The sequence below is a fragment of the Anaerococcus groningensis genome (assembly GCF_046365465.1).
Classification (GTDB): domain Bacteria; phylum Bacillota; class Clostridia; order Tissierellales; family Peptoniphilaceae; genus Anaerococcus; species Anaerococcus groningensis.
The window spans coordinates 1-57,671 of record NZ_JBGMEG010000014.1 but is presented as its reverse complement, the minus strand read 5'-3'; the positions used below and the strand labels follow the sequence as shown (position 1 = coordinate 57,671).

Below are 57,671 nucleotides of genomic sequence, written 5' to 3'. Positions count from 1 at the left end.
TTGGCAGCAAGGCCAGAAGTATCCTCATAAACCTGGATAGTTGCATGATCTCCTTCTACGGAAATAACTTCTCCAATAAGTTTTAGTTTTCCTACTGAAACCATCTCACGAATTTTAAGAGAGCTTGCATTTTTTGCTACAACTACTGGTCCATTTATTGTTTTAATTGTTGGATTCATTAAAACTCTCACTTTCAAACAGTTTATATAAGGTTTTTCCTATATCGTATTGTTTTTCTTCAATCTTTTTTAGGTAGGTTTGGTTATATTGAAAAGATCCATCTTTTGCTTTTAGGATAAATCCGCCAATGTATTTATCATCCAAAGTTCCTAAGTTATCTAGGTCAACTAAGTTTTTGTCACTTTCTTTTACCAAAACTACAAATTTATCTTTATCCTCATTTATTTCTTGTAAGGCTTTATTTATTTGTAGTGGTAAATTATTCTTATATTCATCTGTTTTTGTATATTCCAAAAGCTTTTTCTTTACTTCACCTACTAAGTTATTTAATAGGTATTCTTTGTGGGCGTAGAAATTTGTTTTTTGTTCTTCTTCAAGTTTAGATACTCTTTCATTGCCACGTATAGTTGCAAAGCTTTTGCGGTTATCCAAAATTTTTTCTAGCTCTTTTTCAAGATTAGCTTTTTTTTCTTCAATTTGTTCACTATTTACATTTGTAGAATTATATAATTCTTTTTCACTTTTTGCTTTTTCTTCATCCCAAACCATTGTTCTAAAGGTTCTTAGTTTTTGATTTATATCAAGCATATTACCTCCAATTAACCATCTATGACTACAATTAAAGGAGCATTTTCACTTTCCCTGTGGGCTTTAACTTCTTGTTCAATCCATGAATTTATTGTTGTAGTTAATATTAAAACTGCAAGATCATCTTCTTTTAAAGAAGCTTTAAAAGTATTTTCGGCCTCATCAGGGTCTGTGACTAAGTTCCCTTCAATAGACCCAAGTCTAAACATTACAATAAGACTTGGGTCGTTAGTTAATATTTTTGCCTTCATTTTATGCGTATAAAATTAGGATTGAGATGATAACACCAAAGATAGCAATACCTTCAGCTAGACCTACGAAGATGATTGTACGTCCTAGGATTGATTGGTCTTCTGAAATTGCTCCAAGTGCTGCAGAACCTACTGTACCTACTGCATAACCAGTACCAATTGTTGCAAGACCTGTTGATAAAGCTGCACCAATATATTTTAGTCCTTCAGCACTTGTAGCTGTTGTTGCTGCAGCAGCGTCTGTTGCAGCTGCTTTGGCATTTGCTGGTAGAAGTAAAACTACTATCATTGCCATAAGTGGCACAAATGTGAATAAGTTTATTTTAAGTGCTTTTTTAATTTTATCTTTTGATGGGTCATCATTTGTTTTTAATAAGTAAATTCCTGAATAAATTGTAATAACTACTACTGCTAGTGCTAATAATCCGATATTTTTTATCATATTTTTTCCCTTTCTGACTAATTATTTGATTCTTTACTACTAATTGGTCTAAATAGGCGACCATTACCTTCATAATACTTGCTAAACATTTCATAAAATTCTAGTCTTAAACCTTGGATAAATACTATCATTCCTTCAAGGCCGATAATTAAAGCATTACCTAAAATTAGAATTATTGTTCCAAGAATACCTCCGCCTGCAAGTTTGGCCATTACTTCAAAGGCCATATATAAACCAACGTGGTTTATAGCAAAGGCTCCTACCCTTGTAAAGGATACTAGGTTTGAGAAAACTGAAAGTAGTGCTTCTATAATGGAGAAAGAACTTTCTACATAATAGTCACCCTTGCCTTGATCGTAAAGGCGTTTCTTACCTTCAATTTTTCTTGCGATAGGTTGTTTAAATACCATCATTATTATAGATGCTATTAAAATTATTATACCGACTGGCATTGGGATAGGACTTTTATTTACTATATTTAGAACTATTATAATAAATGATAACATCATCATAAGTCCTGCTAGTCCTTCTTTACCAAAGATACCTTCTTCTATATTATGCTGTTTTGAAACCTTATTATAAATACCAATAAGATATGATATAACCATAAGTCCTACACCAAAGGCAACTGATGCTATTAAAACGGTCATTATATTATCAAATGGTTTTATAAGTAGGGCTGGTATTATATCTTCTCGGCCAAAAAATGATCCGTACATGAGCCCAAAAAATGAAGCTGATAGACCAATTCTTTTTATAAGCCCACCGAAAACTTTATTTTTCTTGGCTAGCCAAAAACCTATAGCTATAAATACTAAACCTTGGCCTAAATCACCAAACATTAACCCATAAAGGAGTAAGTAAGTGATTGCAAAAAATGGGGTTGGGTCGATTTCATCATAGTTTGGAGCCCCATACATATTTACTAAAAACTCAAAAGGTCTAAATACCTTATTATTTTTTAGTCTGATTGGTGGATCTTGGTCTACTGACTCATCATTCCTTGTAGTTAGTATGGTATTATCATATTTTTCTTCAAGACCCTTAAACTTACTAACTTCTGATGCTGGGACCCAGCCTGATAAATAAAAGTATTCATCCCCATGAGCCATGCTGCTTTTTAGTTCTTCAGATTTTCTTGCATGGTCTAGAGAGTAGGATAAATTTTCTATAACATCGCCATATTGGTTATTGATAGCCTCAATCTCGCGGTTAATACTTAAAAGCTCGTCATTTGCTTTTATGTATTCTTTTTCTATATTCGAAATGTTAACATTATCAGGTATCTCATTATCTACAAATCCCATAGTATTTATAGAACGAGATACATCCTCTTTAACCTTTTGTGGATAAACTAATAGGTAACTTTCTTCGTTTTTCTTATTAGTATTATTATTATCTTTTTTAGGTTTTTTCTTCTTATCTACTTTAGACTCATTTGCTACTAGTCTAGTATCATCATATTTTTCTTCAAGACTTTCCATTTGCTTTAAATCATTTTCTGCTACTAGGGCTGAGAAATAAAAATATTTTTCTCCTAGGGCAATACTATCTTCATAGTCAATGGCTTTTTCTCTTAAAGAAAGGTTGTAGGATAGAGAATTAATAACATCTTTATAAGAATCTTTTAAATTATTTATTTCTTCATCTAAGCTTAAAAGATTTTTTTCAGTCTCATCTATTTCTTTTTCAATATCTACTAGATTAGAATTTTGTGGAAGGGCACTATCTACAAAACCCAAGGTATTTATAGTCCTTGATAGGTCCTTATTAACTTTTTTTGGATAAATCATCAGGTAATGATGTTCATCAAACAAATCACTATTATCAAATTCTGGATTTTGATTTTCCTTTTCTATATTTGAAATGTTTAATTTATCAGGAATCTCATTATCTACAAATCCCATAGTGTTTATAGAACGAGATACATCCTCTTTAACCTTTTCTGGATAAACTAATAGGTAACTTTCTTCGTTTTTCTTATTAGTATTATTATCATCTTTTTTAGGTTTTTTCTTCTTATCTACTTTAGACTCGTTTGCTACTAGTCTAGTATCATCATATTTTTCTTCAAGACTTTCCATTTGCTTTAAATCATTTTCTGCTACTAGGGCTGAGAAATAAAAATATTTTTCTCCTAGGGCAATACTATCTTCATAGTCAATGGCTTTTTCTCTTAAAGAAAGGTTGTAGGATAGAGAATTAATAACATCTTTATAAGAATCTTTTAAATTATTTATTTCTTCATCTAAACTTAAAAGTTCTTTTTCGGTCTCATCTATTTCTTTTTCAATATCTACTAAATTAGAATTTTGTGGAAGGGCACTATCTATAAAACCCAAGGTATTTATTGTCCTTGATAGGTCCTTATTAACTTTTTTTGGATAAATCATCAGGTAATGATGTTCATCAAACAAATCACTATTATAAAATTCTGGATTTTGATTTTCTTTGTGACTGTTAAGTTTAGTAGGTTTATTTTCATCGAAAACTTCTGCATCCAAATAATTATTATTTTCTGAGTTAATAAGTAGATAATCTGTTCCATTTATTAATCTAATATCATTAAATTTTTGATTATCTGCCATTAATATCTTCCTTTGTCTAACTTTCAGTATCAACTAAAAAGTCGACTACCTTATTAATAACTTCATCTTTATATTGATTATAGACCTTATCCATCTTGTTAATTCTTGCTTGATAATCTGCGTTGATATTGTTTGATCGTTCTTGAGCACTGTCCATAATATCATTATAAATTCGGTTAGATTCTGCTGTGGTTTTTTCACTGTATTCCTGATCCAGTTTTAATGTAACATTTCTAGCATTTTCTCTTTCATTTTCAAGAACTTCATTTGTTTTTTCATTCAGATTATAAGTTGCTTCATCTATAGCATATATTTCACTTAGTGCATTTAAGCTAGCATGGTCTACATTATCATCCAAGTGGATAATTAAAGATGGGATATTGTCATAATTATTTTTTAGGATAAAACGACCATCTTCTGTTACTACACCATACCTATAATCAAAATATTTAAGATTTTGGATTTTTTCTATATCTATGTCATACTTTTTAAGTATATCTATATTTTTCTTATAGGTTTCTAGCTTTTTAGATTTTTCTTCTAATTCTGCTTTTTTATCTAAAAGAGTTTTTAGCCTATCATAAAGCTCTTCTGCTCTTTTCTGATCAACAATTTCACCTGCTGCAGGACTATCTGCAATATTTAAGGAATCTTTTAGTTCCTGTAATTTTGCTATATATCCATCATCATCTCTACTAAAGCCTGATAATTTATTGATATCTTCTGTTATCCCAACATTTTCAGCACTAGCTGTAATATTAAAGGACCTGTTGGTTATTTGGTTAAAGGCATCAAGTGGTTCTATATCACCAATCTTGATTACATCCTTTAAAAACTCATCCAGGTTTTTCTTATCGGATATCATATTAACCAGGTACATTTTTTCTACTGCCATTATTACCTCACTATTAGATATTCCATTGCTTCATCCACTGTAAAACTATCATCTACTTCCAAAAGCGCATCTATATTTTCACCACTAATAAACATTATATTCATAGCTGAAATGACATAAAGAATATCGCAAGCTTGTTTGGTTATTTCACCATAATAAAGTTTGAGTTCTCTTTTGCGCACTTGCCTATGAGTATGAGCATAATCATCAAATATATTTTTATATTTACTAGTGCTCATTTTTTTTATAAAGTCTTCTAGGGGTAAAAGGGATAATTCTTTTAACCTTGAGCCATTAAAAGTATTGCCACCTTCAATTAGATAATTAAAAATGTCGCTTTCATTTAAATCATAGTAAGATTTTAACCTATAAAGCATTTCAAAATTTAACAAATTGATTTCTTCACCTATAAAAGTTTCAATTTGCTTGCGTTCTTTTCTGTTAAATTTTTTAGCAAGTTTTAATAAACTACGATAATAAAATTTGATTAAAGCATTTGAAGATAAAAATATTAGGGAACTTGCCTGCATATTTTCATTTAAATATGGTAGCAAGGTCCTGTAATATTTGCTAGATTTATTGGCATTTATAAAAGATTCTAAGTCCATATCATCAGTTAAGATGAAATTATTTGATAAGGGATTTGCCGTAAATCTAACAAGATTTCTTTTGTAGTTGTGGTTTACAAGAGACTCTATAATTTCTTGTAAAAATAGTATTTCGTATTTTGAGAAGTATAAATTATAGAAGTCACTTTCTAAACCATGTAAAAAATAATCCATGCTTTTAAGTTCATCAAGCATCCATTTAAAATTATCTGCTTCTAAGGCTTTTTTATCCTTCCTATTGTCTATTTCAGGATAAGCTTTTGAAAGAATATCAATTTTTTTGTCAATATCACTTTCATTAGCCAAGGCAATATATAAATCATTATCAGGGATTTTTCCCATTTTAGCTTTGGCTTTTACTAATACATCTCTCATTTATCGCCTCTTTTCTCTTAACAGATAAATAATATCACTTATAATCTTTTTTTAAAAGGATAATAAATAGTTGATATTATCCATATATGATTTGATAATTAATTTACCAAGTCTCCTGATATTGTAAATGATGTATGATCTGTGATTTTTACATTTACAAATTCCCCTATTAATTCTTTTGGAGCTTTTACATGAACAAGTTTGAAGGTATCTGTCCTACCGGTTAGGATTTCAGGGTTATTTTTTGACTCAGATTCTAATAAAACTTCTACAGTTCTTCCTACATATTCGGCATTTTTTTCATTAAACATTGGATATAGCTCATCTAGTAGTCTTTGGAACCTATCTTGAACAATATCATCATCGATGGTTGGATATTTTGCTGCAACTGTTTTTGGTCTTGGAGAGTATTTAAAGGTATATGCTGAGTCAAAACCAACTTTTTTGCATGCCTCAATTGTTTTTTGAAAATCTTCTTCTGTTTCTGTAGGAAAACCTACAATGATATCTGTAGATAGGGCTATGCCTGGGATTTCTTCTTTTAATTTATTTGCCCTTTCTAGATATTTTTCTATTGTATAATGCCTATTCATCTTTTTAAGCACATCATCTGACCCAGATTGCATAGGTAGGTGGAAATAATTACAAATATTATCATTATCACGCATTACTTCTATTAGCTCATCTGATAAATCTTTTGGATGACTTGATGTAAATCTTAGTCTTTTTAGTCCAGGAATTTTGGCAACTCTTGCTAAAAGCTCTGGGAAGGTAAAGTCATAGTCTGTGTTATTTCCATAGGAATTTACATTTTGGCCAAGCAAGGTAAATTCTTTAAAGCCTTGAGAAACTAGATATTCTACTTCTTCTATAATTGAATATGGACGTCTAGATTCTTCGCGGCCCCTAGATTCTGGTACAATACAATATGTACAATAGTTATCACAACCACGCATAATATTTACATAGGCTTGGAAGTCATTTGTAGAATTATATTTTTCAAAGTCATCTTTTACATCATCTGTTGATACATCTATAACTCTTTCTTCTGTTTCTAGGTATCTAAATATCAAATCTCCTAGGGAGTTTATATTCTTTGTACCAAAGACAATATCTACTTCTGGGTGCTTATCAATTATAACTTGGCGGGCTTCTGCAGTTTGCATCATACATCCACAAACAGAAATAATTTTTTCTGGATGTTCTCTTTTTAATCTTTTTAGGGATGAAACTTGACCATAAAGTTTTAATTCTGCATTCTCCCTAACTAGGCAAGTGTTAAAGATAATAAAATCCGCTTCTTCTCTCTTGTCTGTATAGGTATATCCTAAATCTTCTAGTATATAGGATATACGTTCTGAGTCATGCTCATTCATTTGGCATCCAAATGTTGTTATATTATATGTTTTGCCCTTAAAATAATCTTTGTATTTTTCTTTTTGTAAAGTTTCCATTTTATCCTCACTTAAAAAAGAAGATGACCGAAATCATCTTCTTTAATTTTTATTTATAGATTAATATTCTATTTCTTCTTCGTTTTCATCAACATCATCGATTTCATCAGCTGGTTGATCTAATGTTTCTTCTTCATCAAGAGTTACAACATCTTCATCAGCTAATTCTTCGTTGTAGATAGCTTCTTCTTCAAGTTCTTCGTCAATTTCTAATTCATCTTCTTCTGAAATAAGATCAGTTGCCTCATCGTTATCAATTTCAACTTCGCGCTCTTCTATAGTTTCTTCTACATTTTCGCTTTCTTCAAAGTCATCGATCACATTATCAACTTCTGAATCTTCAGAGATAAGATCAGATGAGCTACCTTGTTCAAATAAAGCTTGTTCTAATAGGTTACCTAAGTTGTTGTTTAGGTCAGCATCTGAACTGAAATTATTTTGAGCTGGTCTTTCAGCTCTTCTTCTTTGTCTATTATTATTAGAATTTTCTCTTCTTTCACGTCTTGGTTTTCTTTCAGGTCTTTCTGGTGCTTCTTCAAGTTGTTTAATTGAAAGACCAATTTTTTCTTCTTCTTTGTCTAATGAAATAATTTTAACTTGGATTTCATCTCCAACATTTAATTCATCAGATGGTTTTTCAACATGGTCCCAAGAAATTTCAGAAACGTGTACTAATCCTTCTACACCATCCGCTACTTCAACGAATGCACCAAAGTCTAGTAAGTTTACTACTTTACCTGTTACAACATCGCCTACTTCATGAGCGTTTACAAATGAATCAAATGGTTTATCTAAAAGTTGTTTACGTCCTAGAGAAATTCTATTTTTTTCTTTGTTTAGTTTTAAGATTTTAACTTCGATAGTATCACCAACGTTTAGTACATCAGATGGAACTTCTACTCTTGTCCATGCAATGTCTGATACGTGTAGTAAACCATCAAGGCCATTTACTTCAATGAATGCACCAAAGTCTGTAAGTCTTGCAACTTCACCTTCTAGTACTTGACCTTCTTCAAGTTCATCCCATCTTTCATCAAGTTCTTCTTCAAGAACATCTTTACGAGATAAAACTAATCTATTTTTTCTTTCGTCAATAGAAACTATTTTTAGTTCCCAAGTTTCACCAACGAATTTTTTGAAGTTTTTAACAAAGTATGTTGCAATTTGGCTAGCTGGTACAAAACCGTTTACTCCCTCAACTTCAACTGTAAGTCCACCTTTATTAAAGCCTGTTACTTTACCTTCTACTAATTCATCGTTTTCGAATTTTTCAGCAAGGTCTTTCCAAGCTTTCATTCCTTGAACTCTTCTTGTTGATAGAGCAACGTTACCTTCACCATCATCTAGTTTGATAACATAAACGTCGATGTCATTTCCTACTTCAAAATGATCTTTAGGATTTTCTTTTTCTTCTTCTGTCATTTCATCTAGTTTTATGATACCATCTGCACGGTATTGGATATCAACAAAAACTTCGTCATCTTTCACATCGATAACTGTTCCTGTGATAACATCTTTAGGATAGATTTTCTTTAAACTATCTTCAAGACTATTCATAAAATCTTCTTTTGTAAATTCGTCCATTTTACTAACTACCTCCTCAATAATCTCATCAGGTGTGGATGCACCTGCGATTATTCCAATTTTTTTAAATTCCGAGAGCTTTTGCAAAGGTAGATCTTTAACAGTTTCAATCCTATAAACATTTTTGTTATACAAACTCACTACTTGATATAGCTTGTTAGTATTAGAACTATTAAAACCACCAACTACAATCATACAATCAACTTCTTTAGACAAGTTTGCTGCTGATTCTTGTCTTAGTTTTGTTGCATTGCAGATTGTGTTTTCTATCACAACACTACCATTATTTTCTTTGAACGTATTTGCAATATCATAGTAAAAATCAGCTCTATTTGTAGTTTGACTAACTACATAAAGAGGTTTTTCACTTTTAATATTTTTTGCTTCAGTCTCATCACTTACTATTATACCATTTTTTAAATAAGAGTCCATAGCAATTATCTCAGGATGATTAGGATCTCCAACAATAATTACTTGGTGACCATCATTTTCTTTGGCTACGATTTTCTTATAAATATTTCCGAGTACCGGACAAGTTGCATCTAAGATTTCATTGCCATTTTTTAAAAGGGTTTCTTTAAATTCTGCACTTTCTCCATGGGCACGGATTACTATTAGCGAGTCCTTTATTTTAAGGGCTTCTTCTTTGCTTAAAACTTTTAGTCCTTGCTTTTCTAATTTATCCACCAGTTGAGGATTGTGTATTAGAGGACCTACTGTATATTTTTCTCTATCACTGGCTAAAGCTTCATGGGCAAGATCTACTGACCTTTTTACACCAAAGCAAAATCCAGAATTTTCTGCTATTATAATTTCCATAAACTTCTTTCTTTTTATGTTAATTGTCTTTTATAAATACCATTAAATATTTCATCAGACATTTTTACCATCGCCTCTTTTGATTTCATATTTAGATATTTATCGACATTAATTGGTTCATTTATATAAATATATGTTTTTCTAAAAGGTTTATAAGATGAAACAATCTCTACTGGCAATACATCTTTTTTTGCCTTTAGGGCAATATAGGCTATCCCATCTTTCATATTCTCCCTGTTTATATCATGGGTCCTAGTTCCTTCTGGAAATATTCCTAGGATATTTTCTTCTTTTAATAATTTTATAGAATTTTTAAGACTTGAAAGATCTCTACCATCACGGTCTATAGGAAAAACACCTATAGCATTTAAAAAACTAGCTAAAAAATCATTTTCAAAAAGTTCTTTTTTTCCCATAAACCTTATACTAGGTGCAAATGCAATGGCTAAAAATATAGGATCCCAGTTGGACTTGTGGTTAGCACATAAGATATATCCTTCATTTTGTGGAATGTTTTCTCTTCCTACTACCCTTAGCCTAAATATTGGCCAAATAAAAATAGTTGCTATAAATTTTAAAATTCTATATAACATCTTCTTTATCCATATTTTCTAAAATTAGTTTGATGGTCTGATCAATATTTAAATTTGAATTATCTATTTCTATAGCATCTACTGCTTTTTTTAAAGGTGATATTTCACGAGTGGAGTCATATTGGTCACGAGCAATGATTGTCTTTTCTATTTCATCTATTGATAAATTTGACTCGTGCTGCTCAAATCTTCTTATGGCCCTCTGCCTAGCGTTGGCAGTTAGATAAAATTTATATTTAGCATTAGGAAAAACAACTGTTCCAATGTCTCTACCATCTAGGACGAAGGACTTTTTACTAGCTATTTGCCTTTGCATATCAACTAGTCTTTCACGGACCTTGCCGTTGGCAGAAACCCAAGATACATTTTTAGTTATAAAGTCAGTTCTTATTTCATTTTCTATATTTTTACCATTTAGATAGATTTCATTTTCTATAAAATCAATAATAATGTCATCTAAAGCGTTTAAAATTTCAGCTTCAGTAGAATTTTCGTTTAAAGAATTTTCTAAAAAATAAAGGGTAGCTGCTCTATACATGGCTCCTGTGTTTAAGTATTCTATATTTAAAATCTTGGCCAATCTATTTGAAATTGTAGACTTGCCTGATCCACTTGGCCCATCTATGGCAATTATATATGTCATATACTCTCCTTTATTGCACTTGCTGCAGCAAAGGCTGTAGTAAATGCTAGTTGTAAATTAAATCCGCCGGTTAGGGCATCTATATCTAAAACTTCTCCTACAAAATACAAATCTTTTATTAGCTTTGATTCCATAGTTTTTGGATTGATTTGATCAACTTCTATCCCACCTTTGGTAATAACAGCAGCATTAAAACCTCCAAATTTATCAAATTTTAGGCTAAAGTTTTTTATATTATCTATAAGGCCCAATCGTTCTTGTTTTGTAATTTGATTGGCTTTTTTATCTGTAGCAATCTGAGATCTATTTAAGATAACTTCTACCAACGCATTTGGAATTACTTCATTTAAAATATTTGAAATGTCCTTGCTAGGATTTTTATCAAATAAATTTACTAAAAACTTATCTAAATCCTCTTTATTTTTGGTAGATAAATCAAGTGTTATTTCTTTTACCTTTTTATTTACTACAAATGAAGATATTTTTAATACTTCAGGGCCTGAAATAAAGTTTTTTGTAAGTAAGATTGAACCAAATTCACTAAATGATCCCTTATCAGTTAATATTTTTATCCCAGTATTTTTTAAGGATAGGGCTTTTATATTTGATAAGTCCTTATCTTTAAAGAAAATAGGCACTAAGGACGGATGAGTTTTACTTACTTTGTGGCCAAATTCTTTGGCAAATTTATAGCCATCCCCACTTGATCCAGTATTTGGATAAGATAGGCCACCAGTAGCAATTATTACTACATCAAAATTATAATCTTTACCAGTAGTTTTTACTAAAAACTTTTCTTTTTTAACAATCTCCTCTACCCTAGTATTAGTCACAAGCTTTATATTTTTTTCTATTATTTGATTTTCAAAAAATTTGACTACATCACTAGATTTTTGAGATTTGGGAAAGACCCTCTCATTTTCTTGGGTTACTAAATCTAAACCATGACTTTTATAAAAGTCAATGGTGGCATAGTTATCGTGATTATTGAATGAAGAAAATAAAAACTTTTGGTTACCTACTATATTTTCCAGAAATTCATCATAAAACTTGGCATTGGTGATATTGCACCTGCCATTACCTGTCATGAGAATTTTCTTGCCAATCTCATTATTTTTTTCTAAGATAGTTACATCAGTATTTTCATTTTTTAAATTAATTGCTGCATAGAGCCCACTTGCTCCAGCGCCAATGATTCCTATTTTTGTCATATACTATAAAAATTTTACCATAAAAAAAAGAAATAGATAGCTATTCCTTAATCAATGAAACAAATTCCATTTCCTTTTTATTAAATTTCTTGTACTTACCCTCTTCTAATCCGTCAAGACATATTGTCCCAATTTTTGTACGTTTAAGATCAAGCACAGTTGCTCCCAAAACATCAAACATCCTTCTGATTTGTCGGTTATATCCTTGGCGAATAACAACTTCATAGGTATTATTTTTTATATAACGAATATTAGCATCTGATGTTATTTCACCTCTACCAATATCTAGACCATTTTCAAATTTCTGAATTTGTTTATCATTTAATAATTTATCAACTTTTACAATGTATTCTTTACTTACCCCTGATGATGGATGAATTAAAGAGTTTGTAAAATCGCCATCATTTGTTATTATCAAAAGGCCATGGCTGTCCTTATCTAGCCTACCTGCTGCAAAAAATCTCTCATCAATTTCTATCAAATTGTTTAAGTCTTTTTGATTATGAGGGTCGTAATTGCTTGTGATATATCCTACCGGTTTATTTAATTTAAAATAAAAATATTCTTCTAATTTTAATATTTGACTATCAATAGAAACTATATCATCTTCATTCACATCATAACCCATTTCATCTAAGACTTTGCCATTTACTTTTACTTTACCAGCTGCGATTAATTCATCTGCTTTTCTACGAGATGTGTATCCAGCTTGCGCTATATATTTATTAATCCTCATATATTTCCTCTTCTAGTTCTTTCATTTCTGGCAATTCTTCTAGGGATGAGATATTAAAATATTGTAAAAATAAAGTGGTAGTTACATAAATAATGGGTTTACCTATCTTATCCAGACGTCCATTTTCTTTTATAAGACCACGGTCTAATAAATTATCAATTGTACTTTGTGAATTTATCCCACGAATTTTATCAACCTCAGCACGGGTTATTGGTTGTTTATAAGCAATTATTGATAGGGTTTCTAGGGCTGATGAGGTTAATTTTTTCTCTGTTTTTTTAACTAGGGCAGCAAAATATTTATCATGCTTTTGGCGAGTTACAAATTGATAGTTGCCATCAAAGTTATTAATTAATAAGCCACTTTGCATATTTTTTCTATCTGCTACCATCTCATCAATAGCTTTTTTTATTTGATTTTTATCTGCATCGGTGATTATTGATGCAAGGTCGTTTATATCTATGGGCTCTCCCCAAACATATAAGACCTCCTCAATAAGTCCTTTTAGATAAATTTTATCCATTATTCTCTTCTCTTTTTATTATATTAAATTTATTTCCTTGGGTCTGGTCTAAGTATATTTCTTTTAGCTTAAAAAGTTCTAGTAGGGCTAGAAAACTTGCTATGCACTCAGCTTTGCTATGAATGTCATTGATGATTAAGTCCAGTTTTAAATTATTTCTTATTTCTAAGGCTTTCCTATAAGAATTTAAATAATCATTGACATCTGGCATCTTAATTTGAGTAATAATATTTTCAGGCTGCTGATCTTTTTCTAACCTTTTTAAAAGTTTTTGAAATTGCTTGGCTAAAATTTTTACATCTTTGGTTATTATTTCTTCTTCTGTTTCAAATCTCGCCAAGTCTTCAGCGTACTTGCTGTGGATTTTTCTTGCTTCTTTTTCTAAAATTTTCAAATCATCTTGGACTGATTTTATCTTTTTATACTCTATTAGGTAAGCAAGAAAGTCTTCTTCTAAATTTTCTTCCTTTTCCCTTGGTAAAAGTTTGTTTGATTTGATATTTAAAAGTACAGATGCTATATAAATAAAGCTGCTTAAATCTTCTATAGCTGGATCTAGTTTTTCTACTTCTGCTAAATAATCATGGGTCAGCTCTTCTAAGTTTATATCATAGATATCTATCTTTTTTTTATCAATCAGTTTTAATAACAAATCAAAAGGGCCTGTAAAGCCCTCTAGTTCAATAGTAAATTCCATTAATTATTTTTATTCATCATTGCATATTGGATAGCAATGATTGTTTTTGCATCGGTGATTTCACCATTTTCTACCATATTGTATAGCTCATCAATTGGATAAGACTTAGCTTCTAGGTTCTCATCTTCATCTAATTCTAGCTTTGATTCTTTTAGATTTTTGGCTGCAAAAAATAAGAGTTTATCATTTGTAAATCCAGGAGATGAGTGCATGGTAAATAGAAAATCAATTTGCTCTGGGAAAAACCCTACTTCTTCTTGAAGTTCCCTTTTTGCAGATTCTATTGGTGCTTCGTTTGGGTCAACTAGGCCTGCTGGAATTTCTAGCATAACTTTATCAACTGCAATTCTGTATTGGCTGACCATCCATAGGTTTTCATCGCCATCATATGCTATGATACCTACACCCTTTTGATGGTCTACTATTTCTCTTTTAGAATATTTTTTATTTTGTAGTTCTACAGTTTCAACTCTGAGTTTTAAAATTTTTCCATCATAAATAGTATCAGATTTAATCGATGTTTCGTAAAATTTATTTTCGCTCATTTCTTAATTCCTCCGCCATAGTTAGCATTTCGCTTGCTGAATTTATAGTAATATCGGTGATGTTTACCCCACCTATTAGCCTTGCAATTTCTAAGATGCGTTTTTTTCCTTCTATTTTTTCAGTAGATGAGATTGTAAAATCTCCCACATCTTCCTTACTTATTAGTATATGATTACTTGCAAGAGATGCAATTTGAGGCAAGTGGCTGATTGATATCACTTGTCTTTTCTTTGATAAATCTAAGATTTTTTCCCCTACAATTTGGGCAGTTCTTCCTGATATACCTGTATCTATTTCATCAAATATCATAGTATCCACTTGATCAAAATCAGCAAAAATTTCTTTAAAGGCTAGCATTATCCTTGAAATTTCTCCACCTGATGCTGTTTTTGTAAGAGATTTTAGGGCTTCTCCCTTATTTGTTCTTATTAAAAAATCTACCTCATCTAATCCTGTAGTATCTATGTTTTCTTTTTTAGAAAAATCTATTTTAAATAGACCATTTTTAATATTTAAATCTTTTATAGATTTATTTATATTTTCTTCTAAAACTTTACTTTTCCTAACCCTTATATCATGAAGTTTATTTGCATTTTCTTCTAATTTCTGGTCAATATCATTTAAGATATTATCTAAATTGTCCCTTAAATCTTCTATCTCATCTAGCTCCTTAATCCTAGCTGAAATTTGGTCATAGTAAGCGATTATTTCATCAATGCTAGACCCATATTTTCTTTTTAAATTATAAATGTGCTCTATCAAATCCTCAAGTTCTGCCGCTCTTTCTGGATCACCAATCAAACTTTCTTGGTAGATATCCATTTCAGAATATAGGTCATTTATTTCATCATTTATAGCAGAAATTCGATCATAAAACTCACTTACCCTACTATCGATATCAGAAAAAGAATTAATTTCACTTAGGATGATGCCAAGCATTGAAGAAACAGAATTTACATCATAGTCGCTATTATCTAAGGCTTCTTTAGTAGCTTCGATAGACTCACGCAAGGCATTGATATTATTTAACTTTTTATACTCTTCATCTATCTCTTCTTCATTTATAGCAAATAAGTCGACTCTTTCAATTTCCTCGATTTGGTATTTTATCAAATCACGTTCACGGGTTATTTCTTCTTCTGATAGGTTTAGATTATTATATTTTACTAAGTATTCATTTTTTTGATTTACTAAGGCCTTAATCATTTTTCTAAGATCGATAGTTTCTTGGTCGTTAGAATAATTATCTATTAAATAAATATAATTTGCTTTATTCATAAAAGCATTGGAATCGCCTTGGTTATAAATGTCAATTAAGATTGGGGATATTTCTCTAAGGATAGTAAGATTTGCAACTCTGCCATTTATTCTAAGAGTAGATGATTTTTGAGAAATTGTTCTATTTACTATTAGTTTGTTATCCCCTTCATCAAATATAACTCCATTATTTATGAGGATATCCTTGGCTTTTTTATCAAGCTCAAAAACACCTTCTATAACAGTTTTATCTGCAAATCTACCTACTATATCCTTATCAGCTCTTTTTCCTAAAAGCAAATTTATAGACTCAAGGATGAGTGACTTTCCTGATCCAGTTTCCCCAGTTAGGACATTAAACCCATCCTCAAAAAATATGTGATTTCTTTTAATAATTACAAAATTATCTATAAATAGCTCAGCAAGCATTATCTAACCATATCCCTTAATTCTTCTATTAGATCATCTAACTTTTCAAAGTCTTTTGGTGTTATAAAAATAGTATCTATCCCTGTTACCATACCTTGGATATTCTCTAATTTTAAATTTGTAATATATTGGCCACAAACAGTTGCGCAATAAGATATTGTTTTTATAACACAAAATTGACCACTTTTTTCGACAGAAAGTACAGATTCCTTAAAAATCTTTTCCATTCGTTCATTAAGAGAATCATGAACTGTGTCAACTACGGTATATTTGTACTCATAATCATCCGCTTGGACTTTAGATATTCTAAGTTCCTTGATATCTCTAGAAATAGTAGCTTGGGTAGCATCCACTCCCTGATCACTAAGCATCTGTGATAGTTGGCTTTGAGTTTTGACTTCGTTATTTTGTATAATATCAAGGATTAGTCTTTGTCTGGTGTATTTTTTCATAATTTTCCCTTACCTTTTACGTACTGATAGGTAATCTACCAGCAATAACAAAAAATCATTATTGTTAAATTTTAAGATGTTAACCTTTGCATCTTTGTTTATAGCATCTAGCAAATCTATAGCATCAGTCTTTTGCATGATATTTAATATATTTAATTCGTCTTTATATGTATCTTCCAATAAATCATCTTGGATTTGATAGGCTAGGCCTAGCTTATAGGCATAATCTTCTAAAATTTTTACCTCTTCATTACTAGCTTTACTTACAATAGCTCCACTAATTATTGCAGCCTTAAATAAATCAGAAGTCTTTTTATCATAAACATTTAACAAATAATCTTTTTCATATGTTTCTGGTCTTCTTAGATCTAAAACTTGGCCTTCAATCATACCCTTATAGCCCGTATGGTCAAATAAATATTTTCCAGCCTTAGCATAAAGTGAATTACTGGTTGCTAGAGAAAAAATTATACTTGCTGCCTCATTTAAAAGTGCATCCCCAGCTAAAATTGCCTTATCCTCACCAAATTTTATGTGTAATGATGGCTTGCCACGACGCATATCATCATCATCCATTGCTGGCAAGTCATCATGAACTAGGGAGTAGGCATGAACCATTTCTAAGGCTAGGGCAAAGTCAATATCCTGATTACTTATTTTTTTACCAAACATTTTTATTGTTTCAAAATAAAGATTAGCCCTAATTCTTTTGCCAGCATCTATAGCATATAATAAGGCCTCAGCTAGGCTGTAATCTTTATCAAAATAATCATAAGCCCTAGTTTCTACTAAAATTTTATTTTCTTCTAAGATTTTTAAAAATGATTCTTTATTCATTACTACCTATCACTTCAATTTTAGCTTGGTATTCAGCAAGTTGGCCTTTTAATTCATCGTAAAGGCTATTAGCCTGTTCATAAATTTTGATACTCTCATCCAAATTTTCTTTATTTTCTTCTAATTTTTCTAAGAGTTCTTCAATTTTTTTATAATTATCTTCAAATGATTTATCCATCAGTAACTACTGCTTTTATCCTTCCATCGCTAAAGTTTATTTCTATCTCTTCACCCACACTTAAAGAGTATTTTGAAAATACTTCTTTATTTTCAGCATTTTTTATAACAATATTTTCTTTCCTAGCCTCTATAAGATTTTTAGCAGCCTTAAGTCTTGCTTCAAGAACATCTAACCTATGTTTGTTAAAATTTAGATTATTTTCTAGTGCCCTATCCAATGCTCGCTTAAGATTTTTTACATCTTTTTCCTTTTGCAAGATATCATTTTTAGGATTGGCTGCCTTTAATTTTTGCTTTAAAATAGCTAATTTATATTCATTAATCCTAATCTGGCCATTAATAATATCTTTCATTAATAAAAGATTTTTTTTCATTTCACTTTCGATATTAGTATAATTAGCAATAATATAAGATCCCGCTTCAGTTGGAGTTTGCAAGGATAAGTCTGCTACAAGATCAAGTAAAGTTGTATCTATCTTATGGCCTATGGCTGAAATAATGGGTGTTTTAGACTTAAAAACACTTTCGATTATTTCTCTATCGTTAAAAACTGCAAGGTCTTCGCTAGATCCTCCACCGCGAGTTATTACAATTACATCTAAGTTCATCTTTTCAAGGTCATTTAGACCCTTTAAAATGAGATTTACTGCCTCACTACCTTGAACTTTTACTGGAAATAGTTTTATATTTATGTTATTTGGTTTTTGATTTATAACAGAAACAAAGTCTACTAGAGCAGCTCCATCCTTTGACGTTATTAACCCTATATTCTTAGGAAACTTTGGGATTTCTTTTTTATTTGTTAAATCGAAATACCCCTTATCTTTAAAGTCCTCTTTCATCTTAACAAACTTTAAATATTCTTCTGAAACCCCGTTTTCCTTTATCTCACTGGTTATAATTACTACTCTAGATGAGTAATTATTATAAGAAAAATTGCCCTTAACTAGGACATCCATGCCCTCTTTAAATTTAAATTCTATATCCTTATCTTCATAATAATATATAACACAGTCAATAATATCGTTTCCTTCTTTTAAAGAAAAATATAAATGGGCACCATTAAACCTAATGTTGGCCAGGCTTCCATTTATATATACTCTAGTTAGGATAGGATCGTGTTTGATACTAGTTTTAAAATATTGATTAAACTCTTTTACAGAAAGTGCCTTTAACATATTACGATCTTACAATTTTTCCTAATACCGAATTTATCATTTGGTAATCATTATTATCAGCGTAAGTTTTTGCTAGTTCTACAGCTTCATTTATAGAAACTGATACGGGTATATCCATATAAGTCATTTCATTGAGACTTAAAAATAAAATTGCTTTTTCAACCCTAGATAGGCGGCTATATCTCTTGTTTAGAGCCTGTTCTAAAGTTTTTTCTATGGCTTCATAGTTTTCATTATAAGAATTTATTGAATCTCTTATAAAATCTTCATCTGCTATATCATGGTTTTCTAAAACCTTGTCTACATCTGATATTTTATTTATACTATCTTCGTATATGAGTTTAAAAACCCATTCTCTTTGTTCAATACGCTTCATTAGATTACTAGTTTTGCTACGTTTACATTTACACGAGTTACACTAAGGCCAGTCATAGACTCAATTACTCTTATTACATTTTCTTGGATAGCTTTTACAGTTTTTTTGACATTGACATTTTTATCAAGGTTTACTGTAAGATCTACTAGTAGTTTACCATCCACTTGACTTATTGTGCTTTTTGGTCCGTTTTGGGAAAGATTTAACTTATTATCATTAGCTTTTGGGGCAGAAACTCCATAAACTTCTTCGCTTGCCCTTACTGCAAGTTGGTCTAGGATTTCATTTGCTATTTTTACTTGACCATTTCTAAAATTATTAGCCATTGTTGCTCCTTAAACTCTGGATAGATAATCTCCAGTTCTTGTATCTATTTTTATAACGTCCCCTTCGTTTACGAATACTGGTACGTTTATGATAGCACCTGTTTCTACTGTTGCTGGTTTTGTTACATTTGTTGCTGTATCACCTTTGATAGCAGGCTCTGTTTCTGTAACTTTAAGTTCTACAAAGTTTGGTGCTTCTACACTAAATGGGTTTCCTTCATAAAATTTAATTTGTACAGAGTCATTTTCTTTTACATATTGGATAGCTTCTTCAACAGCCTCGTATTCTATACCAATCTGTTCAAATGATTCAGGGTCCATGAAGTAGTAAAGAGTACCGTCATTGTATAAATATTGCATTTCACGTGTAGTAATAACAGCGTTTTCAAATTTTTCATTTGGGTTAAAAGTTACATCTTTGGTACCCCCACCCATAACTGATCTTATTTTTGCACGAACAAATGCTGCACCCTTACCAGGTTTAACGTGTTGGAAATCCACCACTTGGTAAACATCATTATCGTATACAAAAGTAACACCTTTTCTTAAGTCGTTTGCAGAAATCATAATTCCTCCTATGTAAATTTTCTTTACATTATTATACCATATCGTGTATTTTATTGGAAACCGTTTTGCAATATTATTTAAAATATATATAAAATTTATAGCAATAACTGAAATAAAATCCAATTAGGGTATAAAGATTTTATGAAAACTTTAGCAATAATTTCAGAATTTAACCCCTTTCATAACGGTCATAAATACTTATTAGAAGAAGCTAGAAGAAAGACCATGGCGGACATTGCTCTTACTATAATGAGCGGTGACTATGTTCAAAGAGGCGAGCCAGCTATAATTGATAAGTATAAAAGATCTGATAGCGCTATGAAGTCAGGTTTTGATATGGTTATAGAAATGCCTGCCTTTATAACTCTCCAATCTGCAGAGTATTTTGCCTTAGGCTCTATAAAAATTTTAGAGAAATTAGGTGTTGATTATTTATGTTTTGGGATAGAAAATATAAATCCAGATGAATTTTTAAATAGCGTAGATACTCTTATAGATAAAGCTGATGAACTTGATAAACTTACTAAGGAAAACCTAGACTCATCTTCTTTTACCAAGGCCCGCTATGATGCAACTGTAAAAATTTTAGGTAGTGACAAATTTATAAGTTCAAATAATGTCTTGGCTCTTGAATATATTAGAGCTATAAGAAAAATTAATTCTAAAATGAGCCCTATTCCTATAAAAAGAATCTCATCTACTAATAAAGATATTGACCTAAAATCTACAAAAATTTCGTCTTCTACTGCTATTAGAGAAAATATTCTGAATGATTATAGGTGTCATGTACCTGATTTTTCTTATGAAGCTATTGAGTCTAGCAAGAAATTTTATGGAATTCCTAATATGGAATACGAATTTGATTTATTTAAATATTTACTATTAATTAACCAAAAGCCCATGGCAGATATCTTAGCCTATGAGCAAGGCCTTGATAATTATCTTTTTAAAACTGCCTTAAAGAATGATAATTTAAAGGACTTTCTAAAAGAATCTACTACAAAAAGATATACTAGCTCTAGGATTAAAAGATTAATTCTAAATTATCTTTTAGATAATAAAGCTGATTTTAATGACTATGATTTAGACTTTTATAAGGTCTTAGCCTTTAATAAAAAATCTCAGTACATTTTTAGAAATTCAAAATCTAAGCCTGTCCTTACAAAAAAGGATATGGATAAATTACCAGCTAGTGACCAGTTCATTTTATCCAAAATGCTGGATGCATCAAATATGTATAGTTTGGGCCAAGGCCAAGAGCTTAACCAGGATTTAAATAAAAAAATAAGACGCTATTAGCTAACTAATGGCGTCTTTTATAAATCTATCTTGATTCTAGGATAGATCTTCTATTTTTTTCTAATTGTTGGGCTAGTGTACTGAAGTTTTCAGATGATGATGAGAATAGTTTATCTATATACTCATATGATTGTTGTCTGATTTTATTAGCTTCAGTTGCTGCTTCTTGTAAAATTCTATCAGCTTCTGTTCTAGCTTGTAGGGTGATTTCATGCTCTGAAATCATTTTTTGATATTGAGCTTTAGCTTGTTCTTTAAAGTTTTGAATTTCTTTATCAGCTTGAGCTAATCTTTGTTCAGCCTCACTATTCGCTTCATTTATGATTCTATCTTTTTCTTGATAAGTCCATTCTGCTTGTTTGATTTCTTGAGGCATAGAATCTTTCATTTCATTTAAAATCTCATAAATTTCGTCTGGATCTACCGATACTTTCCTTGAAAATGGAACAGCACTTGCTTCATCCATGACATCTTCCATTTCATTTATTAATTCTGTTAATGTGCTTGCCATATACTCCCCTCCTAGTAATTAAATTTATTTTTTAATTTACGTTCAACATCATCGCTTACAAAGGTGGATATATCCCCCTTAAAGCTTGCTACTTCTTTTACCATGCTTGAGCTTATAAATGAATAATCAGGATTACTTAGTAAATATACAGTTTCTAGTCCTTCGTATAAAGCTTCATTTACTCTAGCAATGTTTTTCTCATATTCATAATCAGCCATTCCCCTAAGACCCCTTGCAATTACTCTAGAATCTTCTTCTCTTGCAAAGTTTGCCATTAGGCCATCAAAAGTTTTTATAGTTACATTTTCTAACTTATGTTCATCTACATCTGATTTTATCATCTCTATCCTCTCATCGAGGGTAAAAATCGGATTTTTATTTCCATTTATTAAAAGTGCAACTACAACTTCATCAAACATCACGCTTAATCTTTGTATAATATCAAGATGGCCATAGGTTGGCGGATCAAAGGTACCAGGATAAATTACTTTCATTTTGTATAAATCTTAACTATTTTCCTTCCATAGGTTTTTTCTTTTATTAGATATAAATCATATGTATCAGAAATTTCAATATCTTTATCTGATTCTGTTATTACTATACCATCCTCACTTAACAATTCATAATTTATAATTAAATCGATGGCTTTTTCAACAAAATCCTCATAGTAAGGCGGATCTAGGAAAATATAGTCAAACTTTATACCCTTATTTTTATAATTTTCCAAAACCAATTTATAATCAAGCTTAGATAAATCATAATTATCAGCCTTTGTTTTTTCTAAATTTTGTTTTAAAGCACTAAAACTTGATCTATCTGGCTCGTTAAAATAAACTTTTTCTACTCCCCTGGATAAAAATTCTATACCCATTTGTCCACTACCTGCAAACAGGTCTAGGGCATTGCCATTAGTTTTCATAGGATAAAGCATATCAAATATAGCTTCTTTGATTTTATTATCCGTTGGTCTAGTATTTTTTCCTTTAGGTGCTATAAGGTTAAAGCCCTTATACTTACCTGCTACTACTCTCATCAATTTAAAATTATCCTCTTATCCATTTCAAAAAACTTCTCTATATAGGAAAAATTAACTCCATTAAAGTCATTTGCCTTTAAGTATTCAAATATTTCAAAACTTTCTTCTATCTCACTATTAGCCATATTTAAAAATTCTACTTGACTTATATTTCTACCATGCTGGATAGATGATAAGATCTTTCCCCCACCCCTTAAATCAAAGTCTTTTTTAGCAATTTCAAATCCGTTTTCATTATTTACTAAAATATTTAGCTTTGAATTGTTATCAGTATTTTTGCTAACCAGATAGCAATAAGAATCATAAGATCCACGGCCCACTCTACCCCTTAGTTGATGAAGGGATGATAGGCCAAAGAAATTTGCATTATAAATTACCATAGTATTAGCATTGGCTACATCTATACCAACTTCTATTACAGTTGTGGATATTAATATATCTATTTTTCCATCAGCAAAGTCTTTTAAGGTCTTATCCTTATCAGCAGCTTTCATATCGCCATGAAGTTTTTTTACAGTTCTATTTTCAAATTGTTTTTTATATCTCTTATATAAATTTTCTACACTATTTTTATCATCAGCATCAATATTATTTGATACTACATAAACTTGCCTACCTGCTTCTAGGTTGTGGTTAATTTCAGTAAATAGAGCATATTCCATAATTTCTGTTACTAGCTTAGTAGTAATAGGTTTTCTACCCTTTGGCAATTCATTTATCATTGATAAATCTAATATTTTTGAAAGTCTTAAACTAATAGTCCTTGGAATAGGAGTTGCAGTCATTGTCAGATAATTTACTTTTTCTCCCTTTTGGCCTAAAGCCTGCCTTTGACCTACACCAAAACGGTGCTGCTCATCATTTACTACAAATCGCAAGTCTTTAAATTCCACATCTTCTTGAATTATAGCATGGGTTCCTATTAGAATATCAATCTCACCTGCTATAAGTTTTTGTTTTATATCCGCTTTATTTTTTATAGACCCAGTTAGTAGGGATAAGTTTAATCCAAAACTTTCAATTAAGGCTAAGTTTTTTTCATATTGCTGGTTAGCCAAAACTTCTGTAGGTACCATCATAGCTGCTTGGTGGCCATTTAGAGCAAAAACTATCATAGCTATTATTGCGACAATAGTTTTTCCTGATCCTACATCACCTATTAGGAGCCTATTCATAAGGGTATCCTTATTGGCATCTGCTAGGATTTCTTTTAATGATATTAACTGCGACCTAGTTAGCTTAAAATCTAGTTTTGCTAATATCTTATCTAAATCATATGATAGATTTAGATTTTGATCACTTTGAAGTTTTTTATTTATAAAGTCTATATAGATTAGTTCTTTTACAAAGTCGGTTACTTTTATTTGAGACTTGGCGGTCATTAGACTTTCTATATCTGTTGGAAAATGAATTTCTTCTAAGTTTTGATACTTTGACCTAAAGCCAATTTCATCTAGTATATTTTCATCAAATATTTCTTCATCTTTATCAAAGTATTTAAGGCTTTCACCTATAAATTTTGAAAGCTGCTTTTGATTTATACCACTTGTAAGAGGATATATGGCAATGATATTACCTATTTCATCTTCATCCATCTTACAAAACATAGGATTTACAGCTTGGTAAATACCATTTTCAATACTTATTTTGGTATAAAATTTATAGGTTTCATAGATATTTAGTTTTTGATGGGAAAATCTGTCATTAAACCAAATTATTTTAATTTTTTGATTACTTTCTTCCTCTAGGGCATAGATATAGGTGATGATTCCCTTTTTTGTTCTAATTTGCTTAGACCTTGAGGTAATCTTCCATTCAAAATAATATTTTATATTTGATCTAGCCTTTAAAACAGTTGCTTTATTTCTCCTATCTTCAAAGCTTGTTGGATAGTAGTTATATAGGTCAGAAACTGTGTATATATTTAATTTTCTTAAAAGTTTTTTTTTCTTTTGCCCTATACCTTTTAGGTCTAGTAGGTCCATTATTCTAATGTAATTGTGTAATAATAAACTGGTTGGCCGCCGTAAACTAACTCAACATCTATATCTTTATGCTTTTTGCTAATTTTTTTAACTAAGTCCTTAGCATCTTTTTTATCTACTTCTTCTCCGTAGTATAAAGTTACTAAAGATAAGTCGCTATCATTTTCTAGGGCATGATTTATGGTATTTATAACAGTATCTACAATTTTTTCATTAGAAGTTACGATATTTCCATCTAAGATACCTAGATAATCATCTCTGGCAATCTCTATGCCGTTTATGGATGTATCTCTAATTGATATAGAAACCTCTGCTACGTGTAAGTCTTTAATAGCTTCATTCATATTTTCTAAATTTTCTTCTATATCGCTATCTTCATCAAATTCTAGCATAGCAGCAAATGTTTCAGGAATGGATCTAGTTTCTATAACCACTGCATTTTTTTCTGTAATTTCACAAGCTTGTTTGGCACTCATTATAATATTTTTATTATTTGGGAAAATAATTATATTTTCAGCATTTACCCTATCTAGGGAATTGAATATGTCTTCAGTAGATGGGTTCATAGTTTGACCACCTGAGATAATTTCATCTACATTCATTGATTCTAAAATAGCATCATAGCCTTCCCCACGACTTACTGCTATAAATCCATATTTTTTAGCTTGGCTAGTTTTGTTTGAAGAAACTTTTTCTATATTTGGTTTTAGGTTTACTAGTTCTGCCCTTAAGATTTCTCCATCAACAGTTAGCATTTGCAGTAAACCATAAACATTATCTGTTCTTAGGCTCGCCTTTAGTACTCCATCAGAAAAAGACTCTTCTATATCATCTGCCATAGTTTCTAGGTTAGCTAGGATTGTTTGGTAAGATTCTTTTGTAGTAGCTAGTTCAAAAGTTAGTTCATATGGTAAATCTTTTTTAACTTCAATATTTTTGCTCTCAATATCCTTTATATCGATATCACTATTTAAGGCTGAGAAAGCTCCCTTTAGTAAGGTTATTAGGCCTTGGCCACCTGAATCCACAACTCCTGCTTCTTTTAAAACTGGTAGTTGGTTTGGTGTATTATCAAGAGCAATTTGCCCTTCACTAATGATATCAAATAGATATTGATCTAGCTTAATATCATCTGTATAAGCCTCATTTGCCTTATCGGTCATTTTTTGGCTAACTGTAAGTATTGTCCCTTCTGTAGGTTTCATAACTGCCTTATAAGCAGTTTGATTTGCTATTTGAAATATTTCTTTGATATCAGAAGTTTCAATTACACTTTTGCCTTTTATAGCTTTTGATAAACCCCTTACAAGTTGGGATAAGATAACTCCAGAGTTACCACGAGCACCCATTAATGTGCCTTGGGATAAGGCCTTGGCTATCTCATCGCAAGATTCGCTATTTAATTGATTTACCTTATCTACTCCAGATTTCATAGTCATGGTCATATTTGTCCCTGTATCCCCATCTGGCACTGGAAAAACATTCAGGGCATTAACCATTTCCCTATTTTCATCTAACAATTCATAAGCCCCGATAATCATCTGATGGAGCTTTTTAGCATCAATTTCTCTCATAATTACCTACTCACCAATTCCTTGTACTAAAACATTCACTGCTGAAACTCTAACATTTAGAGATTTTTCTACAGTATACTTTACATTATCAATAATATTTTGGGCTACAACTGCAATTCTTACTCCATAAAGGACAAAGATAGAAATATTTATAGCAATCGTACCATCATCTTTCCTATGTATTTCAACACCTTTACTCATATTTTCAAGTTTTAAGAGTTGATAGATATCATCTTTTGTTGTTTGAGATGCAAGACCCACTACGCCATATGACTCCATAACTGTTGCAGCAACAATATTGCTTAGCACAGAATCATCTATAGTTACCTTGCCAAAATTATTTACATATTTTATAGACATTGTATCCTCCATTTATTCGGACTAATTATATCATAGATATTTGTTATATTATACTATAGTTGTTTTTATTTTGCCTTACAGATATTGACAAATGTGTATTTTGTGTTAATATATAGACAAATATATGACAACATTTTCATAATTGCTCATGCAATAAGTACACTATGAGTTTGACTATATTTTTAAGCTATAAACAAAATTTTAAGATAAGCCGTAGGCTTTAGTACACACTTAAAATTTATAAAACATAATGATAGGAACTTATATGGATTACCTAAAAGTTGTAGAGGACAATTGTATCAAGTGCGGTTTATGTACTGATAATTGTCCATTTTTAAGTAAGTATAATATAAATTTATTAGACTATACTAAAAGAGAAGATTTAGCTTATTCATGCTTTTTATGCAATAAATGTAGTGATGTTTGTCCTAAAAACTTAAATGGCAAATATATATCACTTACCTTTAGAAAAAATAATCCTAAGTACAAGCTAGTTAAATTAAACAAGGAGTCCTACCCTTTTAGGAACTTACCTAAAAAAACTGGATCATCAAAGGATCTTTTATTTCTTGGATGCAATTTTCCAGCCTTTTATCCAGAAACTTCCAAAGCTTTAATCGATTTATTCGAAAACCATGGTTTTACCTTTTCTATAGACTGCTGCAAAAATCCTGTAGCAAGTACTGGTTTTAAAGAAGAACCAAGTAAGGCCTTAGAAGATCAAATTAAAAATCTAGGCATAGATAGAATTGTAACAGCATGCCCTAACTGCTACCACCATATGGCAAAAAAATATGATGCAGAAGTCATTTCTATTTTTAAATGGCTAGAAGAATATGACTATATCAAGGATATAGATACGACTTGCGATGTATTTTTCCCATGCTCAGATAGGTATAATCATGAAATTTTTGAAGTTATAAAAAGACATGCCCCTAACTGGAAGGATAAATTTACATCCACCAACTGTTGTGGAGCTGGAGGACTTGCAAGCAAAAAGGAAAATGAAATAGCAGATGGTATGACTGCTTCTATAAAGAATCAAGAAATTTATACTTACTGCGCTACTTGTTCGATGCGCTTTTCAAAATACAATAAAGTCCACCACTTTGCTTCAGTATTTTTGGGCATTGATGAAGAGGTAAAAACGAATTATTTTAAAAATGCATTAAAAGCTAAATTTTATAATTAGGAGACTTTACTGATAAATTTAATACTAAATTAGAATTTTAAAAATAGGAGAAAAATATGAAAAAAACTAACAAATTACTTACACTTATGTTAATCGGAACTTTTGCCCTTACAGGTTGTGGCAATGATGCTGCTAATACATCTGAACCAGCTGAAACAGAGACTGCAGAAACAGTTGATACTACAGAAACAGAAATTACTGAAGAAGATACAACACCAGAAGAATCAACAGATGTAGATGAAACAGCTGATACTACTGAAGATACTGAACAAGCAGAAGTAAAAAGAATTACAGGTGAAGAACTAGACACTATCCAAGAAGATAATGATGAAAAAGAAAAATATCTAGTAATCGATACACGAAAAGTAGAAGACTACAACGAAGGACACATAAAACACGCCATTACCCTTCCATTAGATGAAATTGATCAAAGAATTGGCGAATTAGATGATTACAAAGATAAAACTGTAGTAGTTTATGGTGATAGCGAAGCAGAAGCTGATGAAGCTTACCAAAAATTAGTAGATAATGGCTTTACAGATGTAGCTTCAGCTGGTGGATATGGAGATTATGATTACACAACAAAAACAAAAGTAACTTCTGTATCAGGACCAGAATTTATCGAACTAGCAAGCACAGGTGATTACACAATAGTTGATGTAAGAGATGAAAAAGATTACAATGAAGGTCACCTACCAGGAGCTATAAATGTTCCAGTGGATGATGCAGAAGAATTAATTAAAACACTACCAACAGATAAACCATTCCTAACTCACTGCTACTCAGGAAATAGATCCTTTAAAGTAGCTGATATGCTAGCAAATGAAGGTCACGAAGTAATCAACTCTCTTGATGGAACAAAAGAATACGACGGATACGATTTATCAGAAAACTAAGGTAGATAAATATGGCACAGAGACACACAGATAAGACAAACCCAGAGGAAGAAAGATTAGAAAAATCTTCCAAACTTGCCGTATTGGTGCCCCTGCTCGTTTTATTGCTAGCTTACCTTATAATTCCTCCATTTAGAAATGGAATTAATAATGCTGTCAAAGCTATTAGTACTGGTGGCTTAAGTGGTGTTATAGAATATATCCGTGGCTTTGGTGCTAAAGCAGCTGTAGTTTCATTTTTACTAATGATTTTACAATCTGTAATTGCACCAATTCCTGCAGTTTTAATTACGCTATCTAATGCTGCTATCTTTGGTTGGGTAAAAGGAGCTATCCTTTCATGGTCTTCAGCTATGGTTGGAGCAGCTCTATGCTTTTTTATAGCAAGATCACTGGGCCGTGATGCAGTTATTAAACTCTCTAGTAAAGGGGCTTTAGAAAATATCGAAGATTTCTTTGCAAGATATGGTAAACACACCATACTTTTAGCAAGACTTTTACCTTTTATATCTTTTGATATTGTAAGCTATGCTGCAGGACTTACATCAATGGGTTTCTGGGGATTTTTCCTAGCTACAGGTCTTGGACAATTACCAGCAACTATTGTGTATTCCTACACAGGTGGAGAACTTGATGGTGGAGCACGAGGAATATTTATGTTTGTAATAATCATATCTATCCTTGCCGTAGTCGTAGCTTTCTTAAGAAAAAGATACAATGAAAAACACAAAACGAATTTATAATGTTATTAAAGCTATCCTAGTGATAGCTTTAATAGTTTGGGTAAATAAAACTATTAATATAGATATCTTGCAAGCAAAGATAGAATCTTATGGTGCCTTAGCACCTATAATCTATATAATTGCCTTTACCATACTACCAGTCTTCCTCTTCCCTACTCTTAGTATAGTAATAGTTGGCGGGACATTATTTGGTTTTTTAAATGGTTTGATATATACCACAATAGGTGTAGCAACAAATACAACTTTGATGTATCTTATATCAAATAAATATGCAAAAGATAAGGTTTATAATATCCTAAAAGATAAACTACCAGACCAGTATTTAAATTTAATTTATACTAAAGATCAAAAAAAACTTATAACCACCTTTATTATATTTAGATTAGTGCCTGCTGTTCCCTATATTTTTGAAAATTATCTTGCTGGTTTAACTGAGATAAAGTTTGTGCCATTTTTGCTAACTACAATAATCTCCGTTATTCCGGGAACCCTTGTTTATTTAAATGTAGGGACAAATATAACAGATGTTGGTAGTAAGGAGTTTATAACTTCTATACTTATTCTAGTAGCCTTTACAGTTTTAACTCTAGTAGCAAAAAAGATATATGATAAAAAACATGGTAACAATAATAATTCCGACCTATAACGAAAGAGAAAATATAGAAAAAATTGAAAATGTTTTAGCAAGTATAAAAGGTAATTATGAAGTAATATTCTCAGATGGTTTTAGTCCCGATGGGACCTATGAACTAATTTCTTATCCAAAGATACAAGAAACAAAATTTAGGTCTAGGCAAATGAATGCGGCAGCAAAATATGCCAAGGGAGATTATTTATTTTTCTTACATTGTGACAGTCTTATAGGCTCTGATTGTGTAAATTTAATAGAAAATTCTAATCTTGATGCTGGCTGCTTCAGCTTAAAATTTGAACCAACTAATCCTAGCTTAGATTTTATAGAATTTTTTTCAAATCTAAGGGTAAAAAGAAAACATATAGCCTTTGGTGACCAGGGAATATTTATCAAAAGAGAAATATTTGAAAAAATAGGCGGTTATAAAGACATCCCCCTTATGGAAGACTATCAATTATCAATGGATATAAAAAAAGCTGGCTATAAACTAAAACAAATTGATTATCCAATCTATACTTCATCTAGAAGATTAAAAAAACACCCTTTAAGAGCAGGATTTTTTATGAAGATCTTACAGAAAATGTATAGGAATGGTTATGATATAGAAATAATAGCTGAGCTTTATAAAAAAATATAAAAGACGAGGTTCCTATACCCCGCCTTTTTTTAATTACTATGTTCAATTACTTGAACTATATATTCCATAGCATTTATATTATCTTTTATTTCTGGCAGATTTACTTTTTTATCTGTCCCATCTACTAAATATCCCCCTAACAAATGCTCATCTAGGACAATATTCTTATCCACATGTATAAAATATTCTGGATTGGTAATGTATAAGGCTGCTAGGGCATCCCATACTACCAGTTTTCTTTCTCCAAACTCATCCATAAATTCATTGGTAAGTCTTTCTAAAGATGATTTTAAGTAATTCATAAATTCACTTTTATATTCTGGTTTTGCTGGAAGTTCATACTTATGCTTCATGCAATTATTTCCAGTTATTATATGAATATTATCTAATCTTTCTAAAGCATAAATAGTTGATAGGTAATCAATGCTTAAGTTTAGCTCATCCATAACTTTTTTATTAAACTGAAGTTCTTTTGTTATACCACCCATAGCTACAAATGATTTTACCTTTTTAGGATCCATACCCAAGGCTAAGGCTTTTTGAGTGTTTGTAGTTGATCCTAATGAGAGAATAATTATATCATCATTTGTTTCAACTTCTTTTTTTATTGCCTCTCCTGCCTGGTGAGAATATAAACCACCTTTTACTAGGGGAATATCTATTTTTAAATCATCTAGCATTTTTTTAGTAGCTTTATAGGTGATATCTTCATTATTGTTGCCAAAGGTTGTGGTAATGAGTCTAACATCTATCTCAGGATGAGCCAGCAAAAATAAAATTGCAAAGGCATCATCTAAGTCACATCCCTTTACATCTATGGTACAATCTGTGTCTATTATTACTTTTTTCATTTCTCCTCCAGTTCTATAACACGATTTATCTTTATCCCTACCCTATCATTTATAAAAAATTCTCTGGGGTTATCTATAAGTAAATTATATTCTCCGGCTACCCTATAAGTAAAATAATCACCCTTATAAGTTTTCTCAATTATTTGATAATCATCTCCAGGGACAATTCCTATATCAGCTTTTTTGATAAGTTTTTTTCCTATTATATTATCTTTAAATATAAATCTAGCGGTGGATAAATTGCCTGGATTATCAAAAATATTTCTAGGGCTATCATAGGCTACAAATTTCCCCTTTGAAAGAATTGCAAGTTTATCAGCTACTTCTACTGCCTCATTTATATCATGGCTTACAAATATAGTTGGAATATTTTGCTCTTTTATAATTTTAAAAGTTTCTCGCCTAAGATTTTCCCTTAAAGTTGGATCAAGGGCTGTAAAGGGCTCATCTAATAAAAGCATTTTCGGTCTTACAATTAGGCTACGAGCTAGGGCAATTCTTTGTTTTTCTCCTCCAGATAATTGGGCAGGATATTTGTCTTTATGGTCTATAAGGCCCACTAAGCTTAAATATTTATCCACTTCTTTTTCTATAAAAGACTTATCCTTACTCTCCATTTTAAGCCCAAAGCCAACATTATCAAATATATTCATGTGGGGAAATAATTCATCATCTTGAAACATAAGTATAAACTTTCGATCCTTCATAGGAGTTTTTGTGATATCGCTATTATTTAGATATATGTTTCCTTTAAAATCATTTATTATTCCTGATAAAATTTTAAGTAGCGTACTCTTACCAGATCCACTATTGCCTACAATAGCAAGGACTTGGCCAGATTTTATATCAAGATTTATAGCATCTAATATTATTTTATTTTTGTATGCCTTACTTATATTTTCCGCTCTTATAGTATCCATTTTTTTCTCCTGAAAATCACTCTAAATATAAGCTCTATTAAAAGTATAAAAATAACATTTATTAGTAAAAATACTAGGCTAATAGCAGATGATAATGCCCTATCTCTTGCTACAAAAAAAGGAAAAGCTACTGTCATAAAGGTTTCTACAAGTCCTGATCCTAAAACTAGGGTCAGATAATATTCGCTAATTGATAGAATAAAACCCATAATGAGAGCTGTTTTTATAAAGGGAGCAAGGATTGGAAAAATTATTTCTTTTCTCACTTCCCTATTCCCTGCACCAAGCATTTTAGATGCATATATCAAATTATCTCCTAAAAATCCAAAACCCGGTTTTATAATTCTTACCGCATAGGGAATGATATAAAGGCTTTGAGCAAATATAATTAGCAAACGTGACCCGCTAATACCTATTTTTTTGAAAAATAATTGCAAACCCAGACCTATACTAGTAGCCCCAATAAGAAAGGGTAAAAATACCGCAAAGCTCATTATACGGTAACCCTTAGTCTTATAAAATATTTTTTTTGCTAGGGGTAGAGCAAGTATTGTTGAAAATGAACTTGATATAGAACCTATCAAAAGTGAATTTAAAATGCCTTTTATAAATTTTTTATCCTTAAGCAAATACTTATAAGAACGCATAGAATAATTTGCAGAAAATAAAATTGGCCAAGGATAATTTTGCCTAAAACTAGTCATAAATAAATCTATAGCAGCAAATATCAAAAACCCTATATAGAGGTATAAGATGAATTTAGAAATTTTTTTCATTTTTACCTACCTCACTTATTATAAGAATTATAAAAGAAACTAATCCTATAAGACTTAAAAATACATTTATAACCAAAGCCTTGGGTTTATAGGAAAAATTATTTTTAGTAAATTCAATATAGGACTTTAAAGCTAGGGTCCTAGGACTAGTTGGACCAATCAAGGCTGGAACTTCGTAAGAGCTTATAGCAAAATTAAATAAAATCAAAAATATTTCTAAAGACTCTTTTTTTATAAAGGGAAATATTATATAAAAATATTCTTGCAAATCACTTGCTCCCAAGTTTTTAGCAGCAGCTAGTTGGTTGGGACTAATACTTCTATAAATTTCTAAAAATACCATAGCGGCATAGGCCCCACCTTTTATAGCATATGTTAAAATAATCCCTAGAACATTTTTACTATAAAATATTTGGATAAAATCATTTGATTCTTCGATAATATTTAACTTGTAAAATATCCTAGCTATAACCCCAGTTTGAGAAAATAGGTTTAAAAGTAAAATCGCTATAATTATATGGGGTAAGATTACTGGTAGCTTTAAATACAGGTCATAGATTTTACTGGTAAATATCCCATATGATAGAAAAATTCCTAAAATAATCGCTAAAATACTTGATATAATAGATATTTTTAAAGAAAAAATAAGGCTTGATATAAAAGTCTTATCTACTAGCACTTCTTTATAAAAGTCAAAGGTAAAACTCTCAAGCCCTACTTCTTTAAAAAGTCCAAAACTGATTAATAGTGACTTACTAAAGCCAATTAGGATTAGTATTATAATTAACACCAATCCTAAATAGCTGAGTAAGTTATCTAGTTTAGTACTTCTTCTTCCCATATTTCTTCAATAAGTGGTACAAGATTTGCTGGCATTTCTGGTATTCTGTGTTCTTCTAACTCTTTTGTAGATAGGGTGTATTCGCCAGATGGAATCTCATCATACATTTTCTTTTGCTCATCAGTTAATTTATCATAGTCAATGATTGGTAAATCACCCAAGGTTTCTGGGTCTGCTTTTGATATTTGTGCTTCTGGTGATAAAATTAAGTTTATAAGAACCATAGCTGCATCTTTATTTGAAGATCCTTTGCTAATAGCTAAAAAGTGAGTATTCGCAATTGTTCCTTTATCAAATACTGCTGTTCTAACATTTTCATTAAATTGACCATCAGCAACTCCAGTTGATGCGGCATTTGGATTATAGCTCATAGCCATGATTAGCTCTCCATCTGCAAACATATTTGTTAAAGTTGGGTTATCTGCAGGGTAAGACTGGCCTTCATTCCATAGGTATGGTTTTAATTCATTTAGATAATCTATAGTTGGTTTTAACATTTCTCTAAGTTCTTCTTTGCTTAAATCCTTATCCATAAAGTCTTCATAACCTTGGATATCAGAAATAATATTTCTAATAAATGCTGAGCCTGTAAAGTCTGGTAGGGATGCGTAAGTTATTTTACCAGGATTTGCCTTGGCAAGTTCTAGTAGTTGATCAGCATTTTTAGGTGGGTTATCAATTTTTGAACTATCATATAAAAATACGAATTGAGCTCCCCCATATGGCGCTTCCATATTTTCAACTGGCTCACCAAAGTCATATTTTATTGCTTCATCTTCCTGGTCTACATAGGCATTGAAGTTTGGGAGAATTTGTGTGATAGGACCATATAGTAAGCCATTATTTTTAGCATTTTCAAAATTTTCCCCATTTATCCAAACCACATCTACATCGCCATCTTCAGAGTCTTTTTCAGCAAGCATTAGGTTAAGAATCTCATCTATATCCATTCCAACACGGTTTACGTCTATATCATAGTCTTCTTTCATTTGCGGGATAATAACATCATCTAACCATTGGTTACGTTTATCATCTCCACCCCAACCATATAAATTTACAGATGTACCCTCAGCTTTTTTAGCTATTTCATCAAAGTTTACTTCGCTTATAACATCACTTGTTTCAGCTACTTCTTTATTTTCTTTTTTTACTTCTACTTCTTCTTGGCTACTTTCTACTGGGGCGTTTTCTTCTGCCACTTGCTCATTGGCATTATTGCTACAACCTGTTAAAAGTCCTAAGCATAGTAAACTAGCTAGGAGTTTATTTTTCATTTGCATCGTACTCCTCCATTATTTTTTCAGTTATTTCTATAGATGAACTTATACATCTACCACACACATCGCTTAATAAATCTTTTTCTAAAGCTTCTTTCATACCCTCTTCAGTATTTACATTAACACCTAGAAGCTTTATACATTTATTACTTTTATTTCTTCCTTCAAACTCATCATCAAGTTTATGGACCATTTCTTCCAATTTTAATTTTCTTTCAAAATCATTTGATCCATATTTTAAACCTAGGGCCATATACGCTCCTGTTAGCGACCCACAAGTTTCTGACTTAAACATGCCCCTTTCAAAGGCGGTAGCAGTTTTCATTGCTAATTCTTCATCCATACCTAAATCATCAGCAAAATATGCAAAAACAGTTTGAGAGCAGTTATATTCCTTTTTTGAAAGTTCTTCCAATTTTTCTTTATACATATCATATCCTATAAAATTTTTCTAGCATATTTAAAAATTCTAAACTTAAAAACCTATTTATCTTTGCTAGGGTATCATCATTACTTAAAAATCTTCCCTTTTCATACTCAACCTTGGCCATAGAACACCAAGATATACCCCTAAGAGAGTTAAACATTAAATACTTATAAAATTTATCATAGTCGACCTGGCGGTATTTTTCGTATATTTTTAAGAAGTCTAGCATTTGATCTTCATTAAGGATGACATTAGTTTTCCAATTTGTAGTTGTTGGTACCAAAAAATGGGCTAGGTCTTGTTCACATTCTCCTATTACAGGTTTTTCCCAGTCTATTATTACTGACTTTTCTCCTATAATAAAGTTTCTATTATTTAGCTCAGTATTTATAATACATGGATTTTTTATATCAGCGTCTAGGCCTGATTTTTTAGCTATATCTAAAAAGTTAATTATTTTCGTTTCTACTTTTGGATTTTTATTTTCATAGCTTTGATAATGGCTAAACATAGCTTCAAATTCTTCATACATAGCTAGGAAAGGTTTATCAGCCCAAATAAAATTATTAAAGTCAGTTTTCAAATTATGGACAGAACTTAGCAATCTAGCTGCAATATCCATATCTTTTTTATAGTCTAAGGGGCTACCTTCAACATATTCCATAGTCATAAAACTTTTTGGAAGATACTTACCTTTTTCATAATAATCGTAAGGCTTTGGAGTTACTTCAGAATTTTCTAAAGTTTTTAAGGCATCATATTCATACTTTAACTGCTGGTCACCTAAGCCAATTTGTGAAGCCAAATTTATCCTTATAACCTTATTTTCTAACCTATAATTTAAGTTATATTCTCCACTTCCCAGTTCAATTATCTTGTCATTATCAAACTCTGCAATTACTAAATCATGGATAGTATCTATATCACGGATAGACTCTAGGAGGTAATAACTTTTTTCTTGTTTATTGATTTTTTCAATAGTATCCTCTAAGACTTTCGGTGTAGAATAAGTTATATCAGAGAAAATATCTATTTTTTCTTTCATAGCAACGAGCCCATAGCCCCCATCCTTACTAGGTGCTAGGATAATATCATAATCATCTAGTTTTATTATAGCTTCTTTTATATGAGTTTTATTTAAATTTTCTAAGTCAGATCCTATTAGTATAACTCTTTCATAGTTATCAAGTTCTTTAAAGATAGAATTTCTCATTTTTTCTCCCAAACCATCGCCGGTTTGAGGAACTTTTTCTCCATCAATAAAAGAAATATCTGTCATTTCACCGTTATAATAGATAACCGACTCTATATTTGCTTCTTTTACTAATTTATAATTTTCTTTTATAAGTTTAACCATCAAATCTAAGCGTTCTTCTTCTGTTAAGAAGTTTTTTAATCTAGTTTTACTATTTGTTAGATTTGGAGCTTTAGTAAAAAAAATTAGTCTATTCATTTTAGTTCCTAAATATATTTTGTTAAAAAATCTATTTTTATTCTTAAAAAAAAATGCCATATTTACATATGGCATTCTTTTAATTACTTATTAATTCTTATTTTCCAGCAAGTCTTTTATATGTTTCGTATCTATCGTTTGCAGCTTTTTCAGCTTCTGCATATAATTCATCTGCTGTTTCTGGGAATGATCTCTTAAGTGAAGAGTATCTAACTTCGCCTTGTAAGAATTCTTGGAATGATTCGGTAGGTTCTTTAGAGTCTAATTGGAATGGATTTTTGCCCTCTTCTGCAAGTCTTGGGTCAAATCTCCATAAGTGCCAGTAACCAGCTTGAACAGCTTGTTTTTCTCTAAATTGTGATTTACCCATACCAATTCTGATTCCGTGGTTGATACATGGTGCGTAAGCGATGATTAGTGATGGACCATCATAGCTTTCAGCTTCTTTAATTGCTTTTACTGTTTGGTTTTGGTTAGCACCCATAGCTACTTGTGCAACGTAGATGTATCCGTATGAAGTCATCATTAGACCAAGGTCTTTTTTACGTACTTTTTTACCAGATGCAGCGAATTGTGCTACTGCTGATAATGGTGTAGCTTTAGATGATTGACCACCTGTGTTTGAGTAAACTTCTGTATCGAATACTAGGATGTTTACATTTTCACCACTTGCTAATACGTGGTCAACACCACCAAATCCGATATCATAGCTCCATCCGTCACCACCAAAGATCCATAGTGATTTTTTGATCATGTAATCTTTTAAGTTGTAGATATCTTTAAGTAGAGCTTTTCCTTCTTCACTATCAACTGTTTCATCTTGTAGGTTAAGGATTTTAGCTGTTGCTTCTTTAGATGCATTTACATCTTCTTTTCCTTCTAACCACATTTTGAATGCTTCATTAAGTGGAGTATCAAGGTTTAAATCTAAGAATGAGTTCATTCTTGTTTCTAGTAGGTATTTGTTTGATTCTGCAGCTAATTTGATACCATATCCGTATTCAGCAGCATCTTCAAATAATGAGTTACCCCAAGCTGGACCCTTACCTGATTCTTGGTTGATTGTGTATGACATAGCTGGTGCACTTGCTCCCCAGATTGATGAACAACCTGTAGCATTTGCTACATACATTCTGTCACCAAACATTTGTGTTACAAGTTTAGCGTATGGAGTTTCACCACAACCTGCACAAGCTCCTGAGAATTGTAGTAATGGTTGTTTGAATTGGCTTCCTTTAAGTGTTTGATCATCCATAACATCTTCTTTGTAGCCAACTTCTTCGTGTGCGTATTCCCAGTTATCTTTTTGTTCTTCAACTTGTTCTTCGAATGGTTTCATTAGAAGAGCTTTTTCTGGAGCTGGACAAATATCAGCACAGTTTCCACAACCTGTACAGTCTAATGGAGATACTTGAATTCTAAATTCGTATTCTTCAAGTCCTTTACCGATTGCTTTTTTAGTTTCAAAACCTTCTGGTGCATTTGCTTTTTCATCTTCTGTTACTAGGAATGGTCTAATTACAGCGTGAGGACATACGAATGAACATTGGTTACATTGGATACAATTTTCCATTTGCCATTCTGGTACGTTAAGAGCAATACCACGTTTTTCGACTGCTGTTGTACCTGATGGGAATTCACCATTTTCTAAATCAAGATCTACGAAAGCTGATACTGGAATATCATCTTCTTTTTGTTCAATCATTGGTTTTAGAATGTTTTTAACAAATTCTGGTAGGTCTTTTTCTTCAGCTTTTACTTCATCTTGAGCGTTTGCCCATTCAGCTGGAACTTCTACTTTTTTAGCTGCTTCTAAACCTGAATCTACTGCTGAGTAGTTCATGTTTACAATGTCATCGCCTTTGTGACCGTATGCTTTAACGATAGAATCTTTTAAGTATCCAACAGCTTCATCAATTGGAAGTACTTGAGATAAGTTAAAGAATGCAGCTTGCATTATCATGTTTGTTCTTGAACCTAGTCCAATTTCTTGAGCAATGTGACTTGCGTCAATGATGTAGAATTTGATGTCATGTTCAGCAAGGTATCTTTTTACATTTGCTGGAAGGTGTTCTTCTAATTCTTCTTCACTCCATGTTGTGTTAAGAAGGAATGTACCACCATCTTTAAGACCTTTTAATACATCGTATTGGTGTAGGTAAGCTTGTTTTGAAAGTGACATAAAGTCAGCTTCATCTAATAGGTATGTTGATTTAATTGGTTCTTTACCAAATCTTAAGTGAGATACTGTTAAACCACCTGATTTTTTAGAGTCGTAGTCAAAGTAACCTTGAGCATACATGTCTGTGTTATCACCGATGATTTTGATAGCTTGTTTGTTAGCACCAACAGTACCATCTGATCCGAATCCCCAGAATTTACATCTTGTTGTACCTTCGTGACGTACTTTAAAGTCTTCTCTTTCTAAAGATGTGTTTGTAACATCATCTGTAATTGAAAGTGTAAATTCATCTTTTGGTTCGTCTTTTCTTAGGTTGTCGTATACTGCTTTGATATCTCCAGGAACTGTATCTTTACTTGAAAGTCCGTAGATACCACTGTAGATTTTCGGAGCGTTTTCAACACCATAGAATGCTGATTTAACGTCTAAGTATAGAGGTTGACCTTCAGCTCCATGTTCTTTTGTTCTATCAAGAACAGCAATTTTCTTAACAGATTTTGGAACTGCTTTTAATAAGTGTGCTTTTGAGAATGGTCTGAATAAGTGAACTTCTACTAAACCAACTTTGTAGCCTTCTTTTGCTAAAGCGTCTACTGTTTCACGGATAGTTTGGTTTACAGATCCCATTGCTACAATTACTTCTTCTGCATCTTCTTGACCGTAGTAGTTAAATAAACCGTAGTTTGTACCGATTAAATCGTTGATTTGGTTCATGTAATCTTCTACTACATCAATGATTTCTGTATATGCTTTGTTTCTTGAAACTGTTCTTTGGAAGAAGATATTTTTCTCAGCTGTACCCATGTGTTTTGGTCTTTCTGGGTTAAGTGAGTGGTTTTTAAATGCATCAACTGCATCAAAGTCTACTAAATCTTGTAATGTTTCGTAATCCCAAACATTGATTTTTTGAATTTCGTGGCTTGTTCTAAATCCATCAAAGAAGTTTACAAATGGTACTCTACCTCTGATAGCTGATAAGTGAGAAACTGGTGATAAGTCCATAACTTCTTGAACAGAGTTTGAACAAAGCATAGCTACACCTGTTTGTCTAGCTGCGTATATATCTGAGTGGTCTCCATAGATAGAAAGAGCATGTGTTGCTACTGTTCTAGCTGCAACGTGGAATACACCTGGTAATCTTTCTCCAGCAACTTTATACATGTTAGGTATCATTAATAATAAACCTTGACTTGCTGTGTATGTACTAGTAAGTGCTCCTGCTGCTAATGCTCCGTGAAATGCTGCTGCTGCACCTGCTTCAGATTGCATTTCTTTAACCATAACTTCTCTATCGAAAACATTTTTACGTCCATTTGATGACCATACATCAATAGATTCTGGCATTGGTGAAGATGGTGTGATTGGGTAAATAGTTGCAACGTCAGTAAATGCGTATGATACGTGAGCTGCAGCGGTATTACCGTCCATAGTCTTCATTGCTCTAGTAATTGTCATTTAGACCTCCTAAAATAATTAATAAGCAATTATCGTTAACACTAATTTAAGTATAAATAACATTCCTAGGAATGTCAAGGGCCTTTTTTAAATAAAACAAGATTTTAAGAATATACTAAAAAATTCATATATTTTCTAAAATCTAACACAAATTTTCTTTTAAATAAAAAAACAATGACCTAAATGAAGTCATCGTTTTCCTCAGCTAAGCTCTTATGAAAAATATTATTTGTCATAACTCTAGCTGCATTATAACCAAAATTTTTCTCCCTTTGATTCATTGCAGCGACTTCCACTATCAAGGCAAGATTTCTACCAGCCCTTACTGGAACTACTATATGAGGAACTTTTACATTTAAAAGCTTGACACAATGGTTATCTAAACCTAGTCTATCGTACTCATAATCTTCTTTCCATTGCTCTAGTTCTATAACTAGTTCTATCTGGGTGCTATTTTTTACAGAACCAGTACCATATAGCCTTCTAACATTTACTATACCTAGCCCCCTTATTTCCATATAATGGCGGATATTATCTGGAGATGAGCCAGTAAGTTTGCCATCAAAGGCCATTATGTCTACCATATCATCTGCAACTAACCTGTGACCGCGATTGATAAGGTCTAGGGCAGTCTCACTTTTTCCTACTGAAGACTTGCCCATAATCAAAACACCAATACCAAAAACTTCTAAAAGTTCCCCATGGACATTGCTCCTAGGGGCTAACTGATATTCTAGTTCATCTGAAATTGCAGATATAAGCTTAGTAGTTTTTGCAGGTGACCTTAAAAGGGTCTTATCATAATAATCAGCCAAGTCTAGGATATCTTGGTTTATATCAGCATCATAAGAGAAAATAACAGCTGGGATATTGTAAGCTAAAATACCCCTAAATCTTTCATATTGGAGCTTGCTATCTAGACCTGTAAGGTAAGTGAATTCTACAGATCCTATAACTTGTAACCTCTGGTAGGGAAAGTCTTCTAGGTAACCTGCAAGTTGTAAACCAGGACGATTTACATCTGCATTTGATAAAGTTATATCAAAATAATCTGAAGACTGGTGGACAATTTCAAGACCCAATCTGTCCACAACAGTATGAAGTTTTATCTCTTTTACCTGCTCACCTTCTGCTACATGTTTAGGAATAATATCACGCTCTATAAGGGTTTGCGTCTGATCATCACTTTGTGTTTTCCTGTTTCTATCCATAATTTGCTCCTTATTAGCCCTTTAGCCTAAAGTACTTATAAATCTCAAGGGCTTGGGCCCTGCCTACTAAGGGTACTTCCATAAGTTCTTCTACACTTGCTTTTTTTATATTAGAAAGACTTTTAAAGTGCTTATATAAATTTGTCCTTGTTTTTTCACCTACTCCTTTGATATTATCTAGTTCTGATGTTTTCATAGTATTTTGCATAAGCTTCCTATGATAATTTATGGCAAATCTATGGGCTTCTTCTTGAATTTCGTAAATTAATTTATAAACTGGCTCACTTCTTTTTATAAATATTTCCTCACCTTGGTAGATAATAGCTCTAGTGGTGTGCTTATCATCTTTTACAAGCCCTGCTATTTCTATATCAAGCTTAAATTCATTTAGGATTTCTAGGGCTGATGATACTTGACCCTTACCACCATCCATTAAAATTAAATCTGGCATATTACCAAATCCTGTCGTAGTATTGCCTTTTTCCATTTCTTTGATACCATTTTTAAATCTACGAGTTAATACTTCTTTTAAAGAACCATAATCATTTGGACCTTCTATAGTTTTTATTTTAAATTTACGGTATTCCTTTGGATTTGGGTGGCCATCTTTAAAAACCACCATGGATCCTACTGATTGAACGCCTGATGTATTTGAAATATCATAGCATTCTATACGTTTTATCTCTGGCATATTTAAAATTTCTTTTAACTGGTTGATACCAGCAGATTTTTTGCGGTCTTTTTTTTCTACCTGTTTTTCGTATTTGATACGCATATCATTGGCATTAGTTAAGGCCATATTAACTAACTCTTTTTTCTTGCCCAATTTTGGCTCATGGATTAGAACCTTGCTGCCGCGTTTTTGATTTAAAAATTCATTTATAGGTGTTAGGTCATCAGGCTCAAATTCTATTAAAATTTCTTTAGGAACATACATGATATCTAGGTAAAATTGCTTGATAAATGATGACATGATTTCTTTGTTGGTTTCTATATAGTCATTTTTGATTATAAAATGCTCACGTTCTACAATTTTTCCTTGGCGCATTAAGAACACTTGCATTACTATGGCTGTTGCACCCTTGCTCATAGCAATGATATCCATATCATCTCCCCTGGTTTCTGTGACATTTTGTCTTTCAGAAATAGTAGATAGGGCCCTATAAAAGTCCCTATATTTTGATGCCATCTCAAAGTTTAACTCAGCACTTGATTCATTCATTTTTTCTAAAACCCATTCAGGGATTTTGTCCGATCTATTTTCTAAAAAAGATTTTACATCATCTATATGATCCATATAGCGATTTTCGTCTTCATCGTGGATACATGGACCCTTACATTTTTTTATAAAATAGTTTAAACATGGCCTATCTAAGGTTTGTCCTTTGTCAAAATCTAGGTTACAAGTTCTAAAAGGATAGTACAAGTGAAATAAATCTATGGCGTCATTTACTGCATAGGCATCTGGATAAGGTCCATAATAACTTGCCTTATCATTATAAATCTGCCTTACTTTTTGGATTCGTGGGAATTTTTCATTGGTTATTTTTATATACGGATATTGTTTATCATCACGGAGGACGATATTGTATTTGGGCCTATTTTTCTTTATTAAGTTTGATTCTAAAACCAAGGCCTCCACTTCATTTTCCACTATTATATATTCAAAGTGGTCAATGTGAGAGACCATAGCAAGGACCTTGGCCCCCTTATTTTTATTGTTATCAAAATATTGGCGGACTCTTTTTTTTAGAGAAATAGCTTTGCCGACATATATTATTTCATCATCGGCATTTCTCATTATATAAACTCCTGGCAAATCAGGTAGTTCTTTAAGTTTCGCCTTTAGTTCTTCTTTAGTCAAATTTGTTTACAACTCTCCTTCAAGTACTCTAAATCTGCTCCTTCTAGGTATGCAGCTAATACTTCTTCACATTTTTGATTGTAGTCATTTATCCAATTTATCTCTTCATTAGTTAGCATATCTACATTAATAGGTCTAGTATCTATTGGTACATAGGTTAGATTTTCAAATTCTAAAAATCTACCAAATTCATTTTCCAATGCTTTTTGAACAACCGCTTGGTTTTCTATTCTTATTCCGTGGCTGTTTGATATATATAAACCTGGCTCAATTGATGTAAACATGTGCTCTTTAAATTCTATTTCTGATCCAGGTCCGAGGCCAAGTCTTTGCGGTCCTTCGTGAACTGTTAATAAGTAACCTACACCATGACCTGTTCCATGGAAGAAATCTTTGCCTGCTTGCCACAATGGATATTTGGCAATGGAATCAAGTCTAGCACCTGTAGTTTTTTCTTTAAATTTAGCTAAAAATAAAGCTATATGTGATTTTAAAACCAAAGTGTAATCATCTTTTTCTGCTTGATTAAGGGTACCTAGTGCAACGGTTCTTGTAATATCTGTAGTTCCTTCTTTGTAATGGGCCCCAGAATCTATTAAAACCATTCCTTCAGTTCTGATAGTTTTTGATCCGACATTAGCTGGTGCATAGTGAACTATGGCAGCATTGTCCTTATAACCCATAATTGTAGCAAAAGACTCTTCTATAAAACTTTCATTTTCAGCTCGAAGTTCGTGAAGTTTTTTACTAGCTACATATTCGTTTAAGGTACCAGTAGTAGCACCTACTTCTAACCAATTAAAGAATTTCACTAAGGTAACCCCATCTATAATGTAAGCTTTTTTTGTATTAGCAATCTCGGTTTCATTTTTAATAGCCTTCATATTTGTAGTGATATTTGTACCAGTAGAAACTTTTACGTTTGAATTTATAGCGTCATAAATAGCCACATTTGTCCTAGCTGGATCTAGGAAAATACGGTTTTTTCCTGGTATATCTTTTAAAAGAGTAAATATATAGTTGTAGGAATGTATTTTTATCTTATTTGCTTCTAAATAATCCTTTGTTTCTCCATCAAGCTTTTCTTGATCAATACACAAATATGCCCTATCTTTTGATATTAGCATATAGCATAGTACAACTGGATTGTAGTCGATATCATTACCCCTGATATTTAATAGCCAACAAATATCCTCTACTGCTCCTATAAAATAATAATCATAGCCATTTTCATCCATTTCTTCGCGGATACGAGAAAGTTTTGAAGCAGTACTTTCTCCAGCATATTTTTCTTCTAGAATCCATGCCTTATCTTTTCTTAAATCTGGTCGATCTTTCCATAAATCAGAAATGTAGTCGATATCAGAAACAAGGGTACGAGATCCCATAGATTCGCTTAATTTCTTGTATTCTCTAACTGAGAAAAGATTTCCATTAAAGGCAATTTTCCCAAATTCATTTACGTTTTCTTCTAAGTATTCTTCTACTGTCGGATAGTCTTCATCACCCATTTTCATAAGTTCAAAGTCTGAGTGGGCTAGTTCTTTTTCTGCTTGCAGAAAGTACCTAGAATCAGTCCATACTTTTGCTTCAGTCGGTGTAACAACAGCTGTACCAGCAGATCCAGTGAAACCAGATATAAATTCTCTTTCTTTATAATGGTCTGATAAATATTCTGACTGGTGAGGGTCAGAGGTTGGTATTATGTAAGCATCAATTTTTCTATCAGCCATTAAGCTTCGTAAATTTTCTAATCTTTGATTAATATTCATATAAACTCCCTTAAAAATTTAAAAAAGTAATTTAGTAAAAATGTTAAAATTTCCTTATTTTATACAGTAATTATACCATTTTGACCTATCTTTGGTAGCTTTGTATCAATTGAATTTTTTGCTAAATCAATTATAATAAAAGCAATGTTTAAAAATATTTAAGGGGTGAGATAACAAATGAAACTTGGAATTGTAGGATTGCCAAACGTTGGTAAATCAACATTATTTAACGCAATTACAAAAGCTGGAGCACTTATTGCAAACTATCCATTTGCAACAATTGACCCAAATGTGGGCCTTGTAAATGTGCCAGACGAAAGACTAGATGTCCTAGCACAAATTAGCGACTCAAAAAAAGTTGTTCCAGCTGTTATAGAATTTTATGATATAGCAGGTCTAGTTAGAGGAGCATCAAAGGGTGAAGGTTTGGGTAACCAATTTTTATCAAATATTAGGGAAACTGATGCTATAGTTGAGGTTTTAAGATGTTTTGATGACCCAAATGTAACTCACGTAGATGGATCAGTAGACCCTATCCGTGATATCGAAACAATAAATCTTGAACTAATCTTTGCAGATCTTGAAATGATAGAAAAAGTTTTAGAAAAACGTAGAAAAGTAGCAAGAAATGACAAAGAAGTTGCTAAGGAAGTAGCTGTTTTAGACAAAGTAAAAGAAGTTCTTGAAGAAGGAAAGTCTGCAAGAGTTTTAAATCTAAATGACGATGAGAAAAAACTCCTTCGCTCCTATCAACTACTATCAACTAAGCCTATTATTTATGTGTGCAATGTAAATGAAGAAGATGCTGCAAATGATGGATCTGATAACCCATATGTAGCTAAAGTTCGTGAGTTTGCAGCAGGTGAAAATGCTGAAGTATCTATAGTGTCTGCAAAAATTGAACAAGAAATTTCAGAGCTAGATACAGATGAAGAAAAAGAAGATTTCCTAGAAATGCTTGGCTTAAGTGAATCAGGCACTGATAAGGTAATAAAAGATAGTTACAAAACACTAGACCTTATCTCCTACCTTACTACAGGAGAAATGGAAACTCGTGCTTGGACCATAAAAGATGGTACAAAAGCAGTAGATGCTGCTGGCAAAATCCACTCAGACATATCCCGTGGTTTTATAAAAGCTGAAATAGTTTCTTATGAAGATTTGGTAGATAGTGGTTCTATCAATGCAGCACGTGAAAGAGGCCTTTTAAGAATGGAAGGCAAGGACTACATCATGAAAGATGGCGATGTAGTGAACTTTAAATTTAATGTATAAGGTTAACTAATGAAAAAACAAGGAAAACTAATAGTTCACACAGGCTCCATGTTTTCAGGAAAAACCACTTCCCTATGGCGAGAGCTTTATAGGATGAGGATAGCAAATTATAAAATTGCTGCCTTTAAACCAGCCGTAGATAATCGTGATGATGAGAAAAAAATAGTATCCCATGACAATTTAGAGTTAGATGCTATAAAGGTAGAAAACTTAAATGATGTTTTGGAATATGCCACAAATCACGAATTGGATGCTATAGGTATAGATGAAGTGCAATTTTTCCCCAATGATCCTACAGAAGTAATAGATATCTTTAATGAACTTATGGATAAAAATATTACTATTGTAGTTTCAGGTCTAGATATGGATTATAAAACTAGGCCCTTTGAAATCATCAAAGAAATAATGCCCATAGCAGATGAACTAACCAAACACCATGCCATTTGTGCAAATTGTGGCGAAGACGCCTGGGCCTCATACAGAAAATCTACCGACGAATCAAGAATCCAAATCGGTTCAAAAGATAAATATGAGCCTCTTTGCAGGGAATGCTACAACCAAATGATGAGTGAAAGAGAAAAAACTAAAAACCAAATAACATTAGAATTAGGTGAAGACGCCTAATTCTTTTTGTTTGAAATAAAAAAAATTTATTAGACTAATATATTAATAAGAAAGAGTACATATGAAAATAGCTTTAGTATACGCAGAATACGAAAACATGACAGATGAAATTAGACAGGTAAATCCAAATGCAGATAGGATTATGCAAAATATGCTAACATCTATCAAAGAAGCCTTAGAATTCAATAACCACGAAGTTTTTGAAATTCCAGCTAATATTGATATGATGAGAAATATTATGGAAATAGAAGACTTGGATGTAATATTTATCCACTATGACCCTTTAGAAAACTTAAAACTACAAGGAAACGTATTTGCAGCCCTAGAATTACTAGGCATACCTATAGTAGGTAGTGGTATGCTAGCCCAAGCTACTGCCCTATCAAAGGAAACAGCAAATCTTATCTTAGCTTCCCACGGTTTACCAATAGTAAAATCTCAAATTTTATTTTCCAAAGATGATGAGTTAAAAGAAGAACTAAAAGAATCCTTCCCTCTATTTGTAAAACCAGAATCAGAAGCAGTGTCAGTGGGTATTAGAAATGATTCTTATGTAGAAAATGAAGAGGAATTGGAAAATACATTAGACAGAATTTTTTCAGAAGTAAATCCACCTGTAATTATAGAAGAATTTTTACCAGGTAGAGAATTTACTGTAGGTGTTTTAGAAGATATGGGAGAATTAAAGGCCCTTGAAGTTACAGAAATAACTTTTAATCCAGAAAGTGGTGTCAGCTTTAGAACAAAAGATGTAGTAAAAAATAAATGGACTATCAAAACTACACCGGCTAAAATAGATGAAGAACTAGAACTAGAAATGAAATACCTAGCTATCAAATCATTTAAAGCAATGAATTGTGACACCTATGCAAGAATTGATATTAGGCTAAATGCTGATGGTGAACCTTACATAATGGAAATAAATACCATGCCAGGCCTATCAAAAACTACTTCTCCATATGTCTTAGAAGCAAAAGCATCTGGCATAGAATATGAAGAATTAATTAATAAACTAGTAAGATCTGCCTACCATAAGGGTGCAGATAGCAAAAAACTAGGTATAGGCAAATTTTAATAGCAAAAAAGCAGGATCTATTTAAAAATCCTGCTTTTTTTTATGCCTTAATTTTTGCTAAATATTTATTGTTTTTATAATAATCATAGTAAACTATTAAGCTAGTGACAATTATTGTTATGATTAAAACTATTTTAAAGTTATCTATTTGGATTGGCAAATAAAATGCATCTCTTAGTTCATAGGAAACCCTTGGAAACTTGCCAAGCATAAAGGCAAGCACCATAATAACTTCACCAATTAAAATAGGTTTTATAGACTTAAAGTTTCCTCTTATCATAAGCACTAGCACGAATATAAAACTAGCATAGACAATGTGTCTGGCATGGATTCTCATATCTAGCCAAATACTTAGGCTAATTAAACTAGTTGCTAGGGTAAATAAAACAATTGAACCTAATAAATACCTTGCAATTTTTGCTAAAGTTTCCATTATCCTCTAAGTGAGTAAACTATAGCAACCGGTGTTCCATCTTCTGGAGCTAGTTCTTCATTTAAACCAAATTCTACAATTTTTGTTTTTTCAACAGAGCCAAATGGATAATTAGCATTTGATGAAATACCTACTGTACAAGAATCTAGGCAAGATAAGCAACCTGTTTTCTTTTCATTTGATCTATCAAGGTTACCTGTAAATCTTAAGTCAACACCTTTTCCATTTGGATCTACGATAAAGTCATTTACATCAACTCCATCTTCGTTTCCTTCCCAGTAGAATGTTACATCTAATGGTGTACCTTCAGATGTAGTTTCTTCTGCATTTTCTGGAGTCATATTATCACCCGGTTCTGCACCGATGTCTAATAGAGCTTGATGGAAATCAGCTGGAGCAGTTTGAGAAATAAATACTGGTTTGTCTCCAAATTTACCTGTTTCAGATACTACTAAGTGTCTAGTTGACTCAGTAAGGAACTTACCATTAAAGTTTGCGTAAACAGTTACAGTTTGATTTTCTTCATCAACTACTATATTGTTGTCTTTACTAACACCTTTAACTTCTTCTACAACTTCTGTACTATCATCGGTTGTTTCTACAGTTTCTGTAGTTTCAGTTTCATTTACAGCTGCATCTTCTGCAGGTGCTTGCTCTTGGTTTGAACAACCTGTTAGTATAGCTCCTGTTAAAGCTAAGCTTAAAAACAAATTCTTATAATTTTTCATATTACTCTCCCCTTATAAAATGTTATTATTTATATAAACTATATTATCATGCTTTATAAAAAAATACAATAATTTAACAACAACAAACTTCTCCACTTCCTCGAGCATCTAAGCTACTAAATCTAGTACTAGCACAACCGGCAAAGACACCAAAGTGATTATCCCTATTTCCAATAATTTCAAAATATTTGCTATACCTAGTTTCTTCTAACATTGCAGCTGTATTTCCACACACTAATTCTGCTTTATTTTTAAAGAATCTATGGTGGCCATCTAGATCAAAAAAGTTGTCATTTTCTTTTATTCCGCCTTGATAAATAGCAACTTGACCATAGTCCTCACATATGTCTTCTATAAGGTCTGGGATTTTAAAGGCACTTATGGTATCAGAATAAAAGTTGATATTTCCTACTAAATTTTCTATTTCCTTATTACCTATACTTTGTTTTGCGATTGATAGGTATCTAAAATCAGTCCAACCTATTTTAGTCATTAGCCTTCTAAAGTCTTCTCTATACATAGCTCCACCCAAGCATTCTCCTCTTAAGATTTCATTTTGGCTAATATCTTCTGGAATTCTTCTATCAGCAAAAATATCAGAAAAATATAACTCTCCCCCACGCTTTAAAACTCTCCATATTTCTTTAAAAACTTCTTCTTTAAATGGAGATAGGTTTATAACGCAGTTTGAAATAACTACATCAATTGATTCATCCTCTATGCCAATAGATTTTAAATCTTCTATATACCCTTTATGAAACTCTACATTTGATTTACTATATCCAAATTTTTCTGCCATTTCATCTTGATATTTATTAGCAATTTCTAATTGGCTATCTGTCATATCAACACCAATTACCCTGCCATTTTCACCAACAAGTTTTGACAAAATATAGCAATCTAATCCTGTCCCGCATCCTAGGTCTAGAACAGTTTTGCCTTCTATAGCCTTTGGTATAGGTGAACCACAGCCGTAAAATCGGATAATAATTTCATCTGGTAATTCTTTTCTAATTTCTTTTAGGTAATCTGGCATAGCATCACGGGCACATGCACAAATATTTGTTTGCATTTGCCCTTCATCTTCTGTAGTGATTTTACTATAATAATCACTTACTTTTTTCCTTAAATCTGTCATTAACTCTCCTTATTTAATATATTCTTTAGAAGTAACCTACTCCAAGGAGCCTCCTCAGGAAGAGCCCGCTCCTGCTGTACAGCTATAGCAATGATTTGCGGTAATTATCTGTCTATTTTCCAAATCATTTGCAGTAATATCGAATATAGTTTTATTTTTACCTTTTATACCAAGGCCTAGGGATAGGTTAAAGTCACAATCATGAATAGTTCCATCATAATCAACTGATAATGTTGACCTACACATGACCTCTTCTACCACTTCATCATTAAAAGAATTATATAAACGATTCATATATCTAGCTAAGTTGCGTGATTTATCTAACCATCTGCCAAAATTTCCAATGGGAGAATTTGTTATTGCAAATAAATCGTTAAATACTATGCCATAATCATCTCTTAGCTTTACTCTATAAACTTCCTCTAACTCTTCTTCTGATTGAGGAATCATTGCTCCAGAAGGGTTGTAAACTAGGTTTAAATTTAAATCAGGATCTTTACCATAACCTAAAGCATTTAAAATTTTTAAAATCCTTATAGAATCTTCAAAAACTCCTAGGCCCCTTACCTTATCAGTTTTTTCTCTTTCATAAAAAGGTAAACTTGCTATAATATCCACCTTATGGTCTCTTAAAAACTGAGGGATATCTTCGTATTCTTTTTTGTTATAGATAGTAAGATTTGACCTAATCATTACTTTTTTACCAAGCTTAGTAGCTTCTTCTACTAGGTATTTAAAAACTCCACTCATTTCTGGAGCTCCACCAGTAATATCTACCGTGCTAAAGCCATAAGATTTTAATAACTCTATACATTCTCTAGCTACATCTATAGTCATATCTTCTTTGCGAGTGGGACTACAAGAAAGGTGGCAGTGCTTGCAAGCTAAATTACAAGTTCTGGTAATATTTAATTGGAGGGTGTCAATTTTATCTTTAGTTTTTATCTTATAGCCAACCCTATCATCAAATCTTGCTACGGCTTGATTTACTTTCTTAAAATAATGCACTTAAAATTCCAAATCATCTATAATGTTTTTCATTTGAACACTAGTTACAAGGGTAATGCCTGCTTGCATAGCACTTACTACATGAACTGCTTCCATCATTTCTTCTTTGCTAAGACCTAAATCTAGGCATTTTGTTGTATAAGCATCTATACAATATGGACATTTTTCTGCATGGGCTACTGCAAGGGCTATTAATGCCTTTGTTCTTACAGAAAGTTTTCCCTCAGCCATGACATTTCCATAATAATTTATAAAATTATCCCAATGTTCCTTGTGTAAATCAGCTAGGTCACCGTTATTAAATTTATCTAAATCTGATGTGTTAAAATATTCGCTCATCTAAGTCTCCTTATCTTTTATTTATGTATTATGTATTAGATATAATTATCTAATATATGAAAAAGTTTGGCTAATTCTTAATTTTCAAGAAATTTACAAAAAAGTCCTAGGAATGTATCCTAGAACTTAATTTTCTATTATTTTTATATTTTTATTTATATAATCCTTATTAAAGATTTTATAGTAAGTATCAAAGTACTCATCAATACCAGCATCTTTAGTGGTAGCCATAAGTTCCATTTCTATACCAAAATAATTAACTTGCCCATCCAAAACTTTATAGCCGTTTTTGAGATAGAAATCTTTTCTCTTTTTTCTTAAATCATGGTCGTGAACTTTTTTTAAATTTGTACTTTCAATTTCAACTATTAAATTATCATATTTGTCTTTTAATAAAGCTAAAGCCCTTGTCCCTAAGCCCTGGCCCCTATATTTTTCTTCAATAGCAAAATATGAAAGTAAATTAAGGTCTTGGTTTAAATAAATAACTGCTAGTCCAATCTTTTTACAATCTACTTTTAAAAAATTAATATCTATTAGATTTTTATTGTTAAGCTCGTATAGGCTTTGTATGGCTACTTGCTCTTCTTTTAGAAAAGCAGTTTTATATAAGTTCTCAAAGTAATTTTTATCAGTTGAACTTGTTAATTTTAAAGATTCTACTTGCAAGAAAGACCTCTACTAAAATTTATATGATTCTATAAATGCTAGGTCTTCTTCTGTTAATTCATATTTACTTTGATCAGTAATTATTTCTGGTCCGTCTTCGTGAATGATTAATTGGTGTTCAAATTGACACACGTTTGATCCATCTTTTGTTTTTGCTACCCAGCCATTATCTTCAAGTTCCATTGGCCAGTTGCCACTTGCAATCATTGGCTCGATTGTAAATACCATACCTGCTTGGATGCGTGGACCTCTGTGAGCCTTTCCGTAGTGTGGTACTTGTGGGTCTTCGTGCATTTCTTTACCTATACCATGACCTATAAAATCACGGATAACTGAAAAATCATTCTCTACTTCTGCATATTCTTGGATAGCATGGCCTATATCACCTATTCTATTGCCAACTTTTGCTTCTTCTATAGCTTTATTTAATGATTCTAAAGTCACATCCATTAATTCTTGGTCACGTTCTGCTAGATTACCAATAGCATATGACCAACAAGAATCAGCTAGTCCTCCCTCATATTGGATTACGTTATCGATAGAAACTATGTCACCTTCTTTTAAAACATAGTCTCCTGGAAAACCGTGGCAGATTTCATCATTTACTGATATGCAAAGAGTATAAGGGAAACCACCATAGCCTAGTTGGGCTGGCACTGCGTTTTTGTGATCTACTATAAATTTGTTGGCAAAATCATCAAGCTGTTTGGTTGTCATACCTTCTTTGATAACTTTTTGGATAGCAAGATGAGTCTGGCAAAGTATTTCTGCAGCTGCCCTCATCTTTTCAAAATCATTTTCTGTATATAATCTAATCATATTTACCTTTCAATTAAAATAAAGCGACTAAAAGTCGCCCTATTCTTACATTTTCTTTGTTGCTATATAAGTGTATTTATCAGATGAAATTTCTGGTTTTACATCCCACCCACTTGCCATAGCAAGTGATTTTCCTAATTCATCGATATAATACATTATTATACCAGCATCTATTAAGTTTACATCACCTTTAAAGTCTTCGATATATAAGTTTATTTCATCATCAACTATTACAAATCTCCAAGGTTGTTCATTGTGGGTTGATGGAGCAAATTTTGCATAATCAAAGATATCATTTAGTCCTCTTTGTTCTAGGTCTTCATCTGTTGCTTGAGTATCAAAATCTCCTAGGAAAACTAAATCTTCTGTAGGTTTTCTATCGTCATATCTTTGTTGGCGAACTTCATCATTTAGTGGATATCCAACTGCTAAAAGTAAGTTGACATCTCCATCAGTAAAGTTAAAGGCAGATTGTTTTACTGTAGTTTCTACATCTGAAACTGTAATCCAGCATGATCCAAGTCCTAGTTCGTTTAATCTTGTAATGATTTCTTCCATGCCGTAAGCACCTTTTACTATAGATGCAGGGTTATTATTTAAAGTATTTAAAGCAATATAAGCTGGAGCTTTAATCATGATTCCTCTGTAGCCAGCTACCCCTTCAAGGGATTTGTATACAGATTCTCCATCTGTATTTACTAAAAATGATAAGTCCTCTTTACCTAATTTTTCTGCTTCAGCTTCTACAATTTCAAATATTTTTTTTGTAGTATTTTCATCTAAGTTTTTTTCTTTATAATCTCTAGTTGAAGTTCTAGTCTTTAAAAAATTTGTTGTAAGCATTGTTACCCCCATATATGTATTCTAATACAATTTTACCATACTTTTATAAAATTTTATATGGTATGATATTTGTATGAAATTAACAGACAAACAAAAACTTGCAGCAAATCACAAAAATGGGCCTTGTCTAGTCCTTGCCGTACCAGGGGCTGGAAAAACAACTATGCTTTTAGAACGTATAAAAGTTTTATCAAGCAACATCGATCCTTCAAATATTCTTTCCCTCACTTTTTCTAGAACCCAAGCTATAGATATGAAAAATAGGTTTGAAAAAGAAAATGAGGCCAAGTCAAACTTTATGACTATCCATGCCTTTTGCTACCTGATTATTAGAAACTATTACAAAAAAGCTAATAGAGAATTAAAAATCTTAGAAAGTGATGAACTTTACAATAAGTACAACCTAGTTCAAAAAATATATGTTGATATAAATAGTAAGATTATGTCCTCAGAGGATTTGAAAAACTTTTTTACAGAAGTTGGTTATATGAAAAACAGCATGGTTGGTACTTCTTATCTTAAAAATTCACAGATAAAAAACATAGAAAAAATATACCTAAACTATGAAAATTTTAAAAAGGAAAATTCTTTTATCGATTTTGATGATATGCAAGTATTAGCCCTTAAGCTAATAAATGAACATCCAAAGCTACTTAAGTCTATTAAAAATAAATATAAGTACATACAACTAGACGAGGGCCAAGATACCTCCCTCTTGCAATTTAAATTAATTGAAAAAATAATTTATCCAGAAAATAATCTAATGGTTGTAGCAGATGATGACCAATCCATATATTCTTTTAGAGCTGCTGAGCCAGAATATTTATTAAATTTTAAAAATATTTTTCCTAGTGCAAAAATAATTACCATGGATGAAAATCATAGGTCTCAAGCAAATATTGTAAAAGTAGCTGGTGATTTTATAAGTCAAAACCAATTTAGGTATGAAAAAAACTTATTTACCAACAAAAAAACTACTAACAAGGTCCATAAGTATAAAGCTTATGATAGCAAGGAAGAATTTTCCTATATCCTAAAACATTTTGAAAAAGATAAAACCAATGCCATTTTATATAGGAATAATATCTCTGCTCTAAACTTAGTTTCTTTTCTAATGGAAGAAAATATAGATTTTTCCATAAATAATGGATCTAGTGATTTTTTTGATTCAAAAATCTTAAAAGACATGGTTAATATCATTAACTTTTCTAATGATTTTTATAATATAGAGCTTTTTTCAGAGATTTATTATATGGTAAATTCATATTTATCCCGTGAAGAAATAGAAAAGCTTAATCTAAAACCAATAAACTATACAGTTTTTGATTACCTCCACGAGTATATAAATGATGAAAAAGCCTATGGTCTTTTAAGAAAAGAAAAAGAGTTTAAAAACTTAGCAAGTATGGATTTAGATAAGAAATTTTCCTATATCTATAACAAAATGGGCTATAGAGAGTATATCAAAATGTTTTCTAATAAGCATTATGAAGTCGTAATAAACAAAGACCTATATGTAGAAAGCTTGGTCAATTTTGCTAGAGGTCTTTCAAGTTTAGATGATTTTTACAAAAAAATTGAAAATTTTGAGAGGATTTTAAATAAGAGAAAAAAATCAAATATCATCCTATCCACCATTCATAAGGCTAAGGGGCTTGAATATGACAAGGTCTTTGTAATAGATTTAGTAAAGGGAGAATTTCCCATACTTTTTGATTTTAAAGATAAAACTCTTAAACTTGAAGAAGAACGCAGAATGTTTTATGTCGCTATGACTAGAGCGCGTGAAGATTTGTATTTAATTACTTTAAAATATCGTAATAACCATAAGGTCGAACCATCAGAATTTTTTAACTATGTTAAAAAATAAGTAGTTTGGGTATATATAACAATGAAAGCGAAACTTAGAGCTTTTAAGGAGATTAATTAAATGAAAAAAGTAGCAGTGCTAATTGAAAATAGATATGAAGAACCAGAACTAATTTATCCTTATTGGAGACTTAAAGAAGATTATGAAGTTACTCTTGTAGGTACAGAGGCTGATACAGAATATGTAGGAAAAGCTGGTGGCTACAAAATGAAATCAGACATTGCAAGTTCTGATGCAAAAGCTAGTGACTTTGATGCAGTATACATTCCAGGAGGATTCTCACCAGATGGTATGAGACAATCAGAAGATACTGTAAATTTTGTAAAAGAAATGCATGAAGCTGGCAAACTAATCGGTGCTATCTGCCATGGTCCATGGGTTTTAGCAGAAGCTGATATCCTAGATGGAATAAAAGCTACATCAGTAAAAACTATTAGCACAGATATTAAAAATGCTGGTGCAAACTGGGTAGATGAAGAAACAGTTGTTGATGGAAACATCGTTACAGCAAGAACTCCAGAAGATCTTCCAGCTCACGTTACAAAATTTGTAGAAGAACTTGGAAAATAATATAAAAATTAAAGCCCCTAGTTGAGCTGAACCCGTAAACACGGAATAA

Annotated in this window: 60 protein-coding genes (1 of these 60 running past the window's edge); 11 read left to right on the top strand and 49 right to left on the bottom strand. The window is 31.6% G+C overall.

Features of this window, described 5'->3' with window-relative positions; translation table 11 throughout:
• The 24 genes from AB9Q04_RS07195 to efp all read right to left on the bottom strand — a co-directional run.
• Positions 1-179 carry the 5' end (the start) of a V-type ATP synthase subunit A gene (locus AB9Q04_RS07195; protein WP_410024668.1) on the bottom strand. Its footprint begins 1,573 nt before the window's first position, so the window shows 179 of its 1,752 coding nt (coding positions 1-179); its start codon is at positions 177-179; its stop codon lies beyond the left edge, outside the window.
• Positions 163-768, bottom strand: coding sequence for a V-type ATP synthase subunit E (locus AB9Q04_RS07190; protein WP_410024667.1), 606 nt, complete (start codon positions 766-768; stop codon positions 163-165). Before AB9Q04_RS07190 ends, AB9Q04_RS07195 begins: the two co-directional genes overlap by 17 nt.
• An 11-nt stretch (positions 769-779) precedes the next feature.
• Positions 780-1,019: a V-type ATP synthase subunit F gene (locus AB9Q04_RS07185; RefSeq protein ID WP_410024666.1), complete on the bottom strand. Its 240-nt coding sequence runs from the start codon at positions 1,017-1,019 to the stop codon at positions 780-782.
• Position 1,020: 1 nt separating this feature from the next.
• Positions 1,021-1,461: an ATP synthase subunit C gene (locus AB9Q04_RS07180; RefSeq protein ID WP_410024665.1), complete on the bottom strand. Its 441-nt coding sequence runs from the start codon at positions 1,459-1,461 to the stop codon at positions 1,021-1,023.
• A 17-nt stretch (positions 1,462-1,478) separates the two neighbouring features.
• The gene (locus AB9Q04_RS07175; RefSeq protein WP_410024664.1) at positions 1,479-4,049 is read right to left on the bottom strand and encodes a V-type ATP synthase subunit I; all 2,571 of its coding nucleotides are present in this window, start codon (positions 4,047-4,049) and stop codon (positions 1,479-1,481) included.
• A gap of 16 nt (positions 4,050-4,065) precedes the next feature.
• Complete coding sequence (locus AB9Q04_RS07170) at positions 4,066-4,944, bottom strand: V-type ATP synthase subunit I domain-containing protein (RefSeq protein WP_410024663.1); 879 nt, start codon at positions 4,942-4,944, stop codon at positions 4,066-4,068.
• A gap of 2 nt (positions 4,945-4,946) precedes the next feature.
• Positions 4,947-5,927, bottom strand: coding sequence for a V-type ATPase subunit (locus AB9Q04_RS07165; protein ID WP_410024662.1), 981 nt, complete (start codon positions 5,925-5,927; stop codon positions 4,947-4,949).
• A gap of 98 nt (positions 5,928-6,025) precedes the next feature.
• A complete protein-coding gene (gene miaB, locus AB9Q04_RS07160) occupies positions 6,026-7,381 on the bottom strand; it encodes a tRNA (N6-isopentenyl adenosine(37)-C2)-methylthiotransferase MiaB (protein ID WP_410024661.1) in 1,356 nt (451 codons plus the stop codon).
• A gap of 60 nt (positions 7,382-7,441) precedes the next feature.
• On the bottom strand, positions 7,442-9,784 hold the full coding sequence (locus AB9Q04_RS07155; RefSeq protein WP_410024660.1) for a bifunctional 4-hydroxy-3-methylbut-2-enyl diphosphate reductase/30S ribosomal protein S1: 2,343 nt from the start codon (positions 9,782-9,784) through the stop codon (positions 7,442-7,444).
• Between the two features lie 14 nt (positions 9,785-9,798).
• Positions 9,799-10,377, bottom strand: a complete 579-nt coding sequence (locus tag AB9Q04_RS07150; protein ID WP_410024659.1) for a lysophospholipid acyltransferase family protein — start codon at positions 10,375-10,377, stop codon at positions 9,799-9,801.
• A complete protein-coding gene (gene cmk, locus AB9Q04_RS07145; protein ID WP_410024658.1) occupies positions 10,367-11,020 on the bottom strand; it encodes a (d)CMP kinase in 654 nt (217 codons plus the stop codon). Before cmk ends, AB9Q04_RS07150 begins: the two co-directional genes overlap by 11 nt.
• On the bottom strand, positions 11,017-12,231 hold the full coding sequence (locus AB9Q04_RS07140) for a BaiN/RdsA family NAD(P)/FAD-dependent oxidoreductase (RefSeq protein ID WP_410024657.1): 1,215 nt from the start codon (positions 12,229-12,231) through the stop codon (positions 11,017-11,019). The genes cmk and AB9Q04_RS07140 overlap by 4 nt, the downstream gene beginning before the upstream one ends.
• Positions 12,232-12,271: 40 nt before the next feature.
• Positions 12,272-12,967 (bottom strand): pseudouridine synthase, encoded by a 696-nt coding sequence (locus AB9Q04_RS07135; RefSeq protein ID WP_410024655.1) that lies wholly within the window; start codon positions 12,965-12,967, stop codon positions 12,272-12,274.
• Positions 12,957-13,490 carry an SMC-Scp complex subunit ScpB gene (gene scpB / locus AB9Q04_RS07130; protein ID WP_410024654.1) on the bottom strand — a complete coding sequence of 178 codons (534 nt, stop codon included), beginning with the start codon at positions 13,488-13,490 and terminating at the stop codon, positions 12,957-12,959. Before scpB ends, AB9Q04_RS07135 begins: the two co-directional genes overlap by 11 nt.
• Positions 13,483-14,187, bottom strand: a complete 705-nt coding sequence (locus AB9Q04_RS07125) for a segregation and condensation protein A (RefSeq protein ID WP_410024653.1) — start codon at positions 14,185-14,187, stop codon at positions 13,483-13,485. Before AB9Q04_RS07125 ends, scpB begins: the two co-directional genes overlap by 8 nt.
• A complete protein-coding gene (locus tag AB9Q04_RS07120; RefSeq protein ID WP_410024652.1) occupies positions 14,187-14,732 on the bottom strand; it encodes an NUDIX hydrolase in 546 nt (181 codons plus the stop codon). The genes AB9Q04_RS07125 and AB9Q04_RS07120 overlap by 1 nt, the downstream gene beginning before the upstream one ends.
• Positions 14,719-16,419 carry a DNA repair protein RecN gene (recN, locus tag AB9Q04_RS07115; RefSeq protein WP_410024651.1) on the bottom strand — a complete coding sequence of 567 codons (1,701 nt, stop codon included), beginning with the start codon at positions 16,417-16,419 and terminating at the stop codon, positions 14,719-14,721. Before recN ends, AB9Q04_RS07120 begins: the two co-directional genes overlap by 14 nt.
• Positions 16,419-16,871, bottom strand: a complete 453-nt coding sequence (locus AB9Q04_RS07110) for an arginine repressor (RefSeq protein WP_410024650.1) — start codon at positions 16,869-16,871, stop codon at positions 16,419-16,421. Before AB9Q04_RS07110 ends, recN begins: the two co-directional genes overlap by 1 nt.
• Before the next feature lie 9 nt (positions 16,872-16,880).
• Positions 16,881-17,708: a polyprenyl synthetase family protein gene (locus AB9Q04_RS07105; protein WP_410024649.1), complete on the bottom strand. Its 828-nt coding sequence runs from the start codon at positions 17,706-17,708 to the stop codon at positions 16,881-16,883.
• Entirely contained in the window at positions 17,701-17,886 is a 186-nt protein-coding gene (gene xseB, locus AB9Q04_RS07100; protein ID WP_410024647.1) for an exodeoxyribonuclease VII small subunit, read from the bottom strand. Before xseB ends, AB9Q04_RS07105 begins: the two co-directional genes overlap by 8 nt.
• Positions 17,879-19,066: an exodeoxyribonuclease VII large subunit gene (gene xseA / locus AB9Q04_RS07095; protein ID WP_410024646.1), complete on the bottom strand. Its 1,188-nt coding sequence runs from the start codon at positions 19,064-19,066 to the stop codon at positions 17,879-17,881. Before xseA ends, xseB begins: the two co-directional genes overlap by 8 nt.
• 1 nt (position 19,067) lies before the next feature.
• Complete coding sequence (gene nusB, locus AB9Q04_RS07090) at positions 19,068-19,442, bottom strand: transcription antitermination factor NusB (RefSeq protein ID WP_410024645.1); 375 nt, start codon at positions 19,440-19,442, stop codon at positions 19,068-19,070.
• Complete coding sequence (locus AB9Q04_RS07085) at positions 19,442-19,768, bottom strand: Asp23/Gls24 family envelope stress response protein (protein WP_410024644.1); 327 nt, start codon at positions 19,766-19,768, stop codon at positions 19,442-19,444. Before AB9Q04_RS07085 ends, nusB begins: the two co-directional genes overlap by 1 nt.
• A gap of 9 nt (positions 19,769-19,777) precedes the next feature.
• Positions 19,778-20,335: an elongation factor P gene (gene efp, locus AB9Q04_RS07080; RefSeq protein ID WP_410024643.1), complete on the bottom strand. Its 558-nt coding sequence runs from the start codon at positions 20,333-20,335 to the stop codon at positions 19,778-19,780.
• A gap of 141 nt (positions 20,336-20,476) precedes the next feature.
• Here efp and AB9Q04_RS07075 point away from each other — a divergent pair, with 141 nt between their 5' ends.
• Positions 20,477-21,634, top strand: a complete 1,158-nt coding sequence (locus AB9Q04_RS07075; RefSeq protein ID WP_410024642.1) for a tRNA(Met) cytidine acetate ligase — start codon at positions 20,477-20,479, stop codon at positions 21,632-21,634.
• A gap of 25 nt (positions 21,635-21,659) precedes the next feature.
• On the opposite strand, the gene AB9Q04_RS07070 is transcribed toward AB9Q04_RS07075, so the two are convergent.
• The 6 genes from AB9Q04_RS07070 to AB9Q04_RS07045 are packed head-to-tail and all read right to left on the bottom strand — an operon-like array spanning position 21,660 to position 27,100.
• The gene (locus tag AB9Q04_RS07070) at positions 21,660-22,145 is read right to left on the bottom strand and encodes an ATP synthase subunit B family protein (RefSeq protein ID WP_410024641.1); all 486 of its coding nucleotides are present in this window, start codon (positions 22,143-22,145) and stop codon (positions 21,660-21,662) included.
• Between the two features lie 11 nt (positions 22,146-22,156).
• Positions 22,157-22,639: a pantetheine-phosphate adenylyltransferase gene (coaD, locus tag AB9Q04_RS07065; protein WP_410024639.1), complete on the bottom strand. Its 483-nt coding sequence runs from the start codon at positions 22,637-22,639 to the stop codon at positions 22,157-22,159.
• Entirely contained in the window at positions 22,636-23,178 is a 543-nt protein-coding gene (rsmD, locus tag AB9Q04_RS07060; protein ID WP_410024638.1) for a 16S rRNA (guanine(966)-N(2))-methyltransferase RsmD, read from the bottom strand. The genes coaD and rsmD overlap by 4 nt, the downstream gene beginning before the upstream one ends.
• On the bottom strand, positions 23,178-25,166 hold the full coding sequence (locus AB9Q04_RS07055; RefSeq protein WP_410024637.1) for an ATP-dependent DNA helicase RecG: 1,989 nt from the start codon (positions 25,164-25,166) through the stop codon (positions 23,178-23,180). Before AB9Q04_RS07055 ends, rsmD begins: the two co-directional genes overlap by 1 nt.
• Complete coding sequence (locus AB9Q04_RS07050; RefSeq protein ID WP_410024636.1) at positions 25,166-26,740, bottom strand: DAK2 domain-containing protein; 1,575 nt, start codon at positions 26,738-26,740, stop codon at positions 25,166-25,168. The genes AB9Q04_RS07055 and AB9Q04_RS07050 overlap by 1 nt, the downstream gene beginning before the upstream one ends.
• Positions 26,741-26,746: 6 nt before the next feature.
• Entirely contained in the window at positions 26,747-27,100 is a 354-nt protein-coding gene (locus AB9Q04_RS07045) for an Asp23/Gls24 family envelope stress response protein (RefSeq protein WP_410024635.1), read from the bottom strand.
• Positions 27,101-27,365: 265 nt separating this feature from the next.
• On the opposite strand from AB9Q04_RS07045, the gene AB9Q04_RS07040 reads away from it, so the two are divergent.
• Genes AB9Q04_RS07040 through AB9Q04_RS07020 form a run of 5 tightly spaced genes read left to right on the top strand, consistent with a single transcriptional unit; the run spans position 27,366 to position 31,202 of the window.
• Positions 27,366-28,292, top strand: a complete 927-nt coding sequence (locus AB9Q04_RS07040; protein WP_410024634.1) for a heterodisulfide reductase-related iron-sulfur binding cluster — start codon at positions 27,366-27,368, stop codon at positions 28,290-28,292.
• Between the two features lie 56 nt (positions 28,293-28,348).
• Positions 28,349-29,188 carry a rhodanese-like domain-containing protein gene (locus tag AB9Q04_RS07035; protein ID WP_410024633.1) on the top strand — a complete coding sequence of 280 codons (840 nt, stop codon included), beginning with the start codon at positions 28,349-28,351 and terminating at the stop codon, positions 29,186-29,188.
• 11 nt (positions 29,189-29,199) lie between these two features.
• Entirely contained in the window at positions 29,200-29,931 is a 732-nt protein-coding gene (locus AB9Q04_RS07030; protein WP_410024632.1) for a TVP38/TMEM64 family protein, read from the top strand.
• Entirely contained in the window at positions 29,906-30,577 is a 672-nt protein-coding gene (locus AB9Q04_RS07025) for a TVP38/TMEM64 family protein (RefSeq protein WP_410024631.1), read from the top strand. The genes AB9Q04_RS07030 and AB9Q04_RS07025 overlap by 26 nt, the downstream gene beginning before the upstream one ends.
• Positions 30,549-31,202, top strand: coding sequence for a TIGR04283 family arsenosugar biosynthesis glycosyltransferase (locus tag AB9Q04_RS07020; RefSeq protein ID WP_410024630.1), 654 nt, complete (start codon positions 30,549-30,551; stop codon positions 31,200-31,202). The genes AB9Q04_RS07025 and AB9Q04_RS07020 overlap by 29 nt, the downstream gene beginning before the upstream one ends.
• Before the next feature lie 29 nt (positions 31,203-31,231).
• On the opposite strand, the gene AB9Q04_RS07015 is transcribed toward AB9Q04_RS07020, so the two are convergent.
• The 11 genes from AB9Q04_RS07015 to AB9Q04_RS06965 all read right to left on the bottom strand — a co-directional run bounded on the left by AB9Q04_RS07015 (position 31,232) and on the right by AB9Q04_RS06965 (position 46,231).
• The gene (locus AB9Q04_RS07015) at positions 31,232-32,053 is read right to left on the bottom strand and encodes a nucleoside hydrolase (RefSeq protein WP_410024629.1); all 822 of its coding nucleotides are present in this window, start codon (positions 32,051-32,053) and stop codon (positions 31,232-31,234) included.
• Positions 32,050-32,973 (bottom strand): ABC transporter ATP-binding protein, encoded by a 924-nt coding sequence (locus AB9Q04_RS07010; protein WP_410024628.1) that lies wholly within the window; start codon positions 32,971-32,973, stop codon positions 32,050-32,052. The genes AB9Q04_RS07015 and AB9Q04_RS07010 overlap by 4 nt, the downstream gene beginning before the upstream one ends.
• Positions 32,961-33,749, bottom strand: a complete 789-nt coding sequence (locus tag AB9Q04_RS07005; protein ID WP_410024626.1) for an ABC transporter permease — start codon at positions 33,747-33,749, stop codon at positions 32,961-32,963. The genes AB9Q04_RS07010 and AB9Q04_RS07005 overlap by 13 nt, the downstream gene beginning before the upstream one ends.
• Positions 33,733-34,539, bottom strand: a complete 807-nt coding sequence (locus tag AB9Q04_RS07000) for an ABC transporter permease subunit (protein WP_410024625.1) — start codon at positions 34,537-34,539, stop codon at positions 33,733-33,735. Before AB9Q04_RS07000 ends, AB9Q04_RS07005 begins: the two co-directional genes overlap by 17 nt.
• A gap of 26 nt (positions 34,540-34,565) precedes the next feature.
• On the bottom strand, positions 34,566-35,864 hold the full coding sequence (locus AB9Q04_RS06995; RefSeq protein WP_410024624.1) for an ABC transporter substrate-binding protein: 1,299 nt from the start codon (positions 35,862-35,864) through the stop codon (positions 34,566-34,568).
• Positions 35,854-36,297 carry a C-GCAxxG-C-C family protein gene (locus tag AB9Q04_RS06990; protein ID WP_410024622.1) on the bottom strand — a complete coding sequence of 148 codons (444 nt, stop codon included), beginning with the start codon at positions 36,295-36,297 and terminating at the stop codon, positions 35,854-35,856. Before AB9Q04_RS06990 ends, AB9Q04_RS06995 begins: the two co-directional genes overlap by 11 nt.
• 1 nt (position 36,298) lies before the next feature.
• On the bottom strand, positions 36,299-37,747 hold the full coding sequence (locus tag AB9Q04_RS06985) for a TIGR04282 family arsenosugar biosynthesis glycosyltransferase (RefSeq protein WP_410024621.1): 1,449 nt from the start codon (positions 37,745-37,747) through the stop codon (positions 36,299-36,301).
• 97 nt (positions 37,748-37,844) lie between these two features.
• Positions 37,845-41,384, bottom strand: coding sequence for a pyruvate:ferredoxin (flavodoxin) oxidoreductase (gene nifJ / locus AB9Q04_RS06980; protein ID WP_410024620.1), 3,540 nt, complete (start codon positions 41,382-41,384; stop codon positions 37,845-37,847).
• Positions 41,385-41,563: 179 nt separating this feature from the next.
• Entirely contained in the window at positions 41,564-42,595 is a 1,032-nt protein-coding gene (hprK, locus tag AB9Q04_RS06975) for an HPr(Ser) kinase/phosphatase (protein ID WP_410024619.1), read from the bottom strand.
• A gap of 13 nt (positions 42,596-42,608) precedes the next feature.
• A complete protein-coding gene (gene uvrC, locus AB9Q04_RS06970; protein ID WP_410024618.1) occupies positions 42,609-44,459 on the bottom strand; it encodes an excinuclease ABC subunit UvrC in 1,851 nt (616 codons plus the stop codon).
• Positions 44,456-46,231 carry an aminopeptidase P family protein gene (locus tag AB9Q04_RS06965; protein ID WP_410024617.1) on the bottom strand — a complete coding sequence of 592 codons (1,776 nt, stop codon included), beginning with the start codon at positions 46,229-46,231 and terminating at the stop codon, positions 44,456-44,458. Before AB9Q04_RS06965 ends, uvrC begins: the two co-directional genes overlap by 4 nt.
• Before the next feature lie 177 nt (positions 46,232-46,408).
• Between AB9Q04_RS06965 and ychF the strand changes: the two genes are divergently transcribed.
• From ychF to AB9Q04_RS06950, 3 genes are all read left to right on the top strand, one after another.
• Positions 46,409-47,506, top strand: coding sequence for a redox-regulated ATPase YchF (gene ychF / locus AB9Q04_RS06960; protein ID WP_410024616.1), 1,098 nt, complete (start codon positions 46,409-46,411; stop codon positions 47,504-47,506).
• A gap of 9 nt (positions 47,507-47,515) precedes the next feature.
• Positions 47,516-48,130, top strand: a complete 615-nt coding sequence (locus AB9Q04_RS06955; protein ID WP_410024615.1) for a thymidine kinase — start codon at positions 47,516-47,518, stop codon at positions 48,128-48,130.
• A 61-nt stretch (positions 48,131-48,191) separates the two neighbouring features.
• Positions 48,192-49,205, top strand: a complete 1,014-nt coding sequence (locus AB9Q04_RS06950; RefSeq protein WP_410024614.1) for a D-alanine--D-alanine ligase family protein — start codon at positions 48,192-48,194, stop codon at positions 49,203-49,205.
• 40 nt (positions 49,206-49,245) lie between these two features.
• On the opposite strand, the gene AB9Q04_RS06945 is transcribed toward AB9Q04_RS06950, so the two are convergent.
• The 8 genes from AB9Q04_RS06945 to AB9Q04_RS06910 all read right to left on the bottom strand — a co-directional run bounded on the left by AB9Q04_RS06945 (position 49,246) and on the right by AB9Q04_RS06910 (position 55,182).
• Positions 49,246-49,638: a hypothetical protein gene (locus AB9Q04_RS06945; protein WP_410024613.1), complete on the bottom strand. Its 393-nt coding sequence runs from the start codon at positions 49,636-49,638 to the stop codon at positions 49,246-49,248.
• Positions 49,638-50,366, bottom strand: a complete 729-nt coding sequence (locus AB9Q04_RS06940) for a YdjY domain-containing protein (protein WP_410024612.1) — start codon at positions 50,364-50,366, stop codon at positions 49,638-49,640. Before AB9Q04_RS06940 ends, AB9Q04_RS06945 begins: the two co-directional genes overlap by 1 nt.
• Before the next feature lie 73 nt (positions 50,367-50,439).
• Positions 50,440-51,504, bottom strand: coding sequence for a methyltransferase domain-containing protein (locus AB9Q04_RS06935; protein ID WP_410024611.1), 1,065 nt, complete (start codon positions 51,502-51,504; stop codon positions 50,440-50,442).
• 54 nt (positions 51,505-51,558) lie between these two features.
• Positions 51,559-52,512, bottom strand: coding sequence for an arsenosugar biosynthesis radical SAM (seleno)protein ArsS (gene arsS / locus AB9Q04_RS06930; protein WP_410024610.1), 954 nt, complete (start codon positions 52,510-52,512; stop codon positions 51,559-51,561).
• Positions 52,513-52,851 carry an arsenosugar biosynthesis-associated peroxidase-like protein gene (locus tag AB9Q04_RS06925; RefSeq protein ID WP_410024609.1) on the bottom strand — a complete coding sequence of 113 codons (339 nt, stop codon included), beginning with the start codon at positions 52,849-52,851 and terminating at the stop codon, positions 52,513-52,515.
• Positions 52,852-52,977: 126 nt separating this feature from the next.
• Entirely contained in the window at positions 52,978-53,520 is a 543-nt protein-coding gene (locus AB9Q04_RS06920) for a GNAT family N-acetyltransferase (protein ID WP_410024608.1), read from the bottom strand.
• A gap of 12 nt (positions 53,521-53,532) precedes the next feature.
• Positions 53,533-54,339 carry a type I methionyl aminopeptidase gene (gene map / locus AB9Q04_RS06915; RefSeq protein ID WP_410024607.1) on the bottom strand — a complete coding sequence of 269 codons (807 nt, stop codon included), beginning with the start codon at positions 54,337-54,339 and terminating at the stop codon, positions 53,533-53,535.
• Positions 54,340-54,384: 45 nt separating this feature from the next.
• Positions 54,385-55,182: a nitroreductase family protein gene (locus tag AB9Q04_RS06910; RefSeq protein WP_410024606.1), complete on the bottom strand. Its 798-nt coding sequence runs from the start codon at positions 55,180-55,182 to the stop codon at positions 54,385-54,387.
• Between the two features lie 73 nt (positions 55,183-55,255).
• Between AB9Q04_RS06910 and AB9Q04_RS06905 the strand changes: the two genes are divergently transcribed.
• Entirely contained in the window at positions 55,256-57,052 is a 1,797-nt protein-coding gene (locus tag AB9Q04_RS06905) for an ATP-dependent helicase (protein ID WP_410024605.1), read from the top strand.
• 60 nt (positions 57,053-57,112) lie between these two features.
• Complete coding sequence (locus AB9Q04_RS06900) at positions 57,113-57,622, top strand: type 1 glutamine amidotransferase domain-containing protein (RefSeq protein ID WP_410024604.1); 510 nt, start codon at positions 57,113-57,115, stop codon at positions 57,620-57,622.
• Positions 57,623-57,671 lie beyond the last annotated feature (49 nt).

Bases quoted from the DNA above. Each gene is read 5' to 3' on its own strand.
- AB9Q04_RS07190 (WP_410024667.1), bottom strand. From the start codon at position 768: ATGCTTGATATAAATCAAAAACTAAGAACCTTTAGAACAATGGTTTGG.
- AB9Q04_RS07185 (WP_410024666.1), bottom strand. From the start codon at position 1,019: ATGAAGGCAAAAATATTAACTAACGACCCAAGTCTTATTGTAATGTTT.
- AB9Q04_RS07180 (WP_410024665.1), bottom strand. From the start codon at position 1,461: ATGATAAAAAATATCGGATTATTAGCACTAGCAGTAGTAGTTATTACA.
- AB9Q04_RS07175 (WP_410024664.1), bottom strand. From the start codon at position 4,049: ATGGCAGATAATCAAAAATTTAATGATATTAGATTAATAAATGGAACA.
- AB9Q04_RS07170 (WP_410024663.1), bottom strand. From the start codon at position 4,944: ATGGCAGTAGAAAAAATGTACCTGGTTAATATGATATCCGATAAGAAA.
- AB9Q04_RS07165 (WP_410024662.1), bottom strand. From the start codon at position 5,927: ATGAGAGATGTATTAGTAAAAGCCAAAGCTAAAATGGGAAAAATCCCT.
- miaB (WP_410024661.1), bottom strand. From the start codon at position 7,381: ATGGAAACTTTACAAAAAGAAAAATACAAAGATTATTTTAAGGGCAAA.
- AB9Q04_RS07155 (WP_410024660.1), bottom strand. From the start codon at position 9,784: ATGGAAATTATAATAGCAGAAAATTCTGGATTTTGCTTTGGTGTAAAA.
- AB9Q04_RS07150 (WP_410024659.1), bottom strand. From the start codon at position 10,377: ATGTTATATAGAATTTTAAAATTTATAGCAACTATTTTTATTTGGCCA.
- cmk (WP_410024658.1), bottom strand. From the start codon at position 11,020: ATGACATATATAATTGCCATAGATGGGCCAAGTGGATCAGGCAAGTCT.
- AB9Q04_RS07140 (WP_410024657.1), bottom strand. From the start codon at position 12,231: ATGACAAAAATAGGAATCATTGGCGCTGGAGCAAGTGGGCTCTATGCA.
- AB9Q04_RS07135 (WP_410024655.1), bottom strand. From the start codon at position 12,967: ATGAGGATTAATAAATATATAGCGCAAGCTGGATACACATCTCGTAGA.
- scpB (WP_410024654.1), bottom strand. From the start codon at position 13,490: ATGGATAAAATTTATCTAAAAGGACTTATTGAGGAGGTCTTATATGTT.
- AB9Q04_RS07125 (WP_410024653.1), bottom strand. From the start codon at position 14,187: ATGGAATTTACTATTGAACTAGAGGGCTTTACAGGCCCTTTTGATTTG.
- AB9Q04_RS07120 (WP_410024652.1), bottom strand. From the start codon at position 14,732: ATGAGCGAAAATAAATTTTACGAAACATCGATTAAATCTGATACTATT.
- recN (WP_410024651.1), bottom strand. From the start codon at position 16,419: ATGCTTGCTGAGCTATTTATAGATAATTTTGTAATTATTAAAAGAAAT.
- AB9Q04_RS07110 (WP_410024650.1), bottom strand. From the start codon at position 16,871: ATGAAAAAATACACCAGACAAAGACTAATCCTTGATATTATACAAAAT.
- AB9Q04_RS07105 (WP_410024649.1), bottom strand. From the start codon at position 17,708: ATGAATAAAGAATCATTTTTAAAAATCTTAGAAGAAAATAAAATTTTA.
- xseB (WP_410024647.1), bottom strand. From the start codon at position 17,886: ATGGATAAATCATTTGAAGATAATTATAAAAAAATTGAAGAACTCTTA.
- xseA (WP_410024646.1), bottom strand. From the start codon at position 19,066: ATGTTAAAGGCACTTTCTGTAAAAGAGTTTAATCAATATTTTAAAACT.
- nusB (WP_410024645.1), bottom strand. From the start codon at position 19,442: ATGAAGCGTATTGAACAAAGAGAATGGGTTTTTAAACTCATATACGAA.
- AB9Q04_RS07085 (WP_410024644.1), bottom strand. From the start codon at position 19,768: ATGGCTAATAATTTTAGAAATGGTCAAGTAAAAATAGCAAATGAAATC.
- efp (WP_410024643.1), bottom strand. From the start codon at position 20,335: ATGATTTCTGCAAACGACTTAAGAAAAGGTGTTACTTTTGTATACGAT.
- AB9Q04_RS07075 (WP_410024642.1), top strand. From the start codon at position 20,477: ATGAAAACTTTAGCAATAATTTCAGAATTTAACCCCTTTCATAACGGT.
- AB9Q04_RS07070 (WP_410024641.1), bottom strand. From the start codon at position 22,145: ATGGCAAGCACATTAACAGAATTAATAAATGAAATGGAAGATGTCATG.
- coaD (WP_410024639.1), bottom strand. From the start codon at position 22,639: ATGAAAGTAATTTATCCTGGTACCTTTGATCCGCCAACCTATGGCCAT.
- rsmD (WP_410024638.1), bottom strand. From the start codon at position 23,178: ATGAGAGTAGTAGCAGGTAAGTATAAGGGCTTTAACCTTATAGCACCT.
- AB9Q04_RS07055 (WP_410024637.1), bottom strand. From the start codon at position 25,166: ATGGACCTACTAGACCTAAAAGGTATAGGGCAAAAGAAAAAAAAACTT.
- AB9Q04_RS07050 (WP_410024636.1), bottom strand. From the start codon at position 26,740: ATGAGAGAAATTGATGCTAAAAAGCTCCATCAGATGATTATCGGGGCT.
- AB9Q04_RS07045 (WP_410024635.1), bottom strand. From the start codon at position 27,100: ATGTCTATAAAATATGTAAATAATTTTGGCAAGGTAACTATAGATGAT.
- AB9Q04_RS07040 (WP_410024634.1), top strand. From the start codon at position 27,366: ATGGATTACCTAAAAGTTGTAGAGGACAATTGTATCAAGTGCGGTTTA.
- AB9Q04_RS07035 (WP_410024633.1), top strand. From the start codon at position 28,349: ATGAAAAAAACTAACAAATTACTTACACTTATGTTAATCGGAACTTTT.
- AB9Q04_RS07030 (WP_410024632.1), top strand. From the start codon at position 29,200: ATGGCACAGAGACACACAGATAAGACAAACCCAGAGGAAGAAAGATTA.
- AB9Q04_RS07025 (WP_410024631.1), top strand. From the start codon at position 29,906: ATGAAAAACACAAAACGAATTTATAATGTTATTAAAGCTATCCTAGTG.
- AB9Q04_RS07020 (WP_410024630.1), top strand. From the start codon at position 30,549: ATGGTAACAATAATAATTCCGACCTATAACGAAAGAGAAAATATAGAA.
- AB9Q04_RS07015 (WP_410024629.1), bottom strand. From the start codon at position 32,053: ATGAAAAAAGTAATAATAGACACAGATTGTACCATAGATGTAAAGGGA.
- AB9Q04_RS07010 (WP_410024628.1), bottom strand. From the start codon at position 32,973: ATGGATACTATAAGAGCGGAAAATATAAGTAAGGCATACAAAAATAAA.
- AB9Q04_RS07005 (WP_410024626.1), bottom strand. From the start codon at position 33,749: ATGAAAAAAATTTCTAAATTCATCTTATACCTCTATATAGGGTTTTTG.
- AB9Q04_RS06995 (WP_410024624.1), bottom strand. From the start codon at position 35,864: ATGAAAAATAAACTCCTAGCTAGTTTACTATGCTTAGGACTTTTAACA.
- AB9Q04_RS06990 (WP_410024622.1), bottom strand. From the start codon at position 36,297: ATGTATAAAGAAAAATTGGAAGAACTTTCAAAAAAGGAATATAACTGC.
- AB9Q04_RS06985 (WP_410024621.1), bottom strand. From the start codon at position 37,747: ATGAATAGACTAATTTTTTTTACTAAAGCTCCAAATCTAACAAATAGT.
- nifJ (WP_410024620.1), bottom strand. From the start codon at position 41,384: ATGACAATTACTAGAGCAATGAAGACTATGGACGGTAATACCGCTGCA.
- hprK (WP_410024619.1), bottom strand. From the start codon at position 42,595: ATGGATAGAAACAGGAAAACACAAAGTGATGATCAGACGCAAACCCTT.
- AB9Q04_RS06965 (WP_410024617.1), bottom strand. From the start codon at position 46,231: ATGAATATTAATCAAAGATTAGAAAATTTACGAAGCTTAATGGCTGAT.
- ychF (WP_410024616.1), top strand. From the start codon at position 46,409: ATGAAACTTGGAATTGTAGGATTGCCAAACGTTGGTAAATCAACATTA.
- AB9Q04_RS06955 (WP_410024615.1), top strand. From the start codon at position 47,516: ATGAAAAAACAAGGAAAACTAATAGTTCACACAGGCTCCATGTTTTCA.
- AB9Q04_RS06950 (WP_410024614.1), top strand. From the start codon at position 48,192: ATGAAAATAGCTTTAGTATACGCAGAATACGAAAACATGACAGATGAA.
- AB9Q04_RS06945 (WP_410024613.1), bottom strand. From the start codon at position 49,638: ATGGAAACTTTAGCAAAAATTGCAAGGTATTTATTAGGTTCAATTGTT.
- AB9Q04_RS06940 (WP_410024612.1), bottom strand. From the start codon at position 50,366: ATGAAAAATTATAAGAATTTGTTTTTAAGCTTAGCTTTAACAGGAGCT.
- AB9Q04_RS06935 (WP_410024611.1), bottom strand. From the start codon at position 51,504: ATGACAGATTTAAGGAAAAAAGTAAGTGATTATTATAGTAAAATCACT.
- AB9Q04_RS06925 (WP_410024609.1), bottom strand. From the start codon at position 52,851: ATGAGCGAATATTTTAACACATCAGATTTAGATAAATTTAATAACGGT.
- map (WP_410024607.1), bottom strand. From the start codon at position 54,339: ATGATTAGATTATATACAGAAAATGATTTTGAAAAGATGAGGGCAGCT.
- AB9Q04_RS06910 (WP_410024606.1), bottom strand. From the start codon at position 55,182: ATGCTTACAACAAATTTTTTAAAGACTAGAACTTCAACTAGAGATTAT.
- AB9Q04_RS06905 (WP_410024605.1), top strand. From the start codon at position 55,256: ATGAAATTAACAGACAAACAAAAACTTGCAGCAAATCACAAAAATGGG.
- AB9Q04_RS06900 (WP_410024604.1), top strand. From the start codon at position 57,113: ATGAAAAAAGTAGCAGTGCTAATTGAAAATAGATATGAAGAACCAGAA.